Origin of the sequence: Polaromonas sp. C04, from assembly GCF_002002705.1 — a bacterium.
Classification (GTDB): domain Bacteria; phylum Pseudomonadota; class Gammaproteobacteria; order Burkholderiales; family Burkholderiaceae_C; genus Rhodoferax_A.
The window spans coordinates 168,097-224,457 of sequence record NZ_MUNS01000031.1 but is presented as its reverse complement, the minus strand read 5'-3'; the positions used below and the strand labels follow the sequence as shown (position 1 = coordinate 224,457).

The following is a 56,361-nucleotide window of genomic DNA, read 5'->3' as shown; positions in this document are numbered from 1 at the left end:
AAAACCTCACGCCCCAGCCCGCGCTGGCAGAGTCGTTCACTACCACCGATGCCAAGACTTGGGTGTTCACGCTGCGCAAGGGCGTGAGCTTTCACGATGGCAAGGCGCTGTCGCCAGCCGACGTGGTCTTTTCCATCATGCGCCATAAGGATCCTGCCACGGCCTCCAAAGCCAAGGTGCTGGCCGACCAGATTGACGCCGTGAAGGTGAGCGGCCCGAATGAGGTGACCGTTGTCCTCGCCGCCCCGAACGCCGACCTGCCGGTGATCCTGGGGACGTATTACTTTCTCATCGTCAAAAATGGGACCACCGATTTCACCACCGGTATCGGCACCGGTCCCTTCAAGATCAAGGAGTTCAAGCCGGGCGTGCGCACCGTGGTGGTGCGCAACGACGGGTACTGGAAGCCAGGAAAGCCCTACCTGGATGAGATCGAACTCGTCGGTATTGGCGACACCAGTGCCCGTGTCAATGCGTTGCTGTCAGGCGGCATGGACCTCGTGGCCGCGGTCGATCCGCGCGCTGTGGCGCAAGTCCAGGCAACTCCCGGCTATGCGATCTTCCCCACGCAGTCGGGCCAGTACACAGACCTGATCATGCGCAAGGACATGGCGCCCGGTGCTAGTCCTGACTTCATTCTGGCCATGAAGTACCTGTTCGACCGCGAGCAGATGAAGAAGACGATTGCGCTGAATTACGCCGTATTGGGCAATGACCAGCCGATCGATCCAACAAACCGCTTTTACTTCAAGGACTTGCCCCAGCGTCCGTTCGATTTGGAAAAGGCCAAGTTCCACCTGCAAAAGTCGGGGGTGACGGGCAAAATCCCCGTGGTGGTGTCGCCCGCTGCGAAGTATTCCGTGGAGATCGCGCTGCTGCTGCAACAGTCGGCCCAGCGCATCGGGCTCGACCTTGACATCAAGCGCATGCCGGCCGATGGCTACTGGTCCAACCACTGGCTCAATAGTCCAGTGGGTTTTGGCAACGTCGACCCCCGCCCCAGTCCCGACACTATCCTCACGCAGTTCTTCAAGTCTGACGCTACATGGAATGAGTCGCGCTGGAAGAGTGCGCAGTTTGACCAGCTGCTGTTGTCCTCGCGTGCCGAGACCGATTTGCCCAAGCGCAAGCAGATGTACGCCGACATGCAGACCCTGATTCATAACGAGGCAGGCATTGGTATTCCGCTGTTCCTGGCCAGCATCGACGGGCATTCGACCAAGCTCAAGGGCCTGTCGCCCGTTCCACTGGGCACCATGATGGGGTACTCTTTCGCAGAGTACGTGTGGCTGGAATCCTGACCAGGGCCTGCCCGTTACATCCGAATGCATCACCATGAATCTCCTGATCCTCAAACTTTTGACCCGGCGCGTGCTGTGGGCGCTGCTCTCGCTGCTGGCGGTGTCATTGGTCGTCTTTTCGATCACTGCTGTGTTGCCCGGCGACGCCGCCCAGGAGCAGCTTGGCCAGGAGGCCACGCCCGAAGCTGTGGCGGCTCTGCGTAAGCAGATGGGTCTGGATGTACCGGCACCCACGCGCTACCTGCACTGGCTGGGGGGGATTGCCCGGGGCGATCTGGGCCAGTCGACCACCACGCAAATGCCTGTGCGTGAGTTGGTGGCCAGCCGCCTGCCCAACTCGCTGCTGCTGGCGCTGGTCACGACGCTGTTTTCGGTGCCGATCGCACTTTGTCTTGGCATTGCCTCCGCGGTGTGGAGCGGCTCGTGGTTCGACCGCTTTGCCTCCAGCGTATCTGTGGCCGTCGTGTCTGTGCCCGAGTTTCTGGTGGCCACGCTGGCCGTGCTGGTGTTTGCGGTGAAACTTCACTGGTTGCCCGCGTTATCGTATGTCAATCACGTTGAATCGGTGGGGCAGTTGTTGCGCGCCTTTGCGTTGCCGGTGCTGTGCCTGTGCTTCGGGGTTGTGGCGCAGATGATGCGCATGACCCGCGCGGCCGTGATTGACCAGTTGGAGGCGCCCTACATCGAGATGGTGCAGCTCAAGGGCGCCTCGCCCATGCGCATGGTGCTGGCGCATGCGCTGCCCAATGCGGTGGGTCCCATTGCGAATGCCGTGGCACTGTCCTTGTCGGGCCTGTTGGGCGGTGTGATCATCATTGAGATCATCTTCAACTACCCCGGCATCTCCAAGCTTATGGTGGATGCAGTCACGCAGCGTGACATGCCTCTGGTGCAAACCTGCGCCATGATTTTCTGCGCCGGATACCTAGTGCTGGTGACCGCAGCCGACGTGTGCGGCATTCTTGCAAACCCGCGCTTGCGTCACCGCTGATTTTCGAAGGAATTGAGCCATGGAGTCATACTCTCCCCCCAGCGGGGCCCCTGCAGATCCGACGGCGCAGCATGGGCCGGTGCGCCGCTGGTTTTCCCGTATGGGGTTCTCCGGCATTACCGGCTTGGTGATTCTCGTGTTCTGGCTCTTGGCTGCTTTGTTCGGACCATCGCTGTTGCCCGCGTATCTTGTGGACCAGCAAGCCTCTGAGGTGTATGGTGCCATCAGCCGTTCGCACTGGCTGGGTACGGACTACTTGGGCCGCGACATGCTGGTGCGGGTGATTTTGGGTGCCCGCTACACCGTGGGCGTTGCGCTGGTTGCCACATTGTTTGCCAGCGGCACTGGTACGGTACTCGCACTGCTCGCTGCATCGAGTGGCTACGTAATGGACGCTATTTTGAGCCGTGTGCTGGATACGCTTACCTCCATTCCCAGCAAGATGTTTGCCTTGGTACTGGTGGCTGGGTTCGGTTCCTCTGTGCCCATGCTGGTGTTCACGGCGGCGCTCATTTATGTGCCTGGTGCCTACCGCATTGGGCGTTCGCTCGCCGTTAATATCAATGCACTCGATTACGTGGTGGTAGCGCGCACGCGAGGCGAGGGCAAGCTCTATCTCATGCTGCAGGAAATATTGCCTAACATTCTCGGTCCCGTGCTGGCCGATTTGGGTCTGCGCTTCGTGTATGTGGTGCTGCTGCTGGCCAGCCTGAGTTTTCTGGGGCTGGGCATTCAGCCCCCGGCGGCAGACTGGGGATCGCTGGTGCGTGAAAATATTGGTGCGCTTCCGTATGCAGGGGCATCGTTAATTGCACCCGCCCTGGCGATTGCCACCCTCACTATTTCCGTCAATCTTTTGATTGACAACCTGCGAGGCCGTGCGGCCCGCGCACGCGGAGAACGCTGACATGGGTGCTTCTGTTCTGGTCAATGGCCTGCACATCACTGCGGGAGAGCAAATCCTGGTCGACCATCTGAGTTTTGCCATCGAGCCGGGCGAGGTGCTGGCGCTGATTGGGGAGTCGGGCTCAGGGAAAACCACCACGGCGCTAGCGCTCATGGGCTATGCGCGCCGAGGTTGCCGCATTGCAAGCGGCAGCGTGCGAATTGGTGACATCGATGTGCTGAACCTGTCGCCGGCCGGGCAGCGTGCCTTGCGTGGCCGCACCGTGTCCTATATTGCGCAAAGCGCCGCGGCATCCTTCGACCCCTCGCGCACCATCATGGACCAAGTGGTGGAGCCTACCCGAATCCACGGCACCATGACCCGCGCCGAAGCAGAGGCCACGGCCGTGCAGTTGTTTCACGAACTGGCCTTGCCTGACCCCGAGACCATTGGACAGCGTTATCCGCACCAGGTGTCGGGCGGGCAATTGCAGCGGCTTATGGCCGCCATGGCCTTGATTACTGACCCGGATCTCGTCATCCTGGACGAGCCGACGACCGCGCTGGACGTGACCACCCAGATTGAAGTGCTGCGCGCCTTTCGCCGCGTGGTGCGGGAGCGCCGCGCCACGGCGGTGTATGTGAGCCATGACCTGGCGGTGGTGGCTCAGATGGCTGACCACATTCTGGTGTTGCGCGGCGGGCAGATGCAGGAACTGAACCCCACTGCGCACATACTGGCCGCGCCAGACCACGATTACACCAGGAGCCTCCTGGCTGCTGCCTCTCCCGCGCCGCGTGCGCCCGAGCATTGCCACGGCGGGGGCGAGTTGCTGCTGGAGGTGCGCGAGCTGTCCGCTGGTTACGGCCCGGTGGGCGCCAAAGGCCAGCCTGCCGCGCTGATCTTGCAGGACATCAACTTCAAGCTCTACAGGGGGCAGTCCATTGGCGTGATTGGTGAATCAGGCTCTGGAAAAACCACACTTGCGCGGGTTATAGCGGGGCTGATTGCACCGTGCCAAGGGGCCATAGTATTCAAGGATCGCACACTCAAGCATGATTTGGATAGTCGCCGCAAGGAAGAACTGCAGCAGATCCAGATTGTCTTCCAGATGGCTGATACGGCGCTCAACCCTTCCCACACCATTGAGCGCATCCTGGCCCGGCCGCTGCAGTTTTACAAAGGGCTCAGGGGTGAAGCGTTGCAGCGACGCATTCGCGAGCTGCTGGACCTGGTGCGGCTGCCGCACAGCGTCGCCCGACGCTTGCCGGGGGGCCTGTCCGGCGGGCAAAAGCAGAGGGTTAACCTGGCCCGTGCGCTGGCAGCCGACCCGGACCTGATCCTGTGCGACGAGGTGACATCGGCCCTCGATACCGTGGTGGGCGCGGCGGTGCTGGACCTGATGGCGCAACTGCGGCGCGAGCTCGGCGTGTCATACCTGTTCATCAGCCACGACCTGCACACCGTGCGTTCGGTGTGCGACGAGATCATCGTTATGCAGTACGGCCGCAAGCTCGCCCAGGTGGCGCGCGCCGACTTCGAGCGCGGGCCGCACCATCCATATTACGAGTTGCTGGCGCGATCCGTGCCCGAGCTGCGCCAGGGCTGGCTGGACGAGATGGACCGCACTGCAGCACCTTCCACCTGAAAAGGACAAACATGACCCCTACGTTTCGCATTGCAATCATCCCCGGCGACGGTATCGGCAAGGAAGTCATCCCCGAGGGACTGCGCGCCATCCAGGCCGCGGCTCAGCGCTTTGGTTTCGAACTCGAATGCCACTCCTTCGAATGGGCCAGTTGCGACTACTACGCCCAGCACGGCCAGATGATGCCCGACGACTGGAAAGACCAGCTTAAGGGAGTGGACGCCATCTTCTTCGGCGCCGTGGGCTGGCCGGCCATCGTACCCGACCATGTTTCTTTGTGGGGATCGCTGCTCAAGTTCCGCCGCGAGTTCGACCAGTACATCAACCTGCGCCCGGTGCGCCTGTTCGAGGGGGTACCGTGTCCCCTGGCGGGCAGGAAGTCCGGTGATATCGATTACTTCGTAGTGCGCGAGAACACCGAGGGTGAATACACCTCGCTCGGCGGTGTGATGTACCAAGGCACCGAGCGCGAGATCGTGATCCAGGAATCCGTCTTCTCGCGCCACGGCACCGACCGAGTGCTGAAGTACGCCTACGAGCTCGCCCAGGCGCGCAAGCGAAAGCACCTGACGGTGGCCACCAAGAGCAACGGCATCGCGATCAGCATGCCCTGGTGGGACGGCCGCGCCGATGCCATCGGCCGTGACTACCCCGAGGTGACGGTCGACAAGCAGCACATCGACATCCTGTCGGCGCGCTTCGTGCTGCAGCCCACACGCTTTGACGTGGTGGTGGCGAGCAACCTGTTCGGCGACATCCTGTCCGACCTCGGCCCCGCGACCACTGGCACCATCGGCCTGGCGCCCTCGGCCAACCTCAATCCGGAGCGCAAGTTCCCGTCGCTGTTCGAGCCGGTGCACGGCTCGGCGCCCGACATCTACGGCCAGAACATCGCCAACCCCATCGCCATGATCTGGTCGGGCGCGCTGATGCTGGACTTCCTGACCCAGGGCCAAGGGGTGGGCCGGGCAGCGCACGATGCCATCCTGGCGGCCATAGAGGCTACGCTCAAGGAAGGGCCGCGCACGCGGGACCTGGGGGGCCGGGCCAGCACGACCGAGATCGGGCAGGCCATTGCCGCGCGCATTGCGGCAGCCTGAGATTCTGGCCGCCGGCACATTCATCTCTTTTCAGTCGTCTTTTCCAATCCTCCAACCTCATGCCCATGCCCATGCCCATGCCTCTGACCCTCACCCGCCCCGAGCTGCAGCGCAGCGCCTATTTCATAGCCGGCCAGTGGCGGCCCGCCGCGGCCTCCGGTGCCACCCTGGCGGTGACCGACCCCGCCACCGGCGTTGTCATTACCCATGTACCCGATTGCGGCCCCCCCGAGGCGCTAGCGGCCCTGGATGCCGCGCACGCCGCCTTCCCTGGCTGGAAGAAGGTGCCTGCCAAGCAGCGCGCCCAGATCATCAAGCGCTGGAACGATCTGGTACTGGCCCACCAGGATGACCTGGGCAAGCTCATCTCCCGCGAGCAGGGCAAGCCCCTTGCCGAGGGCAAGGGTGAGGTGGCCTATGCGGCCAGCTACATCGAGTGGTTTGCCGAGGAGGCCACGCGCATGAATGGCGAGGTGATTCCGGCCCCGGTGCCAGGGCGGCGCATGTTTGCCCTGAAGGAGCCCGTGGGGGTGGTGGCGGCGATCACGCCCTGGAACTTTCCGGCGGCGATGATCGCGCGCAAGATCGCCCCGGCCCTGGCTGCTGGCTGCACGGTGGTGTGCAAGCCTGCAGAGGATACGCCTCTGACCTCCCTGGCCCTGGTGCTGCTGGCCCAAGAGGCGGGGGTGCCCGATGGCGTGCTGAACATCGTGACCGCCTCGCGCGAGAAGACCCCCGAGGTGGTGGACGTGTGGCTCGATGATGCGCGGGTGCGCAAGATCACCTTCACTGGCTCCACGCCGGTGGGCAAGCATCTGGCGCAGCGCAGTGCCGATACGCTCAAAAAACTGTCGCTGGAGCTGGGGGGCAATGCGCCTTTCATCGTGTTCGAAGATGCCGACATCGACGCCGCCGTCGAAGGCCTGATGTCGGCTAAGTTCCGGAACGGCGGCCAGACCTGCGTGAGTCCTAACCGCGTGTTCGTGCACGGCCAGGTGCATGACGAATTCGCCAGCAAGCTCAGCACCCGCGTGGCGGCGCTGAAGGTGGGGCCGGCCAGCGACCCCGCCTCACAGATCGGCCCAATGATCAATGACCGAGCGGTGGAGAAGATCGAGCGCCATGTTCAGGATGCTGTGGCCCGGGGGGCCAAAGTTCTCGCCGGCGGAAGGCGTCTTTCAGATCTAGGCCCGAACTATTACGCGCCCACGGTGCTGGTGAACGCTGATGCCACCATGGCCTGCAGCTGCGAGGAGACCTTTGGGCCGGTGGTGCCGATCACGCGCTTCAACAGCGAAGCCGAAGTTATTGCGGCGGCCAACGACACGCCCTTCGGCTTGGCGGCGTATTTCTACTCGACCGATGTCCGCCGGATCTGGCGCGTGGCCGAGGTGCTGGAGACAGGTATCGTCGGCATCAACGAAGGCGCATTGGCGGCCGAGGCTGCGCCATTCGGCGGCGTCAAGGCCTCAGGCTACGGCCGCGAGGGCTCGGTGCATGGCCTCGATGACTATCTGCACATCAAGTACCTGTGCCAGGGACAGCTGTAGCAGCGCTAGGGCGCGGCCTGGAATGCTGATGCGCCCCCGCGCCTGTACGAGCGGTCAACCATGAACAGCTTTTTGCCCAAACATCGAGTCGTCGTTGTCGGTGGCGGCGCCGGCGGTTTGGAACTGGCCACGCGCTTGGGCGATACGCTTGGCAAGCGCGGCGTGGCGGAGGTCACGTTGATTGACAAGCACCGCACCCACGTGTGGAAGCCCAAGCTGCATGAGATCGCGGCGGGCAGCATGGACATGAGCGCGCACGAGGTCGACTACCTGGCGCAGGCCCACTGGCACCGCTTCCGCTTCCGGCTCGGCGAGCTGACGGGTATCGACCGTGAGCGGCGCGAGGTGCAGGTGGCTTCCTACATGGACGATGAAGGCCGCTTGGTCACGCCCGCGCGCTCGTTTGCTTATGACACGCTGGTAGTGGCCATCGGTAGCCTCAGCAACGACTTCGGCACGCCCGGCGTGAGCGAGCATGCGCTGCGCCTCGAGTCGAAAGCGGATGCCCAGCGATTTCACCAGCGCATGGTCAACGCCTGCATCCGCGCGCACGCGCAGACGACACCGCTTCGGCCAGAGCAGCTGCACGTCACCATCATCGGCGCCGGCGCCACCGGCGTGGAACTGGCAGCGGAGCTGCACCGCACTACGCGCGAGGTCATTGCCTATGGGCTGGACCGGGTGGATGCCGAGAAGGGCATCCAAGTCAGCCTGATCGAGGCCGCCGACCGCGTGCTGCCTGCGCTGCCGCCGCGGATGTCTACCGCCACCGAGGCGCTCCTGCGCAAGCTGGGCGTGGACGTCCACACGTCGGCCAAGGTGGCGGAGGTGCTGCCTGAGGGCGTGCGCCTGGCCGACGGTCGCACGCTGCCGGCCGAGTTGGTGGTGTGGGCCGCGGGTGTGAAGGCGGCCGATTTCATGAAGGACATCTCGGGGCTGGAGACCAACTGCAGCAACCAGCTCGCGGTGTTGCCGACCCTGCAAACCACGCGCGACGCGGACATCTTTGCCATCGGCGACTGCGCGGCCTGCGACTGGCCCGAGGCCAACGGCGGGAAGGGAGGCCTGGTGCCGCCGCGCGCGCAGGCAGCCCACCAGCAGGCCTCGCACGTCGTGGCGCAGATCCGCCGGCGCATGGCGGGCAACGCGCTCAAGCCCTACCGCTATCGCGACTTCGGCTCGCTGGTGTCGCTCGGCGAATTCAGCACCGTGGGCAACATGATGGGCGGCCTGATCGGCGGCAGTTTGATGATCGAAGGGCTGTTCGCCCGGCTCATGTACATGTCGCTCTACAAGATGCACGAGCTGGCGCTGCACGGCGTCGTCAAGGTTTCGCTCGACACGCTCGCCCGCCTTATCACGCGGCGCACCGAACCGCACGTCAAGCTGCATTGAGGCGTTGCATGAGAGAGTCGAAGACGCAGCCTGCCAATCGGTTGGCGGCTCGTGCGACTCCGCGAGCGGGTGGGGGCAGGGGATCAACGAAAGAGGCCACCATGAAAATATCGTGCAGGCGGACGCGGTTCTGCGCAGCTTGCGCTGCCAACGCGAATCCGGGGTCGTTCAAACAGGGTGCGACCACGACCATACGTGGCGCGCAGCGAGGCAATCTCGGGAGCGTCGATGCCCAGTTCGTTGCCAAGGTGCCACCACAACCCCGGCGGCACCACCCGCACGGCGTCCAGCAGCCGACCACCCATGCGCAGGAATCCGATGTGCAGTGCAAGACCCAACTTGAGGGCGTCGCCGTGGCGCGCCTGAATCAGCTCATGCTCGGCGCGGCTGAAGGTGAAGAACGCCTGCAACTCGAAGGCGCTGAGGTCGTGAGGCAGCTCGCGCAGGCCCAGGAATGTCGTATGCCAGCCTTGCATCGTGCGCTCCTTGAAAGGGCCGGGAACGATACCCCTGGCGAAAGCGAACAGCAATCTCGACCAAATCAAGGACTTGCGGACCGACCCCCGCGCCAGCGTTGATGCTGCGTACCGTCAGTCTGTGCACCGAAAACGAGTCGACCCCAAAAAGCGCCCCAGCGCCCGTTCTAGCGAGCCTGACGGTCCGTTTGACCCCGAAGGCCTGCGAGGTCCGCAAGGATGCGGATCCATGGGCCCGCAGGGCGCACACGGAGCGCACCGGCAGCTAGCCGTCTATCTCGTTCGTGAGCGAAGTGGAGGGGAGCGGTAGGCAAGACAGCGTCGCCAGCGCATCGTTGATCTTGGGGCGACACGTGCGCGCTTCCAAGCATCGGCAACGGTCTTCAACGCGGCTCGATCACCAAGACCGGCAATGCACACGCCAGGCGGCTGATGCACGGTGGTACCAATCCACGGATATCAGTCTGATCCATTGGTCGCAGCAGCAGCTTTTGTGCCGCATCACCGGCGCCCGCTTGCCAATGAACATCAACTTGACGAGAGCGACCTATCAGTCCCTGTACGTGACGGACAGCTGGCGGCACACCTTGCTGTCGAAGGTTGCCACAACGGCACTTTGCTTGGAGCCAGTCCTCCTATTTGAAACCGAAGTGCGTGGCATCGATGCTGTAATCAGCGGCATGAAACATTCCAAGGCTTCTGCCTTGCCCGGCTCCGCCCAGTTCGACGCGATCTCGCACTGCTTATTCATTGGTAGCGCCTGGGTGGAACCGATCGGCCGCATCTAATCCCATTTCTCGAAAGTCACTGATGAATGAATTGAACCCCCGCCTGGAGAGCGACTTCCTCGGCTCAAAGCATATTCCGGCGCTTGCCTACTGGGGCGTGCACACGGCCCGCGCCGTGGACAACTTCCCGATCACGGGCCAAACCGTCTCCCAGATGCCGGAATTGGTTCGGGCATTGGCGCATGTCAAGAAAGCTGCTGCTGCCGCTAACGCCCGGCTCGGCGTCATTGATGCGTCCAGGGCCGCGGCCATAAACGACGCCTGCGAAGATCTAATAGCCGGTCAGCTGCACGACCAGTTCATCGTTGACGTGATCCAGGGTGGAGCGGGCACATCGACCAACATGAATGCCAACGAGGTGATCGCGAACCGCGCTCTTGAGCATATGGGCGCGGATCCGGGCTCCTACGATCTGATTCATCCCAACGATCATGTAAATGCGTCGCAAAGCACAAACGACGTGTATCCAACGGCGCTGCGACTGGCCGCTTGGAACGGTATCGAGCAACTTCTCGCCGCAATGGCCAACCTGCGTGCGTCGTTCGAGCGCAAGGCCGAGGAGTTTCGCGCGGTACTCAAGATTGGCCGAACCCAGTTGCAGGACGCCGTTCCGATGACGCTGGGCCAAGAATTCGCGACCTTCGCGATCATGATCGGCGAAGACGAGGCTCGGCTGCGCGAAGCTAGGGAGTTGATCACTGAGGTCAACCTGGGCGCCACCGCGATCGGCACGGGTATCAATGCCCCGGCGGGCTACAGCGAAATCGTCATTCCCCTGCTGGCCGAGTTCAGCGGCATTCCGGTCGTGCGCGCGGCCAACTTGGTCGAGGCGACGCAGGACACCGGTGCGTTTGTCCAGTTGTCAGGGGTGCTCAAGCGCGTCGCCTGCAAGTTGTCAAAGGTATGCAACGATCTGCGCCTGCTGTCGTCTGGCCCGCAAGCCGGCTTCGGCGACATACTCCTGCCGGCGCGCCAGGCCGGCTCGTCGATCATGCCTGGCAAGGTCAACCCGGTTATTCCCGAAGTGGTGAACCAGGTCGCGTTCGAGGTCATTGGCAACGACCTGATGATCACGATGGCATCCGAGGCCGGTCAACTACAACTTAACGCGTTCGAGCCGATCATGGGTTGGGCGCTGTTCAAAAGTACCAAGCATCTCGCAAACGCCTGCAAGACGCTCCAGGTCAACTGCGTGGAGGGCATCCAAGCCAACCATATGATTCTGTCTAAGCGGGTGGCAGAGTCGGTGACCCTCGTCACAGCCCTGAATCCAATTATCGGCTACGAGAAGGCCGCCAGGATCGCCAAGTCGGCACTGACCACCGGCAACACTATCGCCGCCACGGCCGAGCATCTGGGCATCATGAGCTCCGCGGAAATGACCGCATTGCTCGTCCCGGAGAACCTGACGCAGCCAATTCGGCTTGTGACCCTGACCGTTGAGAAAGCCGGCGTGGCCCTTGTTGGAGATCCGCCCTGCAATGGCATATCGCTCGAAGAAGGGCGGTAAGTCAGGAGTACGGAGCACTGCTGTCCGGTTAAACGTTGAACAAATTCAACTGGTTAGCTGCGTCGGGCAGATCCGAAAGAGGCAGATCAGCTTGCAAGGCGCGTGAAAGCTCGGTTTTCTCGAAGACCGAGACCGACAAGATCTGTAGACAAGTGTAGAGAAAGGTATCAAGTTGAAGCTCCTTCTTGACGATGGCGATGAGCACGTAGGTGGCGACGGCGCACCAGACTTGCGTCTTCACCGCGTTCTCGCTGTTGCCCATGAAATGCTTGATACGCTGGTGCTGCTTGGTCCATTTGAAGAGCAGCTCGACCTGCCATCGGCTCTTGTAGAGCGCAGCGATCGTCAAGGCCGGCAACGCCATATGGTTGGTCAGGAAGATCAGCGTCTTTCCCGACTCGGGGTCCTTGAATCGGATGCGGCGCATGTGCTGGGGATACTTCTTGGCCAAGTAGTGCCCATTGAGCATCACCTGCTGATCGCTGATGACGCCGGTGCTGCGATCGGTGGCGGCCGAATAGATACGTCTGGCGTCCATCGGCGACTTGGCGCGCGTGACAAAGACGGCGCCAGCCTGATTCAATGCGTACAGCCTCGCGAAGTCGACGTAGCCGCGGTCCATCACATAAAACGCACCCGCTTCGAAGACCAGCATGTCCAGCACGTTCACGTCGTGCAGCTTGCCGTCGCTGATGTGGATAAACGCGGGGATGGCCCCGCGCAGGTCCAGCAGTGTGTGCAGCTTGATAGCGGCCTTCGTGGATCGAAATGGGGCCCAGCAAAACAGGCTCAGGCACAGGTCGATGGTGCTGGAGTCCAACGCGTAGACCCGGTTGTCCAGATCGCCCCAAATGTCCCGTCGCAGGCATCGACGGCGTCATCGACAACGGACGGCTTACCTGGCGGGCTGGCCCCGACACGGGATCGCGCGCCGTCCACGTGTTCACGAGCATCCCATCTTTGGCGTGCCTAGTCCGCACATAACGCATGCGCTCCCCGACACCCGCCGTGCGTGCCGATACCCACCTGCGTCGCGCGCCCTGGTTTGACGCGCTCAACCCCGTACAACAGGAGCAGGTGCTGGCCACATCGCGCCTACGCGTCGTGCCCAAAGGCACGCTGCTGGCGCATCATGGTGAAGTACCCTGCAACTGGTTGGGAGTCGTGCACGGGGCTCTCAAGGCCAGCACGTTCGCAGCCGATGGGCGCATCTCCAGCCGCCTGCTTGTCACAACCTCTGAATGGGCCGAGGGCCATGAACTGGTGCAGGGTGTGGCGCGCCGTCACGATGTGGTCGCTATCCGCGACACCGTGGTTGTGCTGTTGCCGGCGTCGGTGTTTCGCCAGTTACTGGCGCGCAGCGCGGACTTTTGCGGTTTTGTGCTCATGCAAATCAGTCGCCAGCACGCCCAGCAGTTGACCCGCATCGAGAACGCGCGAGCCCTGTCCAAGGCTGATCTCGTTGCGCAGACCGTCTTCGAGTTGGCAACGCAACTCGACGGGGCGCAAAACGGTTTCGTGGCGATGAAACAGGAAGACATCGCCGAGTTCACCGGCATCTCGCGCCAGACAGTCAATCAGGCGCTCAAGGCGCTGGAGGGGCGCGGCCTGCTGCGCACGCTATATGGCCGCGTGGAGGTGCGTGACCTGGCCGCGCTGTCGGACTATGCGCGCCTCGAACTCCTGAGCGCGTGACGCACAGCGGCAACACAAGCCGCCAATTGTCAAGGCGCCGACAAATTCGGCACTCACCCCATCCTAGCATCGAGTGCGTCCCTAGAGCGAAAAAGACGCTGCGGGACAGACTTTCAATAAATCACTCATGTCATCCTATCCGGAAAGAATCAAATGAAAAAAACTTTGCTAATCGCCGCTATGGCTTGCACGGCGGCGGCGGCTCAGGCTCAGTCGTCCGTGACGTTGTTCGGCGTGATTGACACAGCGTACGAACACCTCAGCGGCAACGCACTGGCGGGCAGCACCAACAGGCTGATCAGCAGCGGCAACAACTCCAGCCGTCTTGGCTTCAAAGGGGTTGAAGACCTCGGCGGGGGCCTGAATGCCAGCTTCTGGCTGGAAGCCGGTATCAACTCCCAGAACGGTACGGGTAGCACGACCACTACGAACAACCAAGTTGGCGGCGCTGGCAGTGGCGGCCTGACCTTCAACCGTCGTTCCACCGTCAGTCTGGCTGGCAATTTTGGCGAAATACGGCTGGGCCGTGACTTCGCGCCTACGTATTTGAACTTGAGTAACTTTGATCCGTTTGGTAACGATGGTGCTGGCGCGGAAAGCAACGAGAGCCAGGCTCTGGCTAGCCTGAATGGCGTTCAGACCGCTACGCGTGTTTCCAACGGCATCGGGTACTTGCTGCCTAGCAATCTGGGTGGCTTCTACGGCCAGATGACGTACGCCCTGGGTGGCAATAGTTCCAATACTGTTAATGGTGCTGGGCAAAACACCAGCTTGGATGGCAACTACGTGGGTGGGGTTTTTGGCTACCAGAATGGTCCTGTGAACGTGGCCATCGCCTACGGTCAAACCAAGATTGCGGCGATCGGTAACTATGACCAAGGCAATATCGGTGGTTCCTACAACTTCGGCCCGGCGACAGTGATGGCCCAATACGACCAGGAAAAAGTGGGTTCAGGTGGCGCACTGGGCATTCAGAAAAACAACATCTACATGCTGGGTGTTGACGTGCCCGTTGGTCCAGGTGACGTCCTAGCTACTTATACGCACGACAAGGCGGACAACAACGCCGTCAAGGCGAACCAATATGCGGTGGGTTATGTGTACCACTTATCCAAGCGCACCGCCATCTACGGCACATACGCGCACATCAGCAACAACGGCACAGGTGCTAACGTCGCCACCAACACCTCGGCGGCGAGTGGTACTGGGTTCGTTCAAGGCGGCAGCTCGAACGGTATCGACATCGGCCTGCGCACTAGCTTCTAATCACGTGCCGGCCTTGTGCCAGTGCTGATTCAACAGCCAAAAACCAAAAGCCACCGGGCTAGGCATTTGCTTGACTTGTTGAAAACCGCTCGGCAAACACTGTGATTTGAAAGTTGCAACCTGACCGTTGCAACTTTTCACTTCCATGGGCAACTATGCGAAGCACATAGTAAAAAAGTTCTTCAAGCACAATGACAGCGGACAGGGCGTAAGTGGTGCGCATCGAGCGCACAGACTTGGCCTGTCGGTGCGGGTGTTCGCCAGTTGCTGGCGTGCAGCGAGCACGTTTGCGGCTTTTTGCTCATCTGCAAGTTAGCCAACAGCATGCGCAGTAGCTGGCTCGCAGCGAGAACGCATCCTGTCCGTGGCCGAGCTCGTTGCTCAGACTTCTTCGAACTGGCAGCGCTGTCGGACTACGCGGGAGCCGAACAACTCAGCGCGTGCCGCACAGCGGCAACACAAGTCGCCAATTGTCAAGGCACCGACAAAGCCTGCATCCACCCCGCCCTAGAATCGACTGCACCCCTAAAGCGTCAAGCTGCAGGCAGCATAGTCTCTCCAAGTTCGTGGGTACGTCGCTTGCGGCGTACCCACTTTTTTTGAAGACGTCGCTGCGTGAAGCAGCGCACTTGCAACGAAATGCCATCCTTGAGTTGCGAAGTCCTTGAGGGTCGTTTTGGTGGCGTCTGAGCACTGTGGCAACGTGATCAGTAAAGCTTTTGCCGCAGCGCAGCCGAGATGCCGCTCGCATTTAGCGGTCGGTGCGCAACAAGAGCGACTCCTTGAGGTCTTCCATCACCACATAGCTGTTGGACTGCGCGGTGACCGGCAGCTTCTTGGATGTCCCCCTGCAGGCTGCGGTATTCGTCTATGCCGCCCAGTCGTGCCTTCACAAGACAGTCGAAGGTGCCCGAGACGAGGTGGCACTCCTGCACGTCGGGAACATGCAGCAGTTCCTTGCCCACCTTGTCGAACACCTCGCCGGATTTGGCGGCCAACGTGATCTCGACGAACACCAGAAGGTTCTTGCCCTGCGCCGTGGGTGCTACTCGTGCGTGGTATCCCCTGATCACGCCCTCGCGCTCCACGCGCTTGACCCGCTCCGAGCGGGGTGAGGTGGACAGTTCGATCTGCTGGGCGAGTTCGGTCGTCGCGACGAGGATGTTTCGCTGAAGGATGTCCAGGATTTTGCGGTTGGTCCGGTCGAGTTCGGGCGTTTCACTTCACGCGAGTGCGTTTGGGAGAACGTGGTAGTGATATTCACTGCAATTGGCCTGAAGATCAATCAAATTTTCTGATGCAGTGCGAATATATTTGATGAATCACTTGACCACTACTCGATTTACCATGAAAGTCATTGTCCTGGGCGGCGGCGTCATCGGAACGAGCACCGCGTACTACCTCGCCAAGTCAGGCGCCAAGGTCACGCTGCTGGACCGCCAACCCGGGCCGGCGCTCGAGACCAGCTTCGCCAATGCGGGTCAGGTGTCACCGGGCTACTCCACGCCGTGGGCCGCGCCGGGCATTCCGCTGAAGGCAATCAAGTGGATGTTTCAGAAGCACTCACCGTTGGCGATCCGGCTCGATGGCAGCCTGTTTCAGCTGCAGTGGATGGCCAAGATGCTGCGCAATTGCTCGCCCGAACGGTACGCGGTCAACAAGGAACGCATGATGCGTGTCGCCGAATACAGCCGCGCGTGCCTGCAGCAGCTGCGCGCAGAGACGGGTATCGAGTACGAGCAGCGCACCGGAGGAACGCTGCAGCTGTTCCGCACCCAGGCGCAGCTCGACGCGGTCCAGCGCGATATCGCCGTGCTGGAGGAATGCAACGTAGCGTACGAACTTCTCAACGCGGACCAGCTCGCCTTGATCGAGCCCAGTCTGGCCCAAGCGCGTGAAAGACTCGCCGGCGGGCTGCGCCTGCCCAAAGACGAAACCGGTGATTGCCACCGTTTCACCAACGCGCTGTGCACGCGCGCGCGTGCGCTCGGAGTCGATTTTCGGTTCGATCAGGCGGTGGATGGTCTCGTGACAGAAGGCGGGCGGGTCATCGGTGTCCGGGCCGGTGGCGAGCTGTTGAAGGCCGATCGCTTCGTGCTCGCCTTCGGCAGCTACTCGCGCAGCTTCCTGCATCCTCTCGGCCTGGACCTGCCGGTTTACCCGGTGAAGGGCTACTCGCTCACTGTGCCGGTGGTCGACCCGGCCTTCGCGCCTAAGTCGACGGTGCTCGACGAGACCTACAAGATCGCGGTTACACGCTTGGATGATCGCATCCGGGTCGGCGGCATGGCGGAACTCGGCGGCTTCGATCTGCGGCTCGACCCGCGCCGTCGCGCAACGCTTGAACTGGTCGTCAACGATCTGTTCCCAGGCGGTGATTTGGCCCGCGCCACTTTCTGGACAGGTCTTCGACCGATGACACCGGACAGTACGCCGGTGATCGGGGCGACGAAGTACCCGAACCTCTACCTGAATACTGGACACGGCACGCTTGGTTGGACCATGGCCTGTGGCTCGGCCACGCTGATTTCGGACATGGTGTTGGGCCAGCGCACGGAAATCAGCGCCATCGGGCTAGGCATCGATCGCTACACGGCGAGCGCCGCGCGTGGTCGCTTGACACGGCCCGCCGGCGCAATCAAATGACACGACCATCGCGCGCCCGCGTCGACCTGGACGCGCTGCGTCACAACTATTCATTGGCACGACGGATGCACGGCGGACGCGCACTTGCCGTGATCAAGGCCAATGCTTACGGCCATGGCGCCGTGCGCTGCGCCGAGGCGCTTCAGGACCACGCCGACGGTTTCGCCGTGGCTTTTCTTGAGGAAGCGGTGGCATTGCGGGCGGGGGGGATTGAAGGTCCCATTCTGGTACTCGAGGGGTTGTTCGACGCCGCCGAACTGAAGGCAGCACGAACTCTGAATCTATGGATCGTCGTGCACCAAGAAGCCCAGCTTCGCATGATCGAGAACGACCGCGTTTTCGACCATCTGGAGGTCTGGCTGAAAGCCGACTCTGGCATGGGTAGGGCGGGGTTTGCACTCGCCGACATGCCGAGCGCCTATGCTCGACTGCAAGCGACCGGCAAGGTGTCGAACATCACGCTCATGACGCATTTCGCCAGGGCCGACGAGCCAGGCAGCGATGCGACATCCCGGCAAGTGGCGGCGTTCAATGCCGCAACGGCAGCGTTGCTAGGGGATCGCAGTCTGAGCAATTCGGCCGGCATCCTCCAATGGCCCTCGGCCCGGCGCGACTGGTCCCGGCCTGGCATCCTGTTGTACGGTGCAGATCCCGTGCCGCAGCGAGGGGCAGGGGAGGGTGGCGATGAGCAATTGCGCCCCGTGATGACTCTCGAGAGCGAAGTCTTCGCAGTTCGCACGCTCCAATCGGGCGACGCCCTGGGATACGGCGGAGGCTTCGTCGCGACGGAACCGACTAGGATCGGGCTGATAGCCATCGGCTATGCCGATGGCTATCCACGCCTTGCGACTACTGGTACGCCCGTAGCAGTCGACGGCACGATCACCCGCGTGGTCGGCCGCGCCTCGATGGACATGCTTACCATTGATCTGAGCCGCCATCCTGGATCCGGGATCGGAAGCCGCGTCGAACTGTGGGGCCGGCACGTGCCCGTCAATGAAGTGGCCCGTTGTGCAGGCACGATCTCCTATGAGTTGCTCTGCAACGTGAAACGAGTGTCCATCATCGATGAGACGGGCATAGACAAGGCATGGGACCGTTGCGCTGCCAAAGAAGATGTCGGTAACGCGCCAATAACGAAACGCCGTGCCGCAGCATAGGCCCAATTCGGTACCGACCTGCGAGGGGGCGCACTTATGCTCAAGTTCACCCTCATGTGTTATTTCCGGAGCTTTTGGATGTCCGTGCTGGATTTCAAGGACTTCATCGTTGGCACGCTGATCGATTTCGAGGGCGACATGCTCGCCTGCCTGCGCTCAGCCGTGCCTAAGGCTGGCGAAACGGACGAGTACTTCCGCGCCGCCTACCGCCATTCGCGTGCCGATGGCGACGATGTGCGTGCCGGGCCGAACCCAGTCAGCTTCCACCAGCGAGCCTTTGCCGCGGGTGGTGGTGACGAGGATGTTCGCCTGTTCCACAGCGTCTTGTTTGGAGCGGGTCATCACCACCGAGATGCCGACTCGCGCTCGATGTCGGCCTTGTTCTGGGCGAGTATCTGGGGGTGGTGGCTCCAGGCATGGATGGCTTCGATCGTCATCACCTCCCGGATCTCGCGGATCTGCATCCGGGCCTGATTGCCAGTTCCGATGGAGGTGATGGTCTTCGCGTTCTTGCGCGCCAGCGCCTTCACCGAAACGGCTCCGGCGGCGCCGGTTCTCAAGCCGGTGATGAGGCTGCCATCCATCACGCAAATGAGCGCACAGGTTCTGGCGTCGAACAGGAGGATGGTTCCCATGCCGCTGGGCACGCCGTGCTCGGTGGGATTGTTCGGGAATCCCCCGGATGAGGCCTTCATCGAGATGACCTCGTTGGCCTCGCAGTACCCCAATTTGAAGTCGATTTCGCCCCGGGGTGGCGGAAGGTGGATGCATGTATAGGCCGGTTGAATCACCTGGCCGCTGTTGAAGGCCTTGTACGCCTCCTCCACCGTCCCGATGACTTCCTTCATGGAAATCAGACTTCCTACATCCTCTTTATTCAGCAACAGTGTCTGCATCGGTGTGATTTCTCCATGAATCAAGGGCTCGGGGTAGACCATCGGCGTGCCGGCAAACCTAGAAGTCAGCAACCTTGCCCCACGCCGAGCCGCTGAACCGTGCGGGGTTGAAAGGCGCAGGATCGAAGATCGGCTTTGCCCCGGACACCAGGTCGGCGATCAGGTGGCCTGCGCCGGGGCCGATGCCGAAGCCGTGGCCGGAGAAGCCCGCGGCCAGGATGAGGCCAGGCACCTGCGGCAGCTCTCCGATGCCCGGCACGCCATCGGGCGTGCTGTCGATGTAGCCTGCCCAGGTATTGGCGATGCGGGCTTCGCGCAGCGCGGGCAACAAGTCGACGGCACGGCGGTGGATTTCGCGGACACCCGCAGGGTCGGGCTTCGGGTCGAGGATGCGCGCCCGTTCCATCGGTGTGGGAGCGTCCAGCTTCCATCGAGCACGGGTTTCGTGACCCCAGCGGATGCCTTCCAGGCCGCCGGGAAACACGTTGCGCCAGCGCTTGGCAAACATCGGGATGAACTGCGGCGCGAAGCGCACCAGCTGTGCCGTGGGGTCGGCGCGCCCTCGCCCGCTGATGGCCAGGACGTAGTGGCCGTCCGGGCGGCGCGTGATGGCGACGCGCGGGCTGGTCAAGGCGGCCGGCAGGCTCTGATCCACCGGCGCCAGTCGCACGATCGATTGGCGAATCGTGGCGAGCGGAAACTGCACGCCGAGCTGGTTGCAAAACGAGGACGCCCACGCACCGCCTGCGAGCACGGCGGTGCGGGTCTTGATGGTCCCCGCTTCGGTCACCACGCCGCTGAGCCGGCCGCCCGCCATCTCGATGCCACGCGCGGCGCAGTTCTGGTGCACCGTGCCGCCGAGTTTCATGAGCGCGGCTGCAACGGCGGGCGCTGCCTTGGCCGGATCGCCCGTGCCGTCGCTGGGTGAGAAGACACCGCCTTTCCACGCGCGGCCGGTCGCCTGGCCGCGCTCCGAGGCCTCGCGGCCGCTCAGCATGTGCGTAGTCACGCCAACCGTCGTCGCGAACTCGCGCCACTTGGCCCAGCCGGCAATCTGGGCTTCGTCGTTGCTGAGGTACAGCAAGCCGCAGCGCTCGAAGCCCGTGTCTTCGCCGCTGTCGGCGGCAAACTGATCCCACAGCTCCAGGCTCCGGGTGGACATGGGCAGTTCACGCGCGTCGCGATTCTGCTGCCGGCACCAGCCCCAGTTGCGGCTCGATTGTTCGGCGCCGATCCGGCCCTTTTCGACCACGGCGACCGACAGCCCGCGCCGGGCCAGGTAGTAGGCGGTGAAGACACCAATGATCCCGCCGCCGATCACGACGACGTCGGCGCTGGCGGGTGGGTTGGGCGAAGTTTCGATGAGACGCAAGGGCTGGGACATGATGGATCTCGGCGTCGATTCAGGCGACGTTTTGCACAACGTAGAACTTCGCAACGCGATCGCTGCTTTCCCAGCCGATCGGCGCGCCCTGGGGCACGAAGAGCGCATCGCCGGCGCTTGCCGACAGCATGCTGCCATCCGGGCTGGCGAACTGCACACTGCCGGCCAGCAGGTGCATGAACTCGTTGAGACGATGCGGGCGAACGACCCGGTGATAGGGTGTCGAGTCCCAGGTGCCGGCGCGGTACTGCGTCTGCTCGTCGGTGAAGACATTGTCACTGCGGCATTGCGGCGCCGGGCCCAGCAGCGCCTCTGCCGGTGGCGCTGCGGACGGCTTGAAGTCGGCGTCGGCGCGCAGCGGGGTGATGCCGGGACTCGTCGGTCCATTGCATGCGGCCGCGCAGGAAACGAATCGGATGCGCGATCGGGCCTGGATGCGAACCGCCGTGCCGCGTCCGATGACGACGCCCGCCTGGGGGCCGATCACCAGCGGGGCTGCGCCCGGCACCGTGAGGCTCAACTCTCCCTCCACGACGACGAGGGTCTCGATGTGAGGAAAGCTCGCGACATCGAGTTCACCGCTGAAGTCGACCCGAGCGGCGATCATCGAATCCGGTCCTTCCCAGGCGATTTCGCGTTCTCGCGCGAAGGGATCGTCCTTGCCGAAGGCCGCCCTCCGGAAGGGGGTCGAAAGCGGTGTACCGTCGGCGTGGTGCAGCATCAGGGTCGTCGTCATGCTTGTTTCTCCTCCATGTATCCCAAGATGGCTTTGGTTTCCAGGTACTCCTGGACGCCTTCCACCCCATATTCCCGGCCATTGCCGGAGCGTTTGTAGCCACCGAACGGGGCATGGGGATCCCATGCCGGGTTGTTGATATGCACCTGGCCGGACCGGATCCGCGCGGCGACCGCGCGTGCTGCGCCGAGGTCCTGACTCTGGACATGGGCGCCCAGGCCGTAGACCGTCCCGTTGGCGATCTCAACCGCCTCATCCACGCTGTCGTAGGGAATGACAGCAAGCACCGGCCCGAAGATCTCTTCCTGAGCGATGCGCATCTGCGGATGCACGTCGGAAAAGATCGTGGGGCGAACGAAAAGGCCGCGCTCGAGGCCCTGCGGCCGCCCGAGGCCGCCGCAGACCAGCCGCGCACCTTCGGCGATACCGGCGCCGATCATTTCTTGTACCCGGTTGAACTGCGCGCGGTTCGCCACGGGGCCATGCGTAGTCTGCGGCGACCGCGGATCGTCCACCACGATGCCCGATACAGCATCGCATGCGATCCGCTCGATGTCCGCGAGGCGCTCGCGCGGCACGATCATGCGGGTCGGTGCGCTGCACGACTGTCCGACGTTGCGGAAGGCGGCCGCCACTCCCGCCGGTACGGCACGTGCGAGATCCGCATCCGGCAGGATGACATTGGGTGATTTGCCACCGAGTTCCTGGGCCACGCGCTTGACCGTGACGGCCGCGGCCTGCGCGACGAGAATCCCCGCCCGGGTCGAGCCCGTGATGGAGATCATGTCCACATCGGGGTGCATCGCCATTGCGGCGCCGACTTCCGGTCCGTCGCCGTTCACGAGGTTGAACACACCCGTGGGCACGCCTGCGTCGCGCATCAGCTCTGCGAAGAGCAAAGCGCTCAGGGGCGACAGCTCGCTGGGCTTCAGAACGATGGTGCATCCCGCCGCCAAGGCGGGACCGACCTTGGCGGTGATCTGGTAGAGCGGCCAGTTCCACGGTGTGATCAGGCAGCACACCCCGATGGCTTCTCGCATGATGGCCGTGTTGCCCCGATGGGTGAGGAAGGGATAGCTGCCCGCAATGTCCCGGGCCACGCGGATGTGCTCCGCCGCAATGGGCACTTGAGCGCTGCGCGCCATGCCGATTGCCGCGCCCATCTCCAGCGAGATGGCCTGGGCAAACAACTCCGCCCGCTCGAGTATCAGGCTGTGCACGCGATCGAGAAGCGAGGCCCTGCTTTGAGGAGAGCTCACGGACCAGGTCACGAAGGCGCGCCGGGCTGCGGCCACAGCCGCGGTCACGTCTTGCGCGCTTCCCAGCGCAACCTCCGCAACAGGTTCCTCAGTCGACGGGTCGATGACGGAGGTTCGGGCTTGCCCCGCAGGCAACACCCACTCGCCGTCGATGAATATGCGATCCAGATGGCCGGCGCTTGTGAGGCGCTCGATGATGGAGGAGTTCATGGGTGTCGATCCTTTGGTGCGGCGCAGAAGCTTTTTGAGCTGACTTCCTGGCGGAAAGTATGGGGAGCAACGTTGTCGAAGTGGTTAACGATCTGGAAAGTTATGGTTAATGCAGGCATTGATGGCTGGGCGCCGGTGAAATCGGAAGAAATGCGTGCGAGGTCCATCTGGCCTCGGTCTGTATCCGGCCACTGCGGACATCCGGTGGCAAGCAGCCGCTTGATAGTCGGCAGCATGCTAGCCACACCTGCCAAGTGCTCGGGCTGGACTCCCCTGAGCAAGTTCGCGGGCAACCACGGCGGCAAACCACTGAATGCCCAACGGCAACGCATCGTCGTTGAAATCGTAGCCAGGGTGGTGCAGCGGCCGGTCGACGTCCGCTCGCCCGCGCGCCTGGCCCAGCCACAGGTAGGCGCCCGGCCGGGCGCGCAGCATGAACGCGAAATCCTCCGAGGTGAAAGCGGGGAGCGCCGCCACGCTGGTCGAGAGCCCTGCATCCGCCGCCGCGGCCAGGGCCAACTCGGCCTCGGGCGCACTGTTGACGGTGGCCGGGTAGTAGCGTGTGTACCGCACATCGACCTCGATGCCACCGGCAAGCGCCACGCCCTGTGCTGTGGCGCGCAGCGCGGCCTCGATGAGGTCCTGCGACGCCGCATCGAAACTGCGGACCGTGCCGGTGACCTGAACCTCGGCCGGCAGCACGTTGTGCGAATGACCGCCTTCGATGCGCGTGACCGATAGCACCGCCGATTCGCCCGGGTCGATGCGGCGCGCGACGATGGTGTTGAGTTGCGCTACGAGCTGGCTCGCGGCCAGGATCGCGTCGGGAGTGCGATGCGGCTGCGCCGCATGGCCGCCGCGGCCGCGCAACGTGATGTCGAAGCGGTCGGCCGCCGCCATGATCGGACCGGGCCGCGTCTGTGCACTGCCCAGTGGCAGGTCCGGCCAGTTGTGCAACGCGTAGACGGCGTCGCACGGAAAGCGATCGAATAGACCGTCCGCGATCATCGCGTGGGCGCCGCCGCGGCCTTCCTCGGCGGGCTGGAAGATGAAGACCACCGTGCCGTCGAAGCGCCGCGTACGCACCAGGTGGCGCGCCGCACCCAGCAGCATGCTGATGTGGCCGTCGTGGCCGCAGCCGTGGTGCACGCCCGGCACGGTGCTGCGGTGGCTCGCGTCACTGCGCTCGGTGAGCGGCAATGCGTCCATGTCGGCACGCAGGCCGATGCTGCGTGAGCCGGAGCCGACGCGCAGCACGCCGACGACGCCGGTCCCGCCGATCCCTTCATGGACCTCAAGGTCGAGCTCACGCAGTGCGGTCGCCACGAGGCTGGCGGTGCGATGCTCGGTGAACGCGAGTTCCGGGTGCGCATGCAGGTCTTGGCGTAGTGCGGTCAGCGCTGGCAGCAGGTCGGCGATCTCGTCCAGGAGTGGCGCGTCCATCAGCGGCTCGCGTCGACCGCGACGTCGATGTCGTGGCACTGACTTTGCGCGACGTGCACGTTGTCGCCGCGCATGTAGACGCGGCTGCTTAGGGGGCCGCGTGCGAACGCGAACAACTGCGGGTCGGGCTTCTCGCACAGCGCTTCGTCGGCCAAGCTCGTGCCAGGCACGGAACGGTGCAGGTAGGCGAGCATCCCGCCCTCGAAGTCGATCCGCGTGCTGACGACGTCGAAGTTGTGGACTTTGAAGTTCTGCGAGGGCATGGTGGTTCCGTCAAAGGTGGGGGGTTGATGAAGCGGCCGACCGGGCCTGGTACTGCCCCGGCGTTATGCCGCACAGCCGCTTGAAGCGGCGCGACAGGTGGCTCTGGTCGCAAAAGCCGGACTCGCTTGCGGCACTGGCCAGCGCCGCGCCCTCGCGCAGCAAGGCTTGCGCATAGCGCACGCGCTGCAGGCTCACGTAACGGTGCGGCGCCATGCCGATGCGCTCGCGGAACACAGTCGCGAAGCGCCACACGCTCAGGCCGCTGATCGCGGCGAGGTCGTCGAGCGGCAGCGGTTCGTCGAGGTTGGCGGCGATATGGGCCAGCACCGCTGCAAGTGAGCGCGCGTCGCCGCCCTGGCTGATCGTGGTCATCATGGGCTTCAGTTTAAGAGAGGGGCCTGCAGTTTTGGCACTGTAAACGGCGTGCCCCGCGACAGCGAATTGCGTTGTGCGGCGCCCGCTGAGCAGATCATGCGTTGGGAAGAGAGCGTCCTGTCCGCAGGATCGGCGTGTCTATAGGCGTCATCCCGGACCCATTCCGTCCTGTCCTGTCCCGCAAATGATGGGCATTAGTCTTCACATTTGAGGCCGCCCGGCTAAATGCTGGCATTTGAGGGTTGAACTTGATACAGTAATGCAGTGCGCGTGAAGTTATAGAACTTAATGATGCCAGCACACTCAGACGTTCCAGGAGGCTGGAACGATGAGGGTTGCCGAGAGGATTGAACTGGATGAGCACACCGAGCACGAGTTGCGTGTGCTCGCCAAACGCCGAACGGTTGAGGCCCGGCTGCAGCAGCGAGCGCTCGTGGTGCTGCTGGCCGCCGAGGGCCGGCCGAACAAAGATATTGCCGTTGAGGCTGGCCTGGATCGGCGCCAAGTTGCGCTGTGGCGCCAGCGCTTCCTGGCTGGCGGCATAGATGCGTTGCGCAAGGACGCACCGCGCAGTGGCCGGCCCACCACGATTACTGCCCAGATCGAGTCGCGAATCGTGCAGGCCACGCTGCATGACAAGCCGATCAACGCCACGCACTGGAGTACCCGAACGCTGGCCGAACACTTGGGCGTTGGTGCGACGACCATCCGCCGCGTTTGGCACAGCAACGGCTTGAAGCCGCACTTGAGCCGGACCTTCAAGCTTTCGCGCGACCCGCGCTTCGAGGACAAGTTGCTGGACGTGGTGGGCCTGTACATGAATCCGCCTGAGCACGCTCTGGTGCTCAGTTGCGACGAGAAAAGCCAGATCCAGGCGCCGAACCGCACGCAGCCGGGCCTGCCGATGAAGCGTGGTCGCGCCGGCACCGTCACCCACGACTACAAGCGCCACGGCACGACCACGTTGTTTGCCGCCCTCAACACGCTGGACGCCAGCGTGATCTCGATGTGCCAGCCACGGCACCGGCACAGCGAATGGCTGAAGTTCCTGCGGCTCATCGAGCGGCGCACGCCCAAGCATCTGAGCCTGCATCTGATCGTGGACAACTACGCCACGCACAGCCACCCCGAGGTGCAGAAGTGGCTGGCGCGGCACCCGCGCTTCGTCATGCACTTCACACCCACCAGCGCGTCGTGGCTGAACATGGTCGAGCGCTTCTTTCGCGACATCACCGACAAGCGCATCCGGCGCGACAGTTTCACCAGCGTGGCGGAATTGGAGATGGCCATCGATTTGTATGTCGCCCATCACAACATCGATCCCAAGCCCTTCATCTGGACAGCCAGTGCCAACGACATTCTGGCCAAAGTTACTCGGGCAAAGGCGGCCTTGACTGCCGCCGCGGGATAAGTACAGAACAGAGTGGTGCACTGCACTAGTGATGACGATCTGTTGGTGTTGCATCCCTGGCAGGGTATTCAAATTCTGACGCCAGCGGCACTTCTGCAGCGGAGGGGCGATGAGTCTGCGAGCGCGGGGCGGTCCGAATTTTCGTGATTAAGGCGCTGCGGCTCAACTGCTTCGTGGCAGCTTCCTGAACACGTGACATCACGATTTTAGCCGGGGTGCGATCTTTTCAAATGAGGTTCGGGCGTAGGCGGCTGAACTGCGCCTGAAGCCACTCTGCGAGTTCAAGCTCCACACCTTGCAGTTCGCTCGACCCCAACCAGATCAACCCGTACTGACTGCCGTCAGGGTCAAAGCCAGCAGGTGCTGCCAGGCTTCCTCGTTCCACATCGTCAACGGCGAGTACGAGTGGACTCAGGGCTACACCCAGCCCCGCAGCCGCAGCTTCGACAATCAGGGAGTGATGGTCGTAGTAGCGGATCTCCGTGGGTCGAAGCGCCGACGGATGGGTCTTCAACCATTTCGCCCACGCGTCCGGTCGAGTCTTCGAACCGAGAGCGAGATAGTCGCCGTGTTCAAAATTTGGCACCAATTCCGGTCTCATGACAGGACCAACCCTTTCGGCGAAAAGGGTCCGGACGTTCCACGCCTCCGGCACAGCGAAGTCCAGCCGTCGAATGGCGAGATCGACGTGATTCTTGCGAAAGTCCACAAGCCCTCCACCGACGGAGAGATGGAGGGCAATGTTCGGATGCGCCACTTGGACCCCCCCCAGCCGTGGAATGAGCCAACGCATGGCAACCGAAGGCTCGCAGGAGAGCACCAAGGCAGTCTTCCCAGCTCTGGTAGCGCGCAGGCTTTGCACTGTGGCGGCCAACTCGCCGAAAAACCTGCTGAGGGTGAGGTTGAGTGTCTCGCCGGCCGGTGTGAGCCGCAGGCCTCGCCCATTCTTTTCAAACAACTTGACCCCGATGTCATTGGCGAGTTTGGTTATCCGGCGGCTGACGGCGCCGTGCGTCAGCGCAAGCGAGTCTGCTGCAAGCCGGACCGAGCCCAGCCGCGCTGTGGCCTCGAATGCTCTCAGGTCGTCGAGTGAAGGAATGTCTGAGCGATTCATCGGTGACAATATATCACCGGTATCTCTCAGAAACTATCGCTTTTCATAGTCCGTCGAGGTTTTGATAATTGATGCATGCACACCAATCTTCAGCCCAGCATAGCGGTCCTCGCCGATGACCTGACCAGCGCGGCAGATGGCGCAGCACCTTTCGTCGCCCGCGGCCTGACTGCGTGGATCGGAAGAGGCCAGATTCCGCGCCAAGCGGCAGCGGCAGCGGTGGTCGCAGTCGACAGCGGTTCGCGGTCTGCGACTTCGTCGCAAGCATTCGAAAGTGTCGCTCGATTGACCGACCGGCTTGCCAGCCGTGCAGTGCTCTACAAAACGGTGGACTCCACGCTGCGCGGCCACATCGCGGAGGAGCTTGAAGCATGCTTTGCGGCGAGCGGCCGCAAGTCACTGGTGTTTGCACCGGCGTTCCCCCAAGGCGGGCGTACGACGGTGCGGGGCATTCAGCTCGTTGATGGCATCCCAGTTTCGGAGAGTGCGTATGGCCATGACCCCGTGCACCCAGCGCGTTATTCCGCGCTGGTCGATCTGGTCCCGAAATGCATCAAGAATGTCACGCTGCTCGATGCAGTAACGCAGGAAGAACTCGACTCGCGCATTGCTTCCATCGAGGATCCAGAGTCGGTCCTGTGGGTTGGCTCTCCTGGGATGGCTGCAGCCCTGTCGCAGCGTTTTGTGCCTGCGAAGACCCTACCGTCATTGATTGAGGGCATCAACAACGCCGTTTTGGTCGCAATTGGGAGCGCGAATCTGCGCAGTCACATACAGGCCGATCAACTTCGGGAGGCCAGTGGCCTCATGCTGCTGCGCGGACCCAGGGCGCGCGAGCGGGACCCGGCCGCGGTGCTGCGCCGCATTGCACAAGACGCAGCGCGACAGCTTCAAGACCCAGGCTTCGGCGCGTTGATCGCGACCGGTGGCGACACGATGGAAGCCATCCTGGACCTTCTCAACGTCCACGAGTTCGAAATTCTGCAAGAACTCGATCCCGGATTCCCACTGGCTCGCGCCAGGCTTGGCGATGGCCGCTCGCTCCTGCTCGCCATGAAGGCCGGTGGCTTTGGCAGCGACGACGCTCTGGAGCGCGCTGTCGCGCGCATACGCGGAACAACTCAAATTTTAGGAACGGATTCACTGTGAAGAACATTTCCCCCCCGCTTGCCCTAACCATGGGTGATGCATCCGGCATTGGGCCGGAGATCGTGGCGAAGGTACTTGCGAAGGGCGGCGAACGCGTCGTCGTGTTCGGCAGCGATGGCGTCATGCAGGACATCGTGCGCCGGCTTGGGTTGGACATTGAGGTGCGGCGGATCCATGCACCCGATGCGGCTCAGTTCCAGCCGCGGACCATTGAAGTCATCGAAACCACCCGCATTACTGAGCTTCCGCCCATCGGGCAGATCAGCGCGATCTCCGGTCAGGCGGCCTTCGATGCCATCGTTGCAGCGATCGCGGCAGCCAAGTCCGGAGCAGTGAGCGGCATCGTCACGGCGCCGATCAACAAAGAGGCAATGGCCAGCGCGGGCATCCGCTACCCCGGCCATACGGAAATCCTGGCCGAATACGGCGGCGCCGAGCGCGTGGCGATGATGCTTGCGAACGACGACATCCGCACGGTACTCGTCACGATCCACACGTCGCTGCGCAAAGCGATCGAACAAGGCGATTTCGACGCCCAGATGTCCGCCATCAGGCTTGCCCACGAGGGTGGAAAGGCGCTCGGCTTCGAGGCCCCGCGTGTCGCGGTGGCGGGTCTTAACCCGCACGCGGGGGAAGGGGGCCTCTTCGGGGACGAGGAGATCAGGATCATCCGGCCCGCAATCGACGCGGCCCGAGCAGAGGGCATCGATGCCAGCGGCCCGTATCCGGGCGATACGGTCTTCATGCAGGCGCGCCAGGGCCGATTCGACGTTGTCGTGGCCCAGTACCACGACCAGGGGCTGATCCCCGTGAAGTACCTCGGACTGGAAAAAGGCGTGAACATCACGCTGGGCCTGCCTTTCGTCCGTACCAGCCCGGATCACGGCACGGCGTTCGACATCGCGGGCAACGGTGTTGCAGACCACGCAAGCCTGGAAACGGCGCTTGCCTACGCCAAGCGCCTCGTCGCCGCGCAAACCAAGCCGAACTAATTCAAAAAGGAGTCACCATCATGGGTTTACGTTTCATCTTCATGCTTACTCGCAACGACCGCACGGTTCCGGACGCGTCGCAGCAACTCCAGACTGCGCTCAGCCTCGGCATACGGCACATTGGGTTCAAGGACATTGGCTTGCCGGTCGAGCAGCTCAAGGGACTCAATGCGGCCATCAAGGCCGGCGGTGCAACGTCCTATCTGGAAGTCGTGTCGCTCGACCGCGAAAGTGAAATCGTTTCGGCAAAGGCCGCTGCCGACATCGGCGTTGACGTACTTCTTGGCGGCACGCGCGTCGATGACGTGCTGCCGGTCATCAAGGGCACTGGCATCCGATATTTCCCGTTTCCAGGCCGGATCACCGGTCACCCGAGTGTGCTCGAAGGCAGCATCGAGGAAATTGTCGAAAGCGCCAAGGCGATCGCAGGGCGCGATGGCGTGCATGGCCTGGACTTGTTGGCATACCGATCGGCGCAGAACGTGCCCGCGTTGATGAAGGCCGTCTGCGCCGCAGTCACGAAGCCTGTCTATATCGCTGGCTCGATCGACACCCCGGAACGGATTGCAGTCGTCCAGGCTGCCGGCGCGGCTGGTTTCACAATTGGGACGGCGGCTCTGGATGGCAAATACCCGGCCGATGGCAGTGACGTGCCCAGCCAGCTCGGCGCCATCATCCGTGACCTCGCGGCCCTGAATAAACACCTCTCGTCCATTCGCAAAAGGAACCTGTCAACCGCGTTTGCCGGGCTGCGTGCACCTGGCGCGTCCCAGGTGGAGGCGCAGGTCAACAACTTGCAAGTTAAAGTCGCCGTGTTCGAGGGGGCGTCCAGCTGGTCATTTCGACAACACGACGATGAACTGTTCTTTGTTCATCGAGGGCGCCTTCTCATGAAGTTTCGTGATCGTGAAGAAACGATTGAACCGGGCGAGTTCATCGTTGTACCGCATGGCGTCGAGCACAGTGTGGTGGCCTTGGGCGGCCAGATCTGTGAGGTGATGCTGGCCACCACGGCAGCGCCACCTGTCTGCCCAACTGCGGGAAATGGCGTTGCTCACACCGAGCCATCCCGATCGACGGCTTAGTTCGCGCCAGAGCGGGGGGGTCGGTGGCATCGGAACGCCGATCCATGCGGCAAAACCCAGGTTTCGGTAGTTTGATACATTGGCGATATGAACTTTCGCCAGATTGAATGCTTCCGCGCCGTGATGCACACAGGCTCCATGACGCTTGCCGCGGCGCAGCTGCACACGTCGCAGCCGAACGTGAGCCGCGCCATTGCGCTGCTGCAGCGCGAGACGCAGCTGCAGCTGTTCGCACGTGTCGGGCTGCGCGTGGTTCCTACGCCTGAAGCCTACGCGTTGCTGAAGGAGGTCGACCGCACCTATGTGGGACTGCAGACCGTCCGCGAGGCGGCGGACCGCATCCGCACGCTCGGCGTCGAAGGCTTGCGCATTGCCGTGTCGCCCGCGATCGGCATCAGCCTAGTGCCGCGCATCCTGCAGATCTTTCGCGGACTCCGGCCGCGCGTGACGGTGGTTGTCCACACGACCGATTCCGCGACCATCTGCAAGTGGGTTTCATCGGGCTACTGCGAGCTCGGCTTGGCCTCTTATGTTGCCCTTCCCCAGGAAGTCGACAGCGAGCTCGTGTATTCTGACCGCGCCGTCTGCATCGTACCCCGGGGGCACCGGCTGGGGCGCAAGCGTAAGGTCGTTCCTTCGGACCTGGCAGGTGAGTCCTTTATATCGCTAGCGCCTCCGGACATAGCGCGGGCGGCCATTGACCGTGTCTTCGATCCTGAGGTGCGCAGGCTGGAAATCGAGACTTCGCTGGCCACCACGGTCTGCGCGATGGTGGCGAGGGGCCTGGGCGTCAGCATCGTGGAACCTCTGGTGCTCAGCGAGCTCGGGCTCTCGGGCGTGCATTCTCTGGCCTTCGAGCCAGAGATCTACTTCAAGTACCACCTGGTGCGTGCGCGTCAACAGCCGGCACAAGCGCTCGTCGCCGACTTCCTCGAGGCCATGCGCATGGTGGTGCGCGTCTCATAGCCCGCCGAGCGCAAGAAAGTCAGCCGATCGCCTGGGTAACCAGCGCCCAGCCGCCATAGGCTGGCCCGCGCTCCGGCATCCGGCCCAGGACCATCACGGACACGTCGCCGGTGCGCAGCAGCCCCAGGCTCTCCAGCCAAGATGGCAAGCCGCTCGTTGCGTCCACGTCGACGCGCAGGAACCCTTCGGTGTGACGACAGAAATCGGCGATCAGCAGGCGGGCCGCATCGACATCGGGCGCCGCCACCGGACCGACCACATGGCCGTGGCCGTAGCGGCGAAGAACGGCGAAGCCGGCGACCCGGCCGCCACGCTCAAGGACGACCGTCTTCCCCTGGGCGAACAACCGGCGAAGCAGCTCGGCACGGGGCATGCCCGCCCCGCGGGCGTCTATCGCGATCAGAGATTCGACGTCAGCATCTCTTAGCGGCCGCAGACGGTCGCCCTCGCGCCCCGCCACCGTCGGCAGGGTCCCGAGCATGCCCTGGTGCTGCACGATCTCGCCCGTGGTGACGAATCCCAGGCGCTCATACAGGCCGCGCCCCGCCACCGTCGCGTGCAGCAGCACATTTCGCGCTTCCAGGCGATCGAGCAACGCCGACATCATGCGGTTGCCGATGCGCTGACCCTGCAGCTCGGGCGCGACGATCACCAGACCGATGGTGGCGTAGTTCGCCCCAAATTGCCACGACAGTGCGGTGCCCAATACTTTTCCGTTGCGTTCGGCGACCACGCCTTGCCCGAGCGACAGCGCGAACTGCCAGTCTTCGATCCGATGGGGCCACTTCAAGGCGCTGGACATTGCGTGCGCCGCCGGCAGGTCGCCTGGCTCGAACGGGCGCAGGCAGACGGCATTAACTGCGGTGCCCGCGGGATCGGGTGTGATTGAGGTCGAGGCGAGGTTCATGCGGTTTCTTTCTTGCGTCGCACGGCGACGGCGTCAATTTCGATGAGATAGCCGTAGTGCAGCGCTGGCACCGGAACCACGGCGCGCGCCGGCCGGGCCTGTCCCATGACTTCGGCGTAGACCTTGTTCAGGCCCGGCCAGTTGCCTACGTCCACAATATAGGCAGTCACCTTCAGAACGTCCTGCGGACCCGAGCCAGCGGCTTCGAGCACGGCGAGCACGTTCTGCAGCGCCTGCCGCGCCTGCACTTCGAATTCGCAGTCCGCGGTGTGGGAACCGTCTTGCCGGATCCCAAGTTGGCCGGAAACGAAGAGCAGGTCGCCGTAGCCCACGCCGTGGCTGTAGTGACCGCCAGGCGCCCCTGCCTCGGGCGGTTCGACGACGTAAATATCCTTTGCCATGCCTGTCATCCTTTCCGACGGCTGCCCGAGCCGACGATGTTATTTGTTGCTGAACCTATCGCGACGCAGAACCGTCTGCTACGAGTATCGGCATGCGGACCCATGCAGTCCAATACAAGTTCACTGGTTGTCCATTCACGATTGATATGTATACCGCCGCAGCGATGCGGCAAGGACATCGAGCATGTGTGCATCACCGGACGGAAGACTCGGGTTGCGTATGTTCATATCAATATGGAATGAATATGGCAAAAACTTGTATTTGACTGCATGGATTGGCGCTTCGATACTGCGAGCATCAAGTCATTCCGACGCTTCCCACTAACTTGACTTCCCGACTCATGACCACTTTTGAGCAATTGACCACTCCTGCAGCCCTGGTGGATGTCGCGCAGATGCAGCGCAATATCGACCGCATGCAGTCGCGCATGAACGAGCTGGGCGTCAAATTCCGGCCCCACGTCAAAACCACCAAGTGCCTCGAGGTCATTCGGGCACAGACCGCGGCGGGTGCACAAGGCATCACGGTTTCGACGCTGAAAGAGGCGGAACAATTCTTTGCGGCGGGAATCACCGACATTCTGTATGCCGTTGGCATAGTACCGAACAAGTTCGCCCAAGCGCTGGCGCTGCGGCAGCAGGGCTGCGACCTGAAGCTGATCACCGACAACGTTGACATGGCGCTCGCGCTCGGCCGCTTCGGCAAGGAGCACGGGCACCAATTCGAGCTGTGGATTGAGATCGATTGCGACGGTCACCGCTCAGGCATCCCACCCGAAGCAAAGTTGCTGATCGAGGTGGGTAGCGCCGTGCTCGAAGGCGGCAGCGTGCTGGGCGGCGTGATGACGCACGCGGGTTCCAGCTATGACCTCGACACGCATGAGGCGCATGTCGCCATGGCCGAACAGGAGCGGGCCGGCTGCGTGCGCGCGGCGGAGCGCCTGCGTGCCCAAGGCTGGGCCTGTCCAGTGGTGAGTGTCGGCTCCACACCCACCGCCTTGGCGGCGAGTGTTCTGCCCGGCGTGACGGAAGTGCGGGCCGGCGTGTACGTCTTTTTCGATCTCGTCATGTCCAACATCACCGTGTGCCAGCCCCAGGATATTGCTCTGTCCGTGTTGACGACGGTCATTGGCCACCAAGCAGAGAAGGGCTGGGCGATCGTCGACGCTGGCTGGATGGCCATGAGCCGCGACCGCGGCACCCAGCGCCAGAAGCACGATTACGGCTACGGCCAGGTGTGCAGCATCGATGGCGAACTGCTGGACGGCTATGTGCTCAGCGGCGCGAACCAGGAGCACGGCATCTTGTCGCGCGTGGGCGAGCCTGATCCGCAGATCACGCAGCGTTTTCCGGTGGGCATGCAACTGCGCATCCTGCCGAACCATGCTTGCGCCACGGGTGCGCAGTTTCCCCGCTACGAAGCGCTGGCACCCGATGGCACGCTGCGCACGTGGCCCCGCTTTTACGGATGGCAATGAACCGCTACGCAGTTTCCAAAGGACCTACTCCATGAACTCCTCCATCGTCGAATGCCTCAGGAGCGCTGGCCGTCTGGACCGCATGTTCGTTGACGGCGAGTGGGTTCTGCCCCACGGGCAAGCTCGAACCTCTGTCATCGACCCGTCCACCGAGGAGCCTGTCACAGAGATCGCACTGGGAAATGCGCAAGACGTCGCTACGGCGGTGGCCGCAGCGCGGCGTGCTTTCGCCGCCTGGTCCGTGAGCTCCGCCCAGAGTAGGGCCGTCCTTCTCGACCGCGTCCACACACTGATCCTGGAGCGAGCAGAACTGTTCGCCCAGGCGATATCACTGGAGATGGGCGCTGCCATCGGCTTTGCGCGCAGCACACAAGTGCCGGTAGCGGCGGAGCACATCCGCGTGGCCCGGGACAATTTGGCCAGCTATCCGTTCCTCACCCATCGGGGAGACGTGGCCATCATGCGCGAGGCCATCGGCGTGTGCGGCCTGATTACCCCCTGGAACTGGCCGCTCTACCAGATCACGGCCAAAGTCGGCCCTGCGTTGGCGGCGGGATGTACGGTTGTCCTTAAGCCCAGCGAGCTGTCGCCGCTGAGCGCCTTGCTCTTTGCCGAGGTGATGCACGACGCCGGGATCCCGCCAGGTGTGTTCAACCTGGTGAGCGGCAATGGGCCGGAGGTCGGCGCCGCCCTGTCGGCGCATCCGGACGTGGACATGATCTCGATTACCGGTTCGACAAGGGCCGGCGTACTCGTTGCCCAAGCGGCCGCTCCCACTGTGAAGCGTGTGGCCCAGGAACTCGGCGGGAAGTCACCGAATGTGATCTTGCCCGATGCGGATCTGGCGCGTGCCGTGCCAGCAGGCGTGGCCTCCGGCTTGCGCAACGTCGGCCAATCCTGCAGCGCGCCGACGCGCATGATCGTTCCCCGCGCGCGGCTCCAGGAGGTGGAACGGATCGCGCTCGAAGCGGTAGCTAGCCTCGTGGTGGGCGATCCACGATCGACGCAGACCACACATGGCCCGGTGGCGAACCGCGCGCAGTTCAATCGCGTGCAGGAAATGATAGGCATCGGCATCACCGAAGGAGCGAAGCTCATTTGTGGCGGCCTCGGACGGCCAGAAGACTTGAGCCGCGGCTTCTACTGCCGCCCGACCATCTTCACCGCGGTGCAGCCTCACATGCAGATCGCGCAGGAGGAAATTTTCGGGCCGGTGCTCGTGCTGATCCCCTACGACAGCATGGACGAGGCGGTGGAGATCGCCAACGGCACCGTCTATGGTCTGGGCGCTCATGTGCAGGGCAAGGATCTGGGCGCGGCGCGCGCCGTCGCAGCGCGCATCCGGTCCGGGCAGGTGCATATCAATTACCCGGCCTGGAGCCCCCATGCCCCATTCGGCGGCTACAAGCGGTCTGGAAATGGCCGCGAATACGGAATCGAAGGCATCGAGGAATACCTGGAAACCAAGGCCATTCTTGGCTTCCAGGATGCCCCGACGCTCGCAACGACAGTTCAATCATCGCGCAACGCGCAGGAGCAATCATGACCTTGGCAATAGTGCTGCATCGCGCCGACGGCGCACCCGTTTCAACTTCGTTCCGCCGGGCTGCGTTCGGCAAGGACGACCCCTTTGCGCGTCACCGCGAAATCGCATGGGAAGGGCCCGAATCCATGATCGTGGGCCGAATCAGCTTCATCGGTGAGCTGGATGTCGCAAGCTTTCCCCACATCGAAACCATTGTCGTTGCGGAAGGCGAGCTGACTCTGACAGCGAGCGGCGCGGCCCCGCTGGTGCTCGGTCCACAGACAGGTGCTGTCATCGGATGCGGTACCTCACTTCGCATCCAGGCCGGATCCCGCGTCCGGTTTTCTTTTTGCGCGGCCGCTTGCGACAAACCGACAAAGCACAGCGTGACCCCGCTTCGCGCCGACGCCGACTTCAAGCCGGCCCGTTCGCTACCCCCGGAAGCGCTGCTCGGCCCGGCACCGGAGTGCCGCAGCGAAAATGTCTTCACCGAGGAAGGCGTGGGGTACAGCGCGGGTACCTGGGACTCCACCCCCTATCACCGGATTGTCCGCCCGCATCGCCAGAATGAGTTCATGCATCTGCTGGACGGGAGTGTCCGGTTCGCCGCGCCCGATGGTAGTGTGTTGTCTGCACAGGCGGGTGATGCGCTTTTCGTGCCTAAAGGCACATCGGTCGGATGGGAAAGCGGCGACCGCGTGGCGAAGTTCTTCGTGGTCCAGGCCGTCCAGGCATGAACGGGCGAACAGATTCATCATGTCCCCTCCGCTGAAGCAAATTCAAACTTCCCCCACGCCGCCGGCCTCGGCGGACGTCGTAGTGATCGGGGGCGGCATCGTCGGTGTCTTCGCCGCCTACTACCTGGCTCAGCGCGGCCTGTCAGTGGCCTTGGTCGAAAAGGGCAGGATCGGTGCCGAGCAGTCGAGCCGCAACTGGGGCTGGTGCCGGCAGCAGAACCGCGACGCTCGCGAATTGCCCATGGCGAGCAAGAGCCTGGACCTGTGGGAACAATTTGCCGCCGAGAGCGGCGAAGACACAGGCTTCCGTCGCTGCGGGCTGTTGTTTCTCAGTAACGACGAGGCAGAATTGTCCGGTTGGGCCAACTGGCGTGATTTTGCGAAAACCTCAGGCGTCACGAGTCACATGCTGAGCAGTCGAGAGGCCGCCGAGCGCGGGCAGGCGACCGGTCGCCCCTGGAAGGGCGGCGTCTATTCGCCCAACGACGGCACGGCAGATCCTGCCAAGGCCGCGCCGGCCGTGGCCGCTGCGCTCATCAAGCTCGGGGGCAGCGTCCACCAGAATTGCGCCGCCCGCGGCATCGAGACCGAAGGCGGGCGTGTCAGCGGTGTCGTCACCGAAGCCGGCGTCATCAAGACCAGGACGGCCGTGCTCGCCGGCGGCGCCTGGGCATCTGCATTCTGCCGCCAGCTGGGCATCCGTTTTCCCCAGGCCTCGATCCGCCAATCCATCCTCAGCGTGTCCCCTGTGGCGCATCGCCTGCCGGATGCCTTGGTGATGTCGGGCGTGTCCGCCACTCGCCGCGACGACGGACGCTACGCACTGGCCATCAGCGGCCGCGCGCGTGTGGACGTGACAGGTCAGTTCCTGCGCTTCGCCCCGCAATTCGTGCCCATGTTCGCCAAGCGCTGGCGCAGCCTTCTGCCGGGAGGCCTGCAAGGCATCCGGGGCGGCCACGAAACTCTGGCGCGGTGGCGGCTCGATGCGCCGACGCCCATGGAGCGGGTGCGCATCCTCGATCCGAAGCCCTGTTCGACCACGATCAAAGAGACCCACCGGCGCGCCGTCGAACTGCTGCCCCAACTTCGCGACGCCAAGATCACGCATGCGTGGGCCGGCTTCGTCGACAGCACGCCGGACGGTGTTCCGGGCATTGGCGAAGTGCCTGGCATGCCGGGTTTCATTCTGGCCGCGGGCTTCTCCGGACACGGCTTCGGCACCGGGCCCGGCGCCGGCCACCTGATCGCGGACCTGGCCACCGGCGCTGAACCGATCGTGGATCCCACACCATTTCGACCTGGTCGATTCAACAGTTCCGCATGGGGCAAGGTCGCTGATTTCTAGGCCTCGCGCGCCCAACCCATCCACTTAACCCCGCAACCCCTATCCAGGAGACAACCATGAATGATCACAGCAGCGAACTGAAAGGTATAAACATGAAGCGGACAAACAATATCGGCGATGCCGCCATGGGCAATCTGACTCGGCGCAACGCCATCTTTGCAGGCGCAGCCTCCTTTGCCCTGGATTCCCTGGGTCTGGGGGAGAATGCCCACGCCGCCGCGCCGCCCACGAAGCCGACGGGGCAGGCCATCCTCGGTTTCTCGCAGGAAGTTACCGTTCTTCATCCGCTGATGACCGCCAACGAGGTGGACCAGGGGGTCTGGTGGAACCTGTTCAGTCCGTTGTGGATGATCGATGCGGACGGGAAATTCGTGCCCCAGTTGGCGAAGGCGGTTCCGACCGTGGAGAACGGCGGCATCTCGCCCGATGGCCTGACTTGGCGTGTCGAGTTGCGCCACGACGTGAAGTGGCATGACGGCAAGCCGATGACGGCAGAGGACGTCAAGTTTTCTATCGGCCTGATGAAGAACCCGGCCTTTCGCGCCCGCAACCGCACCGCCTTCGAATACATTGCGTCCGTGGGCGTCGAAGGTGACAACGTCATCACCTGGAAGTTGAAGGAGCCGTATGCACCACTGGCATCTGTGCTGAGCTGGACCTTCATCGTCCCAGCGCACATTCTTTCGCAAAACTCGGACCCGAACTCGCCGCAGTTCGCCGCCGCTCCCGTCGGCACGGGGCCGTTCCGGTTCGTCAGCCGCGAGACCGGCAACTACGTGATCCTCGAAGCCAACACTAACTACTTCGGCAAGCCTCCGTTCCTGAACCGGCTCATCTTCAAGTACGTGCCGGACCTGAACGCGATGTACACGCAGTTCAAAACCGGAGAGATCGACTTCATCGGGCTGCAAGGCATCCCCGCCAACTTCTACAAGGAAGCGAAGGCGTTGCGCAACCGCCGCGTCTACGCCTCGACCCGCGGCGCGGTGGAGAACCTGACGCTCAACCTCGCGCACCCGGCGCTTGCGGACAAGGCGGTGCGCAAGGCACTGAACATCGCGATCGACCGGCAGTCGATCTGCGACCTCGTTTACTACGGCGTGCCAAAGCCCGCGAACAACTACCTCGTCCCGACACACTGGGCTGCCAACCCCAACTTGCCCAAACCCGAGTACGACCCGAAAAAAGCCGCCGCGATGCTGGACCAGGCGGGCTGGGTGCGCGGTGCGGATGGCATCCGCGCCAAGAACGGCGTGCGGCTGTCCTTCACGAGTTCCACGGTCACGGGCAACCAGTTGCGTGCGCAGACGCAGCAGCTCATTGCCGACGACTTCAAGAAGATCGGCGTCGAGATGCCGATCAAGAACATGGTGGCGGCGGTGCTGTGGGCCGATTTCTGGAGGAACTCCGAGTTCGACAGCCTGATGACCGCGCCGACCTACACGATTGCCTCCGACCCGGACGTCACGCATCGCTTCGGCTCCGGCGCGATCCCGAAACTCACAGGCTCGGGCTCCAACGTGAGCCAATACAAGAACGTCGCGGTGGATGCGCTGCTCGCTCGGGGCCGTCAGGAATACAACCATGCCAAGCGGAAGGAGATCTACGCCAAGGTCCAGGAGTTGATCATGGACGACCTGCCGTTCCTGCCGCTGTTCTACGAAGTGCAGATCGAGGGCACGAAGGGTGGCCTGGACGGCTACGTGAACAACGTGAATGCACTGGCCAACAGCTGGAACGCTGCCAGCTGGCGCTGGACGGCCTGACGCATCATGGGCCGCTATCTTCTGCGCCGCCTGTTGCAGTCTCTGCTGCTGCTGGTGCTGGTCTCGATGATCGCCTTCGCGATCTTGCATCTTGCACCCGGGGGGCCGCTGGCCCAGTTCCTGGCCACTGGCAATCTCGGCCCGGAAGACGTCGCTCGGCTCATGGCGCAGTACGGGTTGAACCGGCCCTTGCCGATCCAGTACCTCGAATGGGCTCGCAACCTGCTCATGGGCGACTGGGGCAGATCGTACCGGGATCAGCTGCCGGTGCTGGCGAAGATCGGCGTGCACATCATGCCCACGTTGGAACTCATGATCGCCTCGACGCTGCTGGCGATGTTCATCGGCGGCATGATCGGCATCCTGGGTGCAGTGCGGCGCTACTCGTTCTTCGACAATCTGGCCACGGTCGGGGCGATGGTCGCGCTGTCGATTCCCACGTTCTGGTTCGGCCTGGCGGTCATCTATGTGTTCTCCGTGAACCTGGGTTGGCTTCCGGCGGGCAACCGCGAGAACATCGGAGACGGCTCCTTCGTCGACCAGCTGCGGCATCTGGTGCTGCCGTGCATCGTGCTGGCGCTGGTCTCCACCGCAGTGTGGAGCCGCTACATGCGCTCTTCGATGCTCGACGTGGTGAACCAGGACTACATCCGTACCGCCAAGTCCAAGGGTGTCCCCGCCATGCGGATCCTGCTGCACCACGCACTGCGCAACGCACTGCTGCCCATGATCACGATCACCGGTCTGCACGTGTCCACGCTGCTGAGCGGCGCGCTGGTGACGGAGACCGTCTTCACCTGGCCGGGGATGGGCCGTCTCTTTCTCGACAGCGTGAGCAATCGCGACTATCCCGTGGTGATGGGAGTGCTGATGTTCACGGCCTGCATGGTCCTGCTGGGCAGCCTGCTGGCGGACCTTCTCTACTCAGTCGCTGATCCGCGCATCAAAGGAGCGTCGAAATGAGCACCGTGCCGACCGCATTGCCTGTTCCGCCGCGTCGTAGCCTCGCCGAGCGTTATCCTGCCCTCAGGCGCTTCCTGCGCCACCGGCTGGCGCTCCTGGGCCTGAGCGTCGTGCTGTTCATGACGCTCGCAAGCTTCGTGGGCCCCTGGCTGATCCCCTTCAACGACACCGATACCGACATACTTGCACGGCTGACAGAGCCGTTCGCCGGCCCGCACTTGCTCGGAACCGATCCGCTGGGTCGCGACATCCTGGCACGTCTCATGTATGCCGGTCGCATTTCCCTGTCGATCGGCTTCGCGGCCACGGCGCTGTCGGTGGCAGTGGGTGTGCTGGTCGGTGTCGTGGCGGGCTACTACCGCGGAGCAATCGGGGCTGCACTGATGCGGTTCGTGGACGCCATGCTCTGCTTCCCGACCATCTTCCTGCTACTGGCGGTTGCGGCCCTGATAGAGCCCTCCGTCACCTCCATCGTGGTACTGATCGCCGTGGCCAGCTGGATGGAATTGGCGCGCGTAGTGGAAGGACAGATCCGCTCGCTGCGCGAACGCGATTTCGCGCTGGCCGCGGAATCGCTCGGCGCCAGCGACAGCCGCATCATGTTCCGTGAGCTCCTGCCCAACGCCGTCGCGCCCATCGTGGTCGCTGCGACGCTGAACATCGCGCAAGCCATCCTGGCCGAGTCGTACATCAGTTTTCTGGGCTACGGCATCCAGCCGCCGACGCCGAGCTGGGGCAACATGCTGGAGAACGCGCAGAGCTACCTGACCAATGCGCCCTGGCTCGCGATCGTGCCGGGGCTGGCCATCACGCTGACCGTCACGAGCTTCAACTTCATTGGCGACGGCCTGCGTGATGCGCTGGACGCGAAACTGGATAGATGAGAGGTGATGGACATGAACCTTTACGAACCGATCCACATTCCTCAGGCCCAAGCCGCCGCTGAAGCGGAGAACATCCTGGACGTGCGCGGTCTCAACGTTTCCTTCCGAACGGCGGCCGGAACGGTGCATGTCGTGCGCGACGTCAGCTTCTCCGTGCGCCGCGGCGAGACATTGGCGCTAGTAGGGGAAACCAGTTCCGGCAAGAGCGTGACCTGCCTGGGCCTGCTCGGGCTCACTGCGCCCGCGCCCTACTGCACGATCGCCGGGTCGGCCCGGCTTGCGGCGCGTGACGGCAAGACCTACGAGCTGGTCGGCACGCCCGAGCGCGTGATGCGCAAGGTTCGCGGGGGTGTCGCTTCAATGATCTTCCAGGAACCGATGACGTCGCTGAATCCGGTGCACAACGTCGGGGCGCAGATCAGCGAGAGCTTGCGCATCCACCTCGGCATGAGCGCACGCGCTGCGACGGACCGCGCTGCCGAGCTCTTGAACCAGGTAGGCATCTCGGATCCCAAGCGCCGTCTCAAGAACTACCCGCACGAACTCTCCGGCGGCATGCGACAGCGGGTGATGATCGCCATGGCGATTGCCTGCGAACCCTCGCTGCTGATCGCCGACGAGCCGACGACCGCGCTGGACGTCACCATCCAGGCGCAGATCCTCGAGCTGCTACAGAAGCTGCAGTCGGAGACTAGCATGGCTATGGTCTACATCACCCACAACCTGGGCACGGTGGCGGAGATTGCCGACCGCGTGTTGGTCATGTATGCGGGCCGGATCGTCGAGCAGGCCGATGTCGTGACGCTGTTCACGGAGCCGCGGCATCCCTACAGCCGCGGCCTGATCCAATCGGTTCCGCGGCTGCATTCGAATCGCGCCCGCAAGACCCCACTGTTCGCCATTCCGGGCAACGTGCCCGATCCGGCCGCTCACCCGCCGGGTTGCACCTTCGGGCCGCGCTGCGGTCACTTTGTGCCGGGTCGCTGCGATGCCGCGGTGCCGGAGTTGGAGAACGCCCATCCGGGTCATCTGGTGCGATGCGCCCGTTGGCCGGAAATCAAAGGAGCCGCATGATGCTGCAGCAAGAACAACCACCCGCTTCCGTCCTGATGCAAGTCGAGCGCTTGCGCAAGTGGTATCCGCTGGATGGTGGCTGGTTCGGCAAACCGGCGCAGAGCGTCAAGGCCGTCGACGGTGTGAGTTTCGAGATCCACCGGGGCGAGGTACTGAGCCTGGTGGGCGAGAGCGGCTCCGGCAAAAGCACGATCGGCCGCGCCGTCCTGAACCTGGACCCGCCGACGGCTGGGCAGGTGCACTTCGACGGCAAACCCCTGGTGGGCCTCACGCGGCGCCAGATGCGGCCGCTGCGGCGGGCGATGCAGATGGTGTTTCAGGACCCGTATTCGTCCCTCAACCCGAAACACACGGTCGAGGAACTGCTTTCGGCCCCGCTGGAAATCCACGTGCCCGAAATGACGGTGCAGGAACGGCGCGAACGCATCGATGCCGTGCTGAAAACGGTCGGGCTCAACGCGGCGCACCGATCGCGCTATCCGCACGAGTTCTCGGGCGGGCAGCGCCAACGCATCGGCATCGCCCGTGCGCTCATGACCCAGCCACAACTGCTGGTGGCCGACGAACCGGTGTCTTCCCTCGACGTGTCGGTGCAGGCCCAGGTGATCAACCTGCTCCTCGAGCTGAAGCAGCGGCTCGGCCTCACGATGCTCTTCATCAGCCACGACCTCGCGGTGGTGGGCCACATCTCGGACCGGATCGCCGTGATGTATCTGGGCCGCCTGGTTGAGATCGCCGACGCCGAATCGTTGCTGAACAATCCGCGGCATCCCTACACGCGTGCCCTGATGGCCGCCGTGCCGAACATCGATCCGCGGCAGCGGGGCCCGCGCGAACTGCTCAAGGGCGACATCCCCAGCCCGCTGTCTCCCCCGTCGGGCTGCGCGTTCCGCACGCGCTGCCCACATGCCCAGCCCGCGTGCGCCCACGGCGTGCCCGAACTCAGATCCATAGAGCGGAATCATGCGACCGCGTGCATCCGCGACGACATCTAACGCAGGCCCATGTCCCCACCTATTCTTCGCATCCGCAGCGACGACAAGCGGCCCGAACAAGCCGACGCAGTGGTGATCGGCGGCGGCATCGTCGGCGTTTCCACGGGCTATTTCCTGGCCAAGCGCGGCCTCTCAGTCGCGATTCTTGAAAAGGGTTACATCGGTGGCGAGCAGTCCAGTCGCAACTGGGGCTGGTGCCGCCAGCAGAACCGCGATGCACGCGAGCTGCCTCTCTCGGCGCTGGCGCTTCGCCTCTGGGACGAGACGACGCGCGATATCGGGCGCGACCTCGGTTTCCGTCGATGCGGCCTGTACTACGCAAGCGACAACGCCAAGCAAATCGCCACCTGGGAAGACTGGGGAAGCAAGCACGGGCGGCCTTTCGGTGTTCGCACACGCATGCTCAGTGCGGCAGAGGCCGCGAGCGTCATGAAAGGCAGCGCCAATCGCAAGTGGCTGGGCGGCGTGCTCTCGATGGACGACGGCACGGCGGACCCTGCACTCGCCGCCCCTGTGATCGCGGAAGGGGCACGGGCTTTGGGCGCCACGATCCACCAGGACTGCGCAGCGCGTGGCCTCGACATCACCAACGGCGCGGTCAGCGGCGTCATCACCGAACGCGGCGTGATCCGAACGGGCGCTGTCGTGTGTTCCGGCGGCGCCTGGGCGTCCGCGTTCTGCCGTCGGCACGGCATTTCCTTCCCGCAGGCGAGCGTGCGCGCGTCCGTGCTGCGCACCCGTCCGCTCGAGGGTTTGCCGCCGGCGCTGTCGACGCCGGAATGCACGCTGACGCGCCGCCTCGATGGCAGCTACATCGTGGCGATCAGCGGCAGGGGGACGCTCGAGTTCACCCCCCAGGCACTGCGGTATGCACGCGAGTTCATGCCGATGTTCATGAAGCGGATCAAGGCAGTGGAGTTCGGCATCGGGCGTTCGTTCTTTCGCGGGCCTGAAGCACTCGGCAGCTGGGATTTTGACAAGGAGTCGCCGTTCGAGCAGATCCGCGTTCTCGACCCGGCGCCGGATCAAGGCGCGGTCCGCCGTCTGCTCGGCTGCGTCAAGCAGCTCTATCCCGTGATGAAGGACGTAACAGTGTCAGACGCATGGGGGGCGTACATCGATAGCACGCCCGACGCCGTGCCGGTCATTTCGGCGATCGATCGAATCAAGGGCTTGGTACTTGCCGCTGGGTTCAGCGGCCACGGTTTTGGCACAGGCCCTGGCGCGGGGCACCTTGCCGCGAGCCTGGTCACCGGCGAGCAGCCAGCGGTCGATCCCACACCCTTTCGCTTCTCGCGTTTTGGCGATGGCTCGAAGGTCACAGTCGGTGCCATCTGACGATCTCTCGACTGCGGCCTGATTCTTCTCGGTTCTTCTAAAAAGATCATTTCTCATGAGCAATCTCACCTTCTTCAAGTTTGACGACCTGGGCCCCTCGCGCGACAGGGCACCGCTGCCGGAGCGCCTCATGGAAGGCAACCCGCAATTCAAGAGTTGGGAAGTCGAACGATCTTCCGACGACAAGGTGCTCACCGGTATTTGGGAGACGACGCCGGGCACCTTCCGGTCAATCAAGGGCGGCACCCTGGAGTTCTGCTACATCCTCTCGGGCGTGTCGGAAGTGACGGAGGACGGAAAGCCGCCGGTGCGAGTAGAGGCAGGCGACGCGTTCGTGATGAAGCCCGACTTCACCGGCGTGTGGCGTTGCATCGAGACGACCCGCAAGATATGGGTTGTGTACGAGTGAACTCCATGTCATTCCTGTACAAGGCCGACCCGGTGCGCGGAGCGGAGTGGGCGCGGCTGTTCGCCATCAAGGCGCCGGACATCCCGTTTCACATCTGGCCCGACACCCGACGCGCGGACGGTGTGCGTTATGTTGCCGCATGGCTGCCGCCGCAAGACATCGCACGGCAGTTTCCCAACCTGCAACTCTTCTTTTCCACGGGCGCGGGGATCGACCAGTTCGACCTTGCCGCGCTGCCACCGGAATTGCCGGTGGTGCGCCTGGCGGAGCCCGGCGTCGTCGCGGGCATGGTGGAATACGCCACGATGGCCGTCCTTGCGCTTCACCGGGACCTGCCGGCCTACATCCGGCAGCAGCGCGAGGGCCGTTGGGCTGCGCACCGCGTCTATCCCGCATCGAAGCGGCGTGTGAGCGTCCTCGGCCTGGGCGTGCTTGGATGCGCTGTGTTGAACCAGCTGCGCACACTCGGCTTCCAGCTCGCCGGCTGGAGCCGAACGCGCCGCCAGCTCGAAGGCGTGGCGTGCTACGCGGGCCAGGAGGAACTGCCTGCGATGCTGGCCGGCACGGACATCCTCGTATGCCTGCTGCCGCTTACCCAAGAGACGCGCGGCATTCTCGACTCCACGCTGTTTCAGCATCTGCCGCGAGGGGCATCGCTGGTGCATGTTGGCCGCGGGGCGCACCTAGACCACCAGGCGCTGCTCGATGCGCTGGATACGGGCTGGCTGTCGGGCGCGGTCGTCGATGTCACCGATCCAGAGCCGCTGCCGGCGGACCACCCCTTCTGGGTGCACCCAAAGATCCTGCTCACGCCGCACATCGCGAGCATGACGCAGCCGGAGACGGCCGTGGAGCAGGTGCTCGATAACATCCGCCGCCACGAGGCGGGCGCGCCGTTGATCGGGCTGGTCGATCGTTCGCGAGGGTATTGAGAGCCATGAACAAAGACATTGAAGACTTGCTGCCAGCTCTGGTCGCTTTGCGGCGCGACCTGCACGCGCACCCCGAGCTGGCGTTCGAGGAGCGTCGCACTTCCAGCGTGGTCGTTGCTGCGCTGCGCGATTGCGGCCTGGAGGTGCACGAGGGAATCGGCGGGACCGGCGTGGTGGGCGTTCTGCGCAGGGGCAATTCGACGCGCATGGTGGGCTTGCGTGCAGACATGGACGCACTTCCGATGCGGGAGGACGCCGGGCGTCCGTACGTCAGCCGCCACCCAGGTGTTCACCACGGTTGCGGCCACGACGGCCACACAGCCATGCTGTTAGGGGCGGCCCAGCAGTTGGCGCGAGCCGGTAGCTTCGATGGAAGCATTGCCTTTATCTTCCAGCCCGCCGAAGAGGGACGGGGAGGTGCACGCGAGATGGTGCGGCAAGGTTTGTTCGACCGCTTTCCATGCCAATCCGTGTTCGCCCTGCACAACTGGCCCGACCTGCCTGCAGGCACGGTAGCGACAAGGCCGGGGCCGATCATGGCCGCGGCGGATCGCTTCGACATCGTCGTGCGTGGCCAGGGCGGCCACGCGGCGCAGCCGCATCGGACAGCCGACGTCGTGCTTGCCGCGAGCCACCTCGTCGCGCAGATGCACACCATCGTGTCGCGGCGAATCCCTCCTACGCAGAACGCCGTCTTGTCGGTGACGCGCATCAGCGGAGGTCAATCGCACAACGTCCTGCCGGCAGCCGTGGAGCTGACCGGCACCGTGCGCAGTTTCGACCCCGGCGTGCAGGACGCGATCGAGCAGGCGGTCCGCGACGTCGCGGCGGGTGTCGCGTGCGGGAGCGGCACAAGGATCGATGTTGAGTACACGCGTTACTACCCCGCGACGGTCAATAGCCCTGAGCACGCGCAGCTCGCACTCGAGGCAGCCCGGAGCGCCGGCCTTGAAGCGCAGGTGGCAGCCGCGCCGGCTTTCACCTCGGAAGACTTTGCATTCATGCTCGAGCAGCGGCCAGGGGCTTACCTGTGGCTCGGCCAGCGAGGCGCAGACCATGCGGTGCCGCTGCACCACCCATCGTACGACTTCAATGACGACGTTCTCGCGTGTGGCGTGCTTTGGTTCGTGGCCGTCGCGCAAATGGCCCTATGTTGAACGGAATCCTCGTCAAAAAATGAAACCAACGATGCTGTACTTGTCCACCCGCGGCCATCCCGACCGCAAGCGCTTTTGCGAAATCCTGCTGGAGGGCCTGGCGCCCGACGGCGGCTTGTATCTGCCGGAGCAATACCCGCAGGTCACACCCGAGCAGTTGTCCAAGTGGCGCGATCTGCCGTATGCAGAACTCGCCTTTGAAGTCCTCTCGCTCTACATCGACGACATTCCGGCAAAGGACCTGCGAGCGATCTGCCGCAAGACCTATACCGAAGAGGTGTTTGGCACGAAGGAGATCGTGCCGCTCCAGCCGTTGGAAGACGGCGTGTGGCTCCAAGCCCTGTCCAACGGGCCCACGCTGGCCTTCAAGGACATGGCCATGCAACTGCTGGGCAACCTGTTCGAATACGAGCTGGCCCACCGCGGCGAGGAGCTGAACATCCTGGGCGCGACCTCCGGCGACACCGGCAGCGCTGCGGAATACGCGATGAAGGGCAAAAAGGGTGTGCGCGTCTTCATGACCTCGCCGCATGGTCGCATGAGCCCGTTCCAGCAGGCACAGATGTTCAGCCTCCAGGACGCCAACATCCACAACCTCGCGATCGAGGGTGTGTTCGACGACTGCCAGGACATCGTCAAGACCGTGTCGAACGACCTCGAGTTCAAGCGTAAGTACAAGATCGGCACGGTCAACTCGATCAACTGGGCGCGCCTCATGGCGCAGGTGGTGTACTACTTCGCTGGCTACTTCCAGGCGACGAAGAGCAACGCCGAGAAGGTGAGCTTCACCGTCCCGTCGGGCAACTTCGGCAACATCTGCGCGGGCCATGTGGCGCGCATGATGGGCCTGCCCATCGACAAGCTCGTACTCGCCACGAACGAGAACGACGTGCTTGACGAGTTCTTCCGCACCGGCATCTACCGCGTGCGTGGCAGCGCCGACACCTACGAGACCTCCAGTCCGTCGATGGACATTTCCAAGGCCAGCAACTTCGAGCGTTTCGTGTTCGACCTGCTGGGCCGCGATGCGGGCACGGTCAAGTGCCTGTTTGGCGAGGAGCTTGCGAAGAACCGCCGCTTCGATTTAAGCGTGAACCCGGTGTTCGCGCTGGCCCGCGCGCGTTACGGCTTCCTCAGCGGCAAGAGCACGCACGCCGACCGCCTGACGACGATCCGCGACACGCACCAGCGCTTTGGCGTGACGATAGACACCCACACGGCCGACGGCCTGAAGGTGGCGCGCCACTTCGTGCAGCCCAGTGTGCCGATGATCGTGCTGGAGACGGCGCTGCCGATCAAGTTTGCCGCGACCATCGTCGAAGCCTTGGGTCACGAGCCTGACCGGCCCGCGCAATTCCAGGGCATCGAAGACTTGCCCAAGCGCGTGACGGTGCTTGCGGCCGACGCGTCGCAGGTCAAGGCATTCGTTGCCGCACACCTGTCCTGATCACAGCATGGCTGTCTTCACTGAAGTTCCGTTCGAAGAGGCTGCCGCCTTCTTGCGCCGGTTTGAGCTTGGCGAGCTGCGGGCCATGGCGGCCTGCCATGGCGGGATCGAGAACACCAACTACTTCGTCGACACGGATCGCGGCCAGTACGTGTTGACGCTCTTCGAGCGCCTGGTGTCGGAACAATTGCCGTTCTATCTGCACTTAATGCAGCATCTGGCCAATCGCGGCGTGCCGGTCCCCAGGCCGGCGCCGGATGCCGAAGGCCACATCCTGCACCGGCTGAAGGACAGGCCGGCCGCAGTGGTCGGCAGGCTGCGCGGCAGAAGCGAACTGGCTCCCAGTGCGCAGCATTGCAGCGCGGTGGGGGCGATGTTGGCGCGCATGCACGTGGCCGGCAGCGACTATGCCCTGCATCAGCCCAACCTGCGCGGGTTGCCGTGGTGGAAGGAAACCGTGCCGGTTCTGCTGCCTTACGTGGGCAAGGACCAGCGCACGTTGCTGCTGGACGAGTTGGCTTTCCAGACGCGCATCGCTGCATCGCCCGACTACACAGCCCTGCCGTGCGGGCCGGTACATGCCGACCTGTTTCGCGACAATGTGATGTTCGAGGGCGGCAGCCTGAGCGGCTTCCTCGATTTCTACTTCGCGGGTTGCGACACCTTCCTGTTCGACATCGGGGTCTGTCTCAACGACTGGTGCGTGGATCTGGACAGCGGAAGCGCCGACGCCGTGCGAGGGGCAGCGTTCCTGACAGCTTACGAGTCGGTGCGCCCGCTCATGGCCGAAGAGCGTCGTCTGTTGCCGGCGCTTCAGCGATCTGCAGCTTTGCGTTTCTGGGTGTCGCGCCTCTTGGACTACCACATGCCCCGCGACGCCGCCGTTCTGAAACTTCATGACCCCAGCCACTTCGAAAGCGTTCTGCGCCGACGCGTGAGCGATGCCGCCGACGAGGACATTTTCTAGAAAGGAACTATGAGAACCACCACAGATTTCTACGCCTCCCTGAGGGGTGAACTCGAGGAAATACAGGCCGCTGGCCTGCTCAAGCTTGAACGCCCGATCCGATCCCCGCAAGGAAGCCAGATCGCAACCACCGATGGGCTGAAAGTGATCAATCTCTGCGCGAACAACTATTTGGGCCTGTCATCTCACCCCGGCGTGATCGAGGCCGCCCATGGCGCCCTGGCTGCGCGCGGATTCGGTCTGAGTTCCGTCCGGTTCATTTGCGGAACGCAGGATGTCCACAAAAGGCTCGAAGTGCGGCTCTCACAGTTTGTCGGCACGGAGGACACCATCCTGTATGGGTCGGCATTCGATGCCAATGGCGGGCTGTTCGAGACACTGCTCGGGCCCGACGATGCCGTGATTAGCGACGAGCTTAATCATGCCTCCATCATCGATGGCATCCGCTTGTGCAAAGCCAGGCGCTATCGTTACCGGCACAACGACGTGATGGATCTGCGCGCACAACTGAAATCCGCTGATGAAGGGGGAGCCCGGTATAAGCTGGTGTTCACCGACGGGGTCTTCTCGATGGACGGGACCATCGCCCGCCTGGACGAAATCCGGAATATCTGCGACGAGTTCGGGGCATTGCTGGGCGTTGACGACTCACACGCCACCGGTTTTCTGGGCAAGCGAGGGCGCGGCACCCATGAATACCGGGGTGTCTTCGGCAAGGTCGACATCATCACGGGCACCCTCGGCAAGGCGCTCGGCGGTGCATCCGGCGGGTTCACGAGCGCTAGGGCAGAGGTCGTTCAGTTACTGCGCCAGCGCTCGCGGCCCTATCTGTTCTCGAACAGCCTAGCACCGGTGATCGTCGGCGCGACCTTGAAGGTGCTCGACCTCCTGGAAGCCGACACGAATCTTCGCGATAGCCTGGAGGACAACACGCGGTACTTCCGCGCCGGACTCGCGGCACGCGGTTTCGAGATGAAGCCAGGTGAACACCCGATCATCCCGGTGATGCTCTATGACGCGGAGCTTTCCCAGAGATTGGCCCGCCGGCTGCTGGAACTGGGGGTCTACGTGACAGGATTCTTCTACCCGGTCGTGCCCAAGGGGCAAGCTCGCATTCGTGTTCAGATCAGTGCGCAACATACCCGCGCCCAGCTTGACGCTGCATTGAGCGCCTTCGCGCAGGCCGGTAAAGAGCTGGGGGTGATCGCATGACCGGATCACCTCGCATTCTGGTCATCGGGGCCAACGGGCAGTTGGGCACCGAACTCTCGGCCGCGCTTGCGGATCGCTATGGCGCGGACAACGTGGTGGCCAGCGATCGCGTGGAGACGGGCCCCCACGCCGGGCCGCGCTACGAGATGCTCGATGTCACGGACGCCGGGCGCCTCGCTGAATTGGTTCAGAAACATCGCATCACCCAGGTCTACCATCTCGCAGCCGCCTTGTCGGCGACGGGCGAGACTGCACCAGAGTGGGCGTGGAGACTCAACATGGGCGGCCTGTTGAACGTCCTGGAGGTCGCGCGGCAACACAAGCTGGACAAGGTATTCTGGCCGAGCTCCATCGCTGCCTTTGGTCCGACGACACCCGCCGATGCCACGCCTCAGCGCACGGTCATGGAGCCCAGCACCGTCTACGGCATTTCGAAGCTGGCCGGCGAGGGCTGGTGCCGCTGGTACTTCGAGAACCATGGCGTGGATGTTCGCGGCCTGCGCTATCCGGGACTCATTTCCTACAAGGCGAGCCCCGGCGGTGGAACGACCGACTACGCGATCGACATCTTTCACGCGGCCCTCAAAGGGGAACGTTACACCTGCTTCCTCGCCGAGGATGAACCGCTGCCCATGCTCTACATGGACGATGCGGTGCGCGGGACCCTGGAGTTGATGGAAGCCACCAATTCGGCCATCACCGAACGCGGCAGCTACAACCTTGCAGGCGTGAGTTTCACGCCTCGCGAGATCGCGCAGGAGATACGCAAGCACCTGCCGGACTTCGAGATCGTGTATGAGCCCGATTTCCGTCAGGCGATCGCCAGCGGGTGGCCCGATTCGATCGATGACAGTTGCGCGCGGCGCGACTGGGGCTGGGCTCCGAGGTACGACCTTGCGGCGACTGTTCGCGACATGCTGAACAATCTGTCTCGTAGGTTGAACCCGCGCTCCACAGTGACTGCGTGAAGTCGCTGTGCGAATTGAAGGCAAGCGACGTGGTACGCATTGAGGTCGACAACATTGGCTTCATTAAGAACAGGATCAACTGATATGAAAACGCTGCATTACATGGCTCTCTTCACCGAAGTTCCATTCGAAGAGGCTGCCGCGTTTTTGCGCCCGTTGGGGCTTGGCGATCTGCGAGCTCAGCCGGTGACACCAATAACTCCTGAAACCAGAGCGGCTGACGCTTTATAGATAAGCGCTGGCGGCCATTTTTGTTTAAATTCCATCTTTCAATTCCATGTCCCTGACCCTCACCCTCACCCGCCCTGACCTGCTCCGTAACGCCAACTTCATCAACGGCTTGTGGAGCCCTGGCGCCGGTGGTTTGCTAGACGTGACCGACCCCGCTACCGGTGCCGTCATCACCTCCGTGCCGGACTCCGGCGCAGCCGAGGCTCTGGCGGCCCTGGACGCGGCCCATGCCGCATTCCCTGTATGGCGCAAGGTGCCTGCCAAGCAGCGTGCTGCCATCATCAAACGCTGGAACGACCTGGTGCTGGCCCACCAGGATGACCTGGGCAAGCTCATCTCCCGCGAACAGGGCAAGCCCCTTGCCGAGGGCAAGGGCGAAGTGACCTACGCTGCCAGCTACATCGAATGGTTTGGTGAAGAAGCCACGCGCATGAATGGCGACGTCATTCCGGCCCCTGTGCCGGGCCGACGCATGTTTGCGCTTAAGGAAGCCGTGGGCGTGGTCGCTGCCATCACGCCCTGGAACTTTCCGGCTGCCATGATCGCACGCAAGATCGCCCCCGCCTTGGCCGCGGGCTGCACCGTGGTGTGCAAGCCGGCGGAAGACACGCCGCTTACCTCGCTGGCCCTGGTCTTTCTGGCCCACGAGGCCGGCGTCCCTCCGGGTGTGCTCAACATCGTCACCGCCTCGCGTGATAACACGCCTGCCGTGGTGGACGTGTGGCTGGACGACCCGCGTGTGCGCAAGATCACCTTCACTGGTTCCACCCCGGTCGGCAAGCACCTGGCGCGTCGCAGTGCCGACACGCTCAAGAAGCTGTCGCTGGAGCTGGGTGGCAATGCGCCCTTCATTGTGTTTGACGACGCCGATGTGGACGCGGCTGTAGACGGTTTCATGGCCGCCAAATTCCGCAACGGCGGCCAGACCTGCGTGAGCCCCAACCGGGTATTTGTGCATCGGAACGTGTTTGATGCGTTTGCCACCAAACTCACGGGTCGCGTGGCAGCGCTCAAAGTGGGACCGGCAAGCGACCTGGCTTCACAGATTGGCCCCATGATCAACGACCGTGCCGTGGAGAAGATCGAGCGCCACGTGAATGACGCTGTGGTCCATGGCGCCCGGGTGCTCATCGGCGGAAAGCGCCTCGCGGAACTGGGGCCTAACTACTACGCACCCACCGTGCTCACTGGTGCAGATGCGACCATGGCCTGCGCCTGCGAGGAAACCTTCGGTCCTGTGGCGCCGCTAACAGTATTTGACGACGAGGCCGAGGTGATCACCGCCGCCAACGGCACGCCCTACGGTCTGGCCGCCTACTTCTTCTCATCGGACTTGCGACGAATCTGGCGCGTGGCTGAGGCGCTGGAGTCCGGGCTGGTCGGAATCAACGAAGGCGCGCTCGCCGCCGAGGCGGCGCCGTTCGGCGGTGTGAAGCAATCCGGCTACGGCCGCGAGGGCTCGGTGCACGGGCTCGACGACTACATGGTCGTGAAATACGTCTGCCAGGGCAACCTGCTCTAGCAGAGGGCGTACACCCCACCCGCAGCTCCAAAAGGATAGTCCCCTATGGAGATCATCGTAACTGCTCCCGTCAGGAAAGCAGAGACATAAATGAAGATCACCGATATTGACCCCAAATGGCCCGTCGCAGGCGTCGACGGCGTCATCGACAACGGACGGCTTACCTGGCGGGCTGGCGCCGACACGGGATCGCGCGCCGTCCACGTGTTCACGAGCATCCCATCTTTGGCGTGCCTAGTCCGCACATAACGCATGCGCTCCCCGACACCCGCCGTGCGTGCCGATACCCACCTGCGTCGCGCGCCCTGGTTTGACGCGCTCAACCCCGTACAACAGGAGCAGGTGCTGGCCACATCGCGCCTGCGCGTCGTGCCCAAAGGCACGCTGCTGGCGCATCATGGTGAAGTACCCTGCAACTGGTTGGGAGTCGTGCACGGGGCGCTCAAGGCCAGCACGTTCGCAGCCGATGGGCGCATCTCTGCCCGCCTGCTTGTCACGACCGCTGAATGGGCCGACGGCGAGGAACTGGTGCAGGGTGTGGCGCGCCGTCACGATGTGGTCGCCATCCGCGACACTGTGGTTGTGCTGCTTCCGGCGCCGGTATTTCGCGAGTTATTGGCGCGCAGCGCGGACTTTTGCCGTTTTGTGCTCATGCAGGTCAGCCGCCAGCATGCCCAGCAGTTGACCCGCATCGAGAACGCGCGCACCATGTCCAAGGTTGATCTCGTGGCCCAGACCGTCTTCGAGTTGGCAACGCAACTTGACGGGGCGCAAAACGGTTTCGTGGCGTTGAGACAGGAAGACATTGCCGAGTTCACCGGCATCTCGCGCCAGACAGTCAATCAGGCGCTCAAGGCGCTGGAGGGGCGCGGCCTGCTGCGCACGCTATATGGCCGCGTGGAGGTGCGTGACCTGGCCGCGCTGTCGGACTATGCGCGCCTCGAACTCCTGAGCGCGTGACGCACAGCCGCAACACAAGCCGCCAATTGTCAAGGTGCCGACAGAGTCGGCGCTCACCCCATCCTAGAATCGACTGCACCCCTAAAGCGTCAAGCTGCAGGCGGCATAGTCTCTCCAAGTTCGTGGGTATGTCGCTTGCGGCGTACCCACTTTTTTTGAAGACATCGCCGCGTGAAGACCCGCAAAGACTCTATGCGGTGCTGGGATCTGCCGTACTCGGCGCCATCTAGTCCCGACCACGTTCCGTCGAATCCCCTTTCAGTCCGTTCCAGATTCACATTGAGTACAGCTCGGAGTTTGATTTCCTCGTTGTACAACTGTGGTTGGATGTGAAGGGCGCCATTCTCCGATGTCCAAAATAATAGCTTCGGTTTTAGTTCGATAGAGTTCCCCGCATCGGTGTTGGCTTGGGCGAGGATAGCGAAGCGGGGCAATTGGAGCCCCCCAGCTGTGGATCGTGAGGGAACATGCAGCTCGGGTAACCAACCCTAGAGGCGGCAATCGTTGCATCCCCCAAGCGATTGAATGATCGACGTCCTCAACCGCCGCCGCTGCCTACCGCGGCTTGGATCAACCCGCCACCAAAGGAGGTATTCAACCCCCAAGAACCACAGCCCTGCACAGTAAATGTATGAAGCCGCGGTGTAGCAAAGTCATCGACACGTTCCGCAGCGCCTGGGCATGCCCGCGTCAACCCCTCGCGGACTGCTGCAGGAAATCGACGAAGCGATCTAGCGCCGGACGACGACCTTGCCCCGGCGCCAAGATGCCGATCTCGTGGATGGGAAGGCGCTCTGACCAAGCGATCTCGACAAGTTGGCCTGATTCAACAAGACGCGCAACGATACTCAACGGCAGCAGTGCTAAAAGGGGCTCTTGTGTCAGCAGATTCCAAACCATGACCGGCGAGGCGGTGAGGACGTTGTATTTGCGTACGCTGCTCGGAGCCAGAGCGAAAAAGGCGTCGAACACCGCCCGCGAGGAGATCGAGGTTGGCGTCACCAGCCAGGTTGCGCTAAGAAGTTCGTCCATGCCAATTCGTCGCTTGCGAATAAACGGGTGGGCTGGCCCGGCGATGATGGCGAAACGGTCTTTCCAAACGGGAGTAAAGCACCAACCGTCCGGAAGGACCGCCGGCACGCGGCAGACTGCGCAGTCGACGTCGGCATCGGCGACCAGGGCCGCCTGACGGGCAGCGTCGGCCTCCTGAAGCTGGACTAACACGTCTGGATACTTTCGAACGAATTCCGGGACAGCTCGGCCCAAGGGGCCTCCTATCGCCGCGGAGATGGCCGCGACGCGTACCACCATGTTGGAGCCTTGAATGAGCGCAGCAGCCTGGGTCGCCGTGTCATCGATCAGACCGAGTGACCGGCGGGCCAGCGGCAAGAGCGCCGCACCGACAACGGTCAGGCTCATGCCCCGGGAGTGGCGCAGAAACAGCGGA

The 56,361-nt window shown here is 63.3% G+C and carries 52 protein-coding genes and 3 pseudogenes (2 of these 55 cut by a window edge); 39 read left to right on the top strand and 16 right to left on the bottom strand.

Going from position 1 to position 56,361, the window contains the following annotated elements; translation table 11 throughout:
• The 7 genes from B0E49_RS11945 to B0E49_RS11915 form a co-directional block, all read left to right on the top strand.
• Positions 1-1,301, top strand: the 3' portion of a protein-coding gene (locus tag B0E49_RS11945; RefSeq protein WP_077562419.1) for an ABC transporter substrate-binding protein. The gene continues 322 nt to the left of window position 1, outside the view; only the last 1,301 of its 1,623 coding nucleotides appear in the window; its start codon lies off the left edge, out of view; it ends in the stop codon at positions 1,299-1,301.
• 34 nt (positions 1,302-1,335) lie between these two features.
• On the top strand, positions 1,336-2,292 hold the full coding sequence (locus tag B0E49_RS11940; RefSeq protein WP_077562418.1) for an ABC transporter permease: 957 nt from the start codon (positions 1,336-1,338) through the stop codon (positions 2,290-2,292).
• A gap of 19 nt (positions 2,293-2,311) precedes the next feature.
• The gene (locus B0E49_RS11935; RefSeq protein WP_077562417.1) at positions 2,312-3,199 is read left to right on the top strand and encodes an ABC transporter permease; all 888 of its coding nucleotides are present in this window, start codon (positions 2,312-2,314) and stop codon (positions 3,197-3,199) included.
• Between the two features lies 1 nt (position 3,200).
• Positions 3,201-4,826 carry an ABC transporter ATP-binding protein gene (locus tag B0E49_RS11930; protein WP_077562416.1) on the top strand — a complete coding sequence of 542 codons (1,626 nt, stop codon included), beginning with the start codon at positions 3,201-3,203 and terminating at the stop codon, positions 4,824-4,826.
• Between the two features lie 11 nt (positions 4,827-4,837).
• Positions 4,838-5,926: a tartrate dehydrogenase gene (locus tag B0E49_RS11925; protein ID WP_077562415.1), complete on the top strand. Its 1,089-nt coding sequence runs from the start codon at positions 4,838-4,840 to the stop codon at positions 5,924-5,926.
• A gap of 77 nt (positions 5,927-6,003) precedes the next feature.
• A complete protein-coding gene (locus B0E49_RS11920; protein WP_077562480.1) occupies positions 6,004-7,476 on the top strand; it encodes an NAD-dependent succinate-semialdehyde dehydrogenase in 1,473 nt (490 codons plus the stop codon).
• A gap of 60 nt (positions 7,477-7,536) precedes the next feature.
• Positions 7,537-8,871, top strand: coding sequence for an NAD(P)/FAD-dependent oxidoreductase (locus B0E49_RS11915; RefSeq protein ID WP_077562414.1), 1,335 nt, complete (start codon positions 7,537-7,539; stop codon positions 8,869-8,871).
• Positions 8,872-9,026: 155 nt separating this feature from the next.
• Here the strand turns inward: B0E49_RS11915 and B0E49_RS11910 are convergent.
• Positions 9,027-9,347 (bottom strand): annotated as a pseudogene (locus tag B0E49_RS11910) (DUF4158 domain-containing protein); the annotation flags it as partial.
• Positions 9,348-9,700: 353 nt separating this feature from the next.
• On the opposite strand from B0E49_RS11910, the gene B0E49_RS11905 reads away from it, so the two are divergent.
• Both B0E49_RS11905 and B0E49_RS11900 read left to right on the top strand, forming a co-directional pair.
• Entirely contained in the window at positions 9,701-10,135 is a 435-nt protein-coding gene (locus B0E49_RS11905; protein WP_144264538.1) for a hypothetical protein, read from the top strand.
• 22 nt (positions 10,136-10,157) lie between these two features.
• Positions 10,158-11,645 carry an aspartate ammonia-lyase gene (locus B0E49_RS11900; protein ID WP_077562412.1) on the top strand — a complete coding sequence of 496 codons (1,488 nt, stop codon included), beginning with the start codon at positions 10,158-10,160 and terminating at the stop codon, positions 11,643-11,645.
• Between the two features lie 28 nt (positions 11,646-11,673).
• On the opposite strand, the pseudogene B0E49_RS11895 reads toward B0E49_RS11900, so the two are convergent.
• A pseudogene (locus B0E49_RS11895) lies at positions 11,674-12,495 on the bottom strand (IS4 family transposase); the annotation flags it as partial.
• A gap of 137 nt (positions 12,496-12,632) precedes the next feature.
• Between B0E49_RS11895 and B0E49_RS11890 the strand changes: the two are divergent.
• Positions 12,633-13,340: a Crp/Fnr family transcriptional regulator gene (locus tag B0E49_RS11890; protein WP_077562411.1), complete on the top strand. Its 708-nt coding sequence runs from the start codon at positions 12,633-12,635 to the stop codon at positions 13,338-13,340.
• Positions 13,341-13,493: 153 nt separating this feature from the next.
• A complete protein-coding gene (locus B0E49_RS11885) occupies positions 13,494-14,606 on the top strand; it encodes a porin (protein WP_077562410.1) in 1,113 nt (370 codons plus the stop codon).
• Between the two features lie 751 nt (positions 14,607-15,357).
• Here the strand turns inward: B0E49_RS11885 and B0E49_RS11880 are convergent.
• Positions 15,358-15,793 (bottom strand): annotated as a pseudogene (locus tag B0E49_RS11880) (Lrp/AsnC ligand binding domain-containing protein).
• Between the two features lie 160 nt (positions 15,794-15,953).
• On the opposite strand from B0E49_RS11880, the gene B0E49_RS11875 reads away from it, so the two are divergent.
• Entirely contained in the window at positions 15,954-17,252 is a 1,299-nt protein-coding gene (locus B0E49_RS11875) for a D-amino acid dehydrogenase (protein WP_077562409.1), read from the top strand.
• Positions 17,249-18,412 carry an alanine racemase gene (alr, locus tag B0E49_RS11870; protein WP_077562408.1) on the top strand — a complete coding sequence of 388 codons (1,164 nt, stop codon included), beginning with the start codon at positions 17,249-17,251 and terminating at the stop codon, positions 18,410-18,412. The genes B0E49_RS11875 and alr overlap by 4 nt, the downstream gene beginning before the upstream one ends.
• 156 nt (positions 18,413-18,568) lie before the next feature.
• Here the strand turns inward: alr and B0E49_RS20715 are convergent, their stop codons facing one another.
• From B0E49_RS20715 to B0E49_RS11835, 9 genes are read right to left on the bottom strand one after another with little or no spacing between them, the layout of a single operon-like run.
• Complete coding sequence (locus tag B0E49_RS20715; protein ID WP_217349240.1) at positions 18,569-18,754, bottom strand: hypothetical protein; 186 nt, start codon at positions 18,752-18,754, stop codon at positions 18,569-18,571.
• A complete protein-coding gene (locus tag B0E49_RS11865; RefSeq protein WP_217349239.1) occupies positions 18,754-19,350 on the bottom strand; it encodes an ornithine cyclodeaminase family protein in 597 nt (198 codons plus the stop codon). Before B0E49_RS11865 ends, B0E49_RS20715 begins: the two co-directional genes overlap by 1 nt.
• 16 nt (positions 19,351-19,366) lie before the next feature.
• Positions 19,367-20,692 carry an NAD(P)/FAD-dependent oxidoreductase gene (locus B0E49_RS11860; RefSeq protein ID WP_077562407.1) on the bottom strand — a complete coding sequence of 442 codons (1,326 nt, stop codon included), beginning with the start codon at positions 20,690-20,692 and terminating at the stop codon, positions 19,367-19,369.
• Positions 20,693-20,711: 19 nt separating this feature from the next.
• Entirely contained in the window at positions 20,712-21,428 is a 717-nt protein-coding gene (locus B0E49_RS11855; RefSeq protein ID WP_077562406.1) for a cupin domain-containing protein, read from the bottom strand.
• A complete protein-coding gene (locus B0E49_RS11850) occupies positions 21,425-22,897 on the bottom strand; it encodes an aldehyde dehydrogenase family protein (protein ID WP_077562405.1) in 1,473 nt (490 codons plus the stop codon). The genes B0E49_RS11855 and B0E49_RS11850 overlap by 4 nt, the downstream gene beginning before the upstream one ends.
• Positions 22,894-23,133, bottom strand: coding sequence for a hypothetical protein (locus tag B0E49_RS20210; protein ID WP_144264537.1), 240 nt, complete (start codon positions 23,131-23,133; stop codon positions 22,894-22,896). The genes B0E49_RS11850 and B0E49_RS20210 overlap by 4 nt, the downstream gene beginning before the upstream one ends.
• Position 23,134: 1 nt before the next feature.
• Entirely contained in the window at positions 23,135-24,340 is a 1,206-nt protein-coding gene (locus B0E49_RS11845; protein WP_077562404.1) for an amidohydrolase, read from the bottom strand.
• Positions 24,340-24,603, bottom strand: a complete 264-nt coding sequence (locus B0E49_RS11840) for a hypothetical protein (protein ID WP_077562403.1) — start codon at positions 24,601-24,603, stop codon at positions 24,340-24,342. Before B0E49_RS11840 ends, B0E49_RS11845 begins: the two co-directional genes overlap by 1 nt.
• Before the next feature lie 10 nt (positions 24,604-24,613).
• A complete protein-coding gene (locus B0E49_RS11835; RefSeq protein WP_286137958.1) occupies positions 24,614-24,979 on the bottom strand; it encodes a helix-turn-helix domain-containing protein in 366 nt (121 codons plus the stop codon).
• A 328-nt stretch (positions 24,980-25,307) separates the two neighbouring features.
• Between B0E49_RS11835 and B0E49_RS11830 the strand changes: the two genes are divergently transcribed.
• Complete coding sequence (locus tag B0E49_RS11830) at positions 25,308-26,390, top strand: IS630 family transposase (protein WP_077562402.1); 1,083 nt, start codon at positions 25,308-25,310, stop codon at positions 26,388-26,390.
• A gap of 226 nt (positions 26,391-26,616) precedes the next feature.
• Here B0E49_RS11830 and B0E49_RS11825 read toward each other — a convergent pair whose 3' ends face one another.
• Positions 26,617-27,504, bottom strand: coding sequence for a LysR family transcriptional regulator (locus B0E49_RS11825; RefSeq protein ID WP_077562401.1), 888 nt, complete (start codon positions 27,502-27,504; stop codon positions 26,617-26,619).
• Between the two features lie 75 nt (positions 27,505-27,579).
• Here B0E49_RS11825 and B0E49_RS11820 point away from each other — a divergent pair, with 75 nt between their 5' ends.
• The 4 genes from B0E49_RS11820 (at position 27,580) to B0E49_RS11805 (ending at position 31,696) form a co-directional block, all read left to right on the top strand.
• The gene (locus B0E49_RS11820; protein ID WP_077562400.1) at positions 27,580-28,653 is read left to right on the top strand and encodes a four-carbon acid sugar kinase family protein; all 1,074 of its coding nucleotides are present in this window, start codon (positions 27,580-27,582) and stop codon (positions 28,651-28,653) included.
• A 29-nt stretch (positions 28,654-28,682) separates the two neighbouring features.
• Positions 28,683-29,645 carry a 4-hydroxythreonine-4-phosphate dehydrogenase PdxA gene (pdxA, locus tag B0E49_RS11815; RefSeq protein WP_174571096.1) on the top strand — a complete coding sequence of 321 codons (963 nt, stop codon included), beginning with the start codon at positions 28,683-28,685 and terminating at the stop codon, positions 29,643-29,645.
• Positions 29,646-29,665: 20 nt separating this feature from the next.
• The gene (locus B0E49_RS11810; protein ID WP_077562398.1) at positions 29,666-30,730 is read left to right on the top strand and encodes a cupin domain-containing protein; all 1,065 of its coding nucleotides are present in this window, start codon (positions 29,666-29,668) and stop codon (positions 30,728-30,730) included.
• A gap of 87 nt (positions 30,731-30,817) precedes the next feature.
• A complete protein-coding gene (locus B0E49_RS11805) occupies positions 30,818-31,696 on the top strand; it encodes a LysR substrate-binding domain-containing protein (protein ID WP_077562397.1) in 879 nt (292 codons plus the stop codon).
• 19 nt (positions 31,697-31,715) lie between these two features.
• Here the strand turns inward: B0E49_RS11805 and B0E49_RS11800 are convergent, their stop codons facing one another.
• Positions 31,716-32,603, bottom strand: coding sequence for a GNAT family N-acetyltransferase (locus B0E49_RS11800; protein WP_077562396.1), 888 nt, complete (start codon positions 32,601-32,603; stop codon positions 31,716-31,718).
• Positions 32,600-33,004 carry a RidA family protein gene (locus B0E49_RS11795; RefSeq protein ID WP_077562395.1) on the bottom strand — a complete coding sequence of 135 codons (405 nt, stop codon included), beginning with the start codon at positions 33,002-33,004 and terminating at the stop codon, positions 32,600-32,602. The genes B0E49_RS11800 and B0E49_RS11795 overlap by 4 nt, the downstream gene beginning before the upstream one ends.
• A gap of 341 nt (positions 33,005-33,345) precedes the next feature.
• Here B0E49_RS11795 and B0E49_RS11790 point away from each other — a divergent pair, with 341 nt between their 5' ends.
• From B0E49_RS11790 to B0E49_RS11700, 21 genes are all read left to right on the top strand, one after another.
• Positions 33,346-34,482 (top strand): DSD1 family PLP-dependent enzyme, encoded by a 1,137-nt coding sequence (locus B0E49_RS11790; RefSeq protein WP_077562394.1) that lies wholly within the window; start codon positions 33,346-33,348, stop codon positions 34,480-34,482.
• Positions 34,483-34,513: 31 nt separating this feature from the next.
• Positions 34,514-36,028: an aldehyde dehydrogenase family protein gene (locus B0E49_RS11785; RefSeq protein WP_077562393.1), complete on the top strand. Its 1,515-nt coding sequence runs from the start codon at positions 34,514-34,516 to the stop codon at positions 36,026-36,028.
• Positions 36,025-36,744: a cupin domain-containing protein gene (locus tag B0E49_RS11780; protein ID WP_077562392.1), complete on the top strand. Its 720-nt coding sequence runs from the start codon at positions 36,025-36,027 to the stop codon at positions 36,742-36,744. Before B0E49_RS11785 ends, B0E49_RS11780 begins: the two co-directional genes overlap by 4 nt.
• A 19-nt stretch (positions 36,745-36,763) precedes the next feature.
• Positions 36,764-38,089 carry an NAD(P)/FAD-dependent oxidoreductase gene (locus B0E49_RS11775; RefSeq protein WP_077562391.1) on the top strand — a complete coding sequence of 442 codons (1,326 nt, stop codon included), beginning with the start codon at positions 36,764-36,766 and terminating at the stop codon, positions 38,087-38,089.
• A 92-nt stretch (positions 38,090-38,181) separates the two neighbouring features.
• Positions 38,182-39,855: a peptide ABC transporter substrate-binding protein gene (locus tag B0E49_RS11770; RefSeq protein WP_077562478.1), complete on the top strand. Its 1,674-nt coding sequence runs from the start codon at positions 38,182-38,184 to the stop codon at positions 39,853-39,855.
• 6 nt (positions 39,856-39,861) lie between these two features.
• Positions 39,862-40,818, top strand: a complete 957-nt coding sequence (locus B0E49_RS11765) for an ABC transporter permease (RefSeq protein ID WP_077562390.1) — start codon at positions 39,862-39,864, stop codon at positions 40,816-40,818.
• On the top strand, positions 40,815-41,702 hold the full coding sequence (locus tag B0E49_RS11760) for an ABC transporter permease (protein WP_077562389.1): 888 nt from the start codon (positions 40,815-40,817) through the stop codon (positions 41,700-41,702). The genes B0E49_RS11765 and B0E49_RS11760 overlap by 4 nt, the downstream gene beginning before the upstream one ends.
• A 6-nt stretch (positions 41,703-41,708) precedes the next feature.
• A complete protein-coding gene (locus B0E49_RS11755) occupies positions 41,709-42,776 on the top strand; it encodes an ABC transporter ATP-binding protein (protein ID WP_286137956.1) in 1,068 nt (355 codons plus the stop codon).
• Complete coding sequence (locus B0E49_RS11750) at positions 42,773-43,771, top strand: ABC transporter ATP-binding protein (RefSeq protein WP_286137955.1); 999 nt, start codon at positions 42,773-42,775, stop codon at positions 43,769-43,771. Before B0E49_RS11755 ends, B0E49_RS11750 begins: the two co-directional genes overlap by 4 nt.
• Before the next feature lie 9 nt (positions 43,772-43,780).
• Complete coding sequence (locus B0E49_RS11745) at positions 43,781-45,109, top strand: NAD(P)/FAD-dependent oxidoreductase (protein WP_077562388.1); 1,329 nt, start codon at positions 43,781-43,783, stop codon at positions 45,107-45,109.
• 55 nt (positions 45,110-45,164) lie between these two features.
• The gene (locus B0E49_RS11740; RefSeq protein WP_077562387.1) at positions 45,165-45,518 is read left to right on the top strand and encodes a cupin domain-containing protein; all 354 of its coding nucleotides are present in this window, start codon (positions 45,165-45,167) and stop codon (positions 45,516-45,518) included.
• Positions 45,519-45,523: 5 nt separating this feature from the next.
• Positions 45,524-46,450: a 2-hydroxyacid dehydrogenase gene (locus B0E49_RS11735; protein ID WP_077562475.1), complete on the top strand. Its 927-nt coding sequence runs from the start codon at positions 45,524-45,526 to the stop codon at positions 46,448-46,450.
• A 5-nt stretch (positions 46,451-46,455) separates the two neighbouring features.
• Positions 46,456-47,607: a M20 aminoacylase family protein gene (locus tag B0E49_RS11730; protein ID WP_077562386.1), complete on the top strand. Its 1,152-nt coding sequence runs from the start codon at positions 46,456-46,458 to the stop codon at positions 47,605-47,607.
• A gap of 31 nt (positions 47,608-47,638) precedes the next feature.
• On the top strand, positions 47,639-49,054 hold the full coding sequence (thrC, locus tag B0E49_RS11725; protein WP_077562385.1) for a threonine synthase: 1,416 nt from the start codon (positions 47,639-47,641) through the stop codon (positions 49,052-49,054).
• 7 nt (positions 49,055-49,061) lie between these two features.
• Positions 49,062-50,021, top strand: coding sequence for a homoserine kinase (locus B0E49_RS11720; protein WP_077562384.1), 960 nt, complete (start codon positions 49,062-49,064; stop codon positions 50,019-50,021).
• Between the two features lie 9 nt (positions 50,022-50,030).
• Positions 50,031-51,233, top strand: a complete 1,203-nt coding sequence (gene kbl, locus B0E49_RS11715; protein ID WP_077562383.1) for a glycine C-acetyltransferase — start codon at positions 50,031-50,033, stop codon at positions 51,231-51,233.
• Positions 51,230-52,201, top strand: a complete 972-nt coding sequence (locus tag B0E49_RS11710) for an NAD-dependent epimerase/dehydratase family protein (protein WP_077562382.1) — start codon at positions 51,230-51,232, stop codon at positions 52,199-52,201. Before kbl ends, B0E49_RS11710 begins: the two co-directional genes overlap by 4 nt.
• Positions 52,202-52,285: 84 nt before the next feature.
• Entirely contained in the window at positions 52,286-52,432 is a 147-nt protein-coding gene (locus B0E49_RS20540) for a hypothetical protein (RefSeq protein WP_168175049.1), read from the top strand.
• 52 nt (positions 52,433-52,484) lie between these two features.
• Positions 52,485-53,954 carry an NAD-dependent succinate-semialdehyde dehydrogenase gene (locus B0E49_RS11705; protein ID WP_077562474.1) on the top strand — a complete coding sequence of 490 codons (1,470 nt, stop codon included), beginning with the start codon at positions 52,485-52,487 and terminating at the stop codon, positions 53,952-53,954.
• 90 nt (positions 53,955-54,044) lie between these two features.
• The gene (locus tag B0E49_RS20535) at positions 54,045-54,203 is read left to right on the top strand and encodes a hypothetical protein (RefSeq protein WP_168175048.1); all 159 of its coding nucleotides are present in this window, start codon (positions 54,045-54,047) and stop codon (positions 54,201-54,203) included.
• A gap of 3 nt (positions 54,204-54,206) precedes the next feature.
• On the top strand, positions 54,207-54,914 hold the full coding sequence (locus B0E49_RS11700) for a Crp/Fnr family transcriptional regulator (protein WP_077562381.1): 708 nt from the start codon (positions 54,207-54,209) through the stop codon (positions 54,912-54,914).
• 690 nt (positions 54,915-55,604) lie between these two features.
• Here the strand turns inward: B0E49_RS11700 and B0E49_RS11695 are convergent.
• A protein-coding gene (locus B0E49_RS11695) for a LysR family transcriptional regulator (RefSeq protein ID WP_077562380.1) crosses the window boundary here: on the bottom strand, positions 55,605-56,361 show its 3' portion. 179 nt of this gene lie beyond the right edge of the window; 757 of the gene's 936 nt are visible here — the last part of the coding sequence; its start codon lies off the right edge, out of view; its stop codon occupies positions 55,605-55,607.

What these genes read in the sequence shown, in the direction of transcription:
- B0E49_RS11745 (WP_077562388.1), top strand. Translation starts at nt 43,781, where the DNA reads ATGTCCCCACCTATTCTTCGCATCCGCAGCGACGACAAGCGGCCCGAA.
- B0E49_RS11845 (WP_077562404.1), bottom strand. Translation starts at nt 24,340, where the DNA reads ATGGACGCGCCACTCCTGGACGAGATCGCCGACCTGCTGCCAGCGCTG.
- B0E49_RS11840 (WP_077562403.1), bottom strand. Translation starts at nt 24,603, where the DNA reads ATGCCCTCGCAGAACTTCAAAGTCCACAACTTCGACGTCGTCAGCACG.
- B0E49_RS11760 (WP_077562389.1), top strand. Translation starts at nt 40,815, where the DNA reads ATGAGCACCGTGCCGACCGCATTGCCTGTTCCGCCGCGTCGTAGCCTC.
- B0E49_RS11750 (WP_286137955.1), top strand. Translation starts at nt 42,773, where the DNA reads ATGATGCTGCAGCAAGAACAACCACCCGCTTCCGTCCTGATGCAAGTC.
- B0E49_RS11780 (WP_077562392.1), top strand. Translation starts at nt 36,025, where the DNA reads ATGACCTTGGCAATAGTGCTGCATCGCGCCGACGGCGCACCCGTTTCA.
- B0E49_RS11720 (WP_077562384.1), top strand. Translation starts at nt 49,062, where the DNA reads ATGGCTGTCTTCACTGAAGTTCCGTTCGAAGAGGCTGCCGCCTTCTTG.
- B0E49_RS20535 (WP_168175048.1), top strand. Translation starts at nt 54,045, where the DNA reads ATGAAGATCACCGATATTGACCCCAAATGGCCCGTCGCAGGCGTCGAC.
- B0E49_RS11825 (WP_077562401.1), bottom strand. Translation starts at nt 27,504, where the DNA reads ATGAATCGCTCAGACATTCCTTCACTCGACGACCTGAGAGCATTCGAG.
- B0E49_RS11755 (WP_286137956.1), top strand. Translation starts at nt 41,709, where the DNA reads ATGGACATGAACCTTTACGAACCGATCCACATTCCTCAGGCCCAAGCC.
- B0E49_RS11820 (WP_077562400.1), top strand. Translation starts at nt 27,580, where the DNA reads ATGCACACCAATCTTCAGCCCAGCATAGCGGTCCTCGCCGATGACCTG.
- B0E49_RS11865 (WP_217349239.1), bottom strand. Translation starts at nt 19,350, where the DNA reads ATGGTCTACCCCGAGCCCTTGATTCATGGAGAAATCACACCGATGCAG.
- B0E49_RS11790 (WP_077562394.1), top strand. Translation starts at nt 33,346, where the DNA reads ATGACCACTTTTGAGCAATTGACCACTCCTGCAGCCCTGGTGGATGTC.
- B0E49_RS11775 (WP_077562391.1), top strand. Translation starts at nt 36,764, where the DNA reads ATGTCCCCTCCGCTGAAGCAAATTCAAACTTCCCCCACGCCGCCGGCC.
- B0E49_RS11805 (WP_077562397.1), top strand. Translation starts at nt 30,818, where the DNA reads ATGAACTTTCGCCAGATTGAATGCTTCCGCGCCGTGATGCACACAGGC.
- B0E49_RS11765 (WP_077562390.1), top strand. Translation starts at nt 39,862, where the DNA reads ATGGGCCGCTATCTTCTGCGCCGCCTGTTGCAGTCTCTGCTGCTGCTG.
- B0E49_RS20540 (WP_168175049.1), top strand. Translation starts at nt 52,286, where the DNA reads ATGAAAACGCTGCATTACATGGCTCTCTTCACCGAAGTTCCATTCGAA.
- B0E49_RS11710 (WP_077562382.1), top strand. Translation starts at nt 51,230, where the DNA reads ATGACCGGATCACCTCGCATTCTGGTCATCGGGGCCAACGGGCAGTTG.
- B0E49_RS11740 (WP_077562387.1), top strand. Translation starts at nt 45,165, where the DNA reads ATGAGCAATCTCACCTTCTTCAAGTTTGACGACCTGGGCCCCTCGCGC.
- B0E49_RS20715 (WP_217349240.1), bottom strand. Translation starts at nt 18,754, where the DNA reads ATGACCCGCTCCAAACAAGACGCTGTGGAACAGGCGAACATCCTCGTC.
- B0E49_RS11930 (WP_077562416.1), top strand. Translation starts at nt 3,201, where the DNA reads ATGGGTGCTTCTGTTCTGGTCAATGGCCTGCACATCACTGCGGGAGAG.
- B0E49_RS11885 (WP_077562410.1), top strand. Translation starts at nt 13,494, where the DNA reads ATGAAAAAAACTTTGCTAATCGCCGCTATGGCTTGCACGGCGGCGGCG.
- B0E49_RS11920 (WP_077562480.1), top strand. Translation starts at nt 6,004, where the DNA reads ATGCCTCTGACCCTCACCCGCCCCGAGCTGCAGCGCAGCGCCTATTTC.
- B0E49_RS11730 (WP_077562386.1), top strand. Translation starts at nt 46,456, where the DNA reads ATGAACAAAGACATTGAAGACTTGCTGCCAGCTCTGGTCGCTTTGCGG.
- B0E49_RS11855 (WP_077562406.1), bottom strand. Translation starts at nt 21,428, where the DNA reads ATGACGACGACCCTGATGCTGCACCACGCCGACGGTACACCGCTTTCG.
- pdxA (WP_174571096.1), top strand. Translation starts at nt 28,683, where the DNA reads ATGGGTGATGCATCCGGCATTGGGCCGGAGATCGTGGCGAAGGTACTT.
- B0E49_RS11795 (WP_077562395.1), bottom strand. Translation starts at nt 33,004, where the DNA reads ATGGCAAAGGATATTTACGTCGTCGAACCGCCCGAGGCAGGGGCGCCT.
- B0E49_RS11830 (WP_077562402.1), top strand. Translation starts at nt 25,308, where the DNA reads ATGAGGGTTGCCGAGAGGATTGAACTGGATGAGCACACCGAGCACGAG.
- B0E49_RS11735 (WP_077562475.1), top strand. Translation starts at nt 45,524, where the DNA reads ATGTCATTCCTGTACAAGGCCGACCCGGTGCGCGGAGCGGAGTGGGCG.
- B0E49_RS11875 (WP_077562409.1), top strand. Translation starts at nt 15,954, where the DNA reads ATGAAAGTCATTGTCCTGGGCGGCGGCGTCATCGGAACGAGCACCGCG.
- kbl (WP_077562383.1), top strand. Translation starts at nt 50,031, where the DNA reads ATGAGAACCACCACAGATTTCTACGCCTCCCTGAGGGGTGAACTCGAG.
- alr (WP_077562408.1), top strand. Translation starts at nt 17,249, where the DNA reads ATGACACGACCATCGCGCGCCCGCGTCGACCTGGACGCGCTGCGTCAC.
- B0E49_RS11850 (WP_077562405.1), bottom strand. Translation starts at nt 22,897, where the DNA reads ATGAACTCCTCCATCATCGAGCGCCTCACAAGCGCCGGCCATCTGGAT.
- B0E49_RS11940 (WP_077562418.1), top strand. Translation starts at nt 1,336, where the DNA reads ATGAATCTCCTGATCCTCAAACTTTTGACCCGGCGCGTGCTGTGGGCG.
- B0E49_RS11915 (WP_077562414.1), top strand. Translation starts at nt 7,537, where the DNA reads ATGAACAGCTTTTTGCCCAAACATCGAGTCGTCGTTGTCGGTGGCGGC.
- B0E49_RS20210 (WP_144264537.1), bottom strand. Translation starts at nt 23,133, where the DNA reads ATGCTGCCGACTATCAAGCGGCTGCTTGCCACCGGATGTCCGCAGTGG.
- thrC (WP_077562385.1), top strand. Translation starts at nt 47,639, where the DNA reads ATGCTGTACTTGTCCACCCGCGGCCATCCCGACCGCAAGCGCTTTTGC.
- B0E49_RS11835 (WP_286137958.1), bottom strand. Translation starts at nt 24,979, where the DNA reads ATGATGACCACGATCAGCCAGGGCGGCGACGCGCGCTCACTTGCAGCG.
- B0E49_RS11810 (WP_077562398.1), top strand. Translation starts at nt 29,666, where the DNA reads ATGGGTTTACGTTTCATCTTCATGCTTACTCGCAACGACCGCACGGTT.
- B0E49_RS11785 (WP_077562393.1), top strand. Translation starts at nt 34,514, where the DNA reads ATGAACTCCTCCATCGTCGAATGCCTCAGGAGCGCTGGCCGTCTGGAC.
- B0E49_RS11925 (WP_077562415.1), top strand. Translation starts at nt 4,838, where the DNA reads ATGACCCCTACGTTTCGCATTGCAATCATCCCCGGCGACGGTATCGGC.
- B0E49_RS11900 (WP_077562412.1), top strand. Translation starts at nt 10,158, where the DNA reads ATGAATGAATTGAACCCCCGCCTGGAGAGCGACTTCCTCGGCTCAAAG.
- B0E49_RS11860 (WP_077562407.1), bottom strand. Translation starts at nt 20,692, where the DNA reads ATGTCCCAGCCCTTGCGTCTCATCGAAACTTCGCCCAACCCACCCGCC.
- B0E49_RS11890 (WP_077562411.1), top strand. Translation starts at nt 12,633, where the DNA reads ATGCGCTCCCCGACACCCGCCGTGCGTGCCGATACCCACCTGCGTCGC.
- B0E49_RS11700 (WP_077562381.1), top strand. Translation starts at nt 54,207, where the DNA reads ATGCGCTCCCCGACACCCGCCGTGCGTGCCGATACCCACCTGCGTCGC.
- B0E49_RS11770 (WP_077562478.1), top strand. Translation starts at nt 38,182, where the DNA reads ATGAAGCGGACAAACAATATCGGCGATGCCGCCATGGGCAATCTGACT.
- B0E49_RS11935 (WP_077562417.1), top strand. Translation starts at nt 2,312, where the DNA reads ATGGAGTCATACTCTCCCCCCAGCGGGGCCCCTGCAGATCCGACGGCG.
- B0E49_RS11800 (WP_077562396.1), bottom strand. Translation starts at nt 32,603, where the DNA reads ATGAACCTCGCCTCGACCTCAATCACACCCGATCCCGCGGGCACCGCA.